Here is a 57,111-nt window from a genome sequence, read left to right as displayed (position 1 = left end):
GGATGGTGCGCCAGCCGGTGAGCAGTCCCGCGCCTGTGCTGCTCTTCGAGGCGCGGGCCGGAGCGAGGGGCGACGGCGGTGTGCGCAGTGCGAGGAGCGCGGCAAGCAGCGAGAGCACCATGATCACGGCGAGCATCGAGGACGGACCGACGAGCAGCAGAGCCCCTGCCAGCGCCGGACCGGCCAGGGTCGCACTCTGGTCAATCCCGAGCAGGGCCGCCTGGACTTGGTGGGCCCGTGCCCCTGCCCGGCGGCCGGCGGCGGCGCCAGCGGTCTCGACCGCAACGTAGCTGCATTCGGTGAGCACCCCAGTGAGGGCCGCGAGGGTCATCACCGTCACGCTCGCCACGGCGCCGGACGGCCACAGGAGAAGGACGAGCGCACCGACGGCGACGGCCAGCGCACGGCCGAGGGAGGCCAGGAAGAAGACGACCGCGGCCCCGCGCCGGTCGACTACCGCGCCGGCCCACCCGAAGACGGCCAGCCTCGGTATCCATTCCAGGACGAACGCCAGGCCGGTGAGCGCCGAGGAACGGGTGGTGGCCAGCACCAGGAGCGGAATGCCGTAGGTGGCCATGGCGAATGCGAGGGCATCGGCCGTGCGCGGCAGATAGATGCTGCGCAGCAAGCCTGTGGGGTGGCGGGCGTGCCGGGCAGCGGTGTGTCCGGTCACGCGGCAGGCTCGGGCGCGGCGCGCCGAACGGCCTGCGGGTACGCGTTCAGCCACTGGCGCAGCAGCTCGCGCGGCCCGGTCAGGTCGGCGCCGGCCTGCGCGCTGGGCAGTTGGTCGGCGAACAGGGAGCTGCCGACCGTATCGTGCTGGAGCGTCGTCGCCACGAGGCTGAGGGTGTGCTGGACGCGGCTGGTGAAGTCCGATGCCCCGGTCGGGTAGGCGTGGCGGCGGGCCCAGCGGGCGCACGCGTCGTAGATGTCGGCCAGCTCCGCGCCTGTTGGGGTCAGGCCGAGCCCGGCACCGGGACGGCCGCGGACGAGAGCGAGAGTGCGAGCCATGTCGGTGGCCTGGCGCAGCTGGTGCACCGAGAGGTCGGCGAACGTGCGGGCCGTTCCCCGCGGCGGGATCGGACCGTTGTCGTCGATCTCGGTGACCAGGCGGATCAAAGGAGGCGAGGACAGCGTGGTGACAGCGTCCCGGAGTTCGGCTGTGGTGAAGGAGGATGTCATCGACGCGGGCCTCCCGCCGCGAGTGCGGGCTTCGGGTGGGCCGTCGTGGCGTGCGAAAACAGGTCCCGGTTCTGCCACACGGTGCGCCCCGCTCGCACCGGCGCCGGCGTTACCGTCGGGGCAGGCAGACGTGCTTGGTTGCTGACCCACCCCATCGGTGCGGGTGCGGCATCCGCGCGCCCCCAGACCGGGTGCCGGGCGGCCTGGGCGAGGGGTTGTCCGGCGGACCAGGCGGACAGGGCTGCGAAGACGGGCGCCAGGTTCTTGCCCGCCTCGGACAGACGGTAGGGCTGCCCGGTACCGTCGGTGTCGACCAGGCCGTCGGCCACGAGCTGGCGCAGCGGCGGATAGACGTTGGTCCCGTCGCTGCCCGGCATGACGATGTTGGCCAGGGCCCGGCCGCTGGCTTCTTCGCGGGACTTCAGCACCCACAAGATGGCGGTGGCGTGCCGACGGGTGAGCAGGGTGAGGCTGTCCTCGATCTGCTCGATCGCGGGCAGCGGCCGGTCCGCCTTCTCCAGATGCTCCTCGGCCCAGGTGACGATCAGCGGCAGTACCGGTAGCAGCGCGGCCCCGCGGTCGGTGTGGCCGTAGGTGACGTGCCGCGAGGTGTGCTCGGTGCGCTGGACCAGGCCGGCGTCGCACAGGGCCCGCAGCTTCGGGTGGAGCTGGCCGTTTTGCAGCCAGGGCATCTTGTCCGCTAGCTCGCGGTAGCGCAGCGGCGGGCCGGACAGGGCCAGCATGATCCGTACGTTCCAACGCGGGGTGATCATGGCGAGGGCCTCGGTGACCCGGGCAACGTCGGTGGCGGTGTCGGGAGGCAGACCGGTGGGGGCCATGGGAGGAACACTCCTGGGTGGGTAAGCGGACCGCGGAGGTCAGCGGCTGCGGGCCGGGCTCGCAGCCGGGGCCGGAGCAGCAGGCAAGGCGGGTACGGTCGGCACGGGGGCAGGGGGCGGCTCGGGCGCGGGGACGCGGCCGAGGCTCTGGAGAACGGCGGAGGCTGCCTTGGCCTGGACGTCGCGGACGGCGACCGCTTCGGCGAGCCGGCGGGCGCAGTCGAGAACGTGGGACACCTCGTGCCCGCCGATCAGCCGCTCGGAGCCGACGAGTCGGGCGAGCCGGTCTCGGTGCAAGGTGATGCTCTGCTCGGCGTACGCGAGGTCGTGGTGCATGGCGAGCAGGGCGGAGAGCATGCCGGGCGGCCGGTCCTGCGCGTGTGCTTCGAGGTCGGCCAGCGGAGCGCCGTACAAGTCCTGGATCCGTGCGGCTATCTCGGTGGACGTCAGGTCAGACAAGCGGGGGCTTTCACGCTCGGCGGGTCCGAGCCGCCCCGGCACGCTGCGGTGCCGGGGCGGCCGGAGGCAGGGGGGTGGTGACTGCCGGCTGCGCCGTCGGGGCGGGGCGGGGCTGCTGGCCGGGCGGCGGCATGGTGCGCAACAGGTCGCCCAACGCGGCTCGGTAGCCGTTACGGGCATCGAGCGCGGCCTCCAGCCACTGTGCGTCCGTGCGCAGGTCATCGGCGGACAGGTTGTCCATGTCGCGCCCCGCCGCCATGGCGTCGTGTACACGATCACGCACTCGGTTGACCTGCTCCTCGGCCAGGGCGAGGAACGAGCGCAGCTCCATGGCGCGGGTCAGCGCGGCGGGGGCGTCCGGGCCCGTTGCGGTCGCGTACAGCTCGGTGACCGGAGCGGCGAAGCCCTCCTGCAGCCGGCCGTCCAGGGTGCTGGGCTTGAGCTGGATGCTCACCGGCGGACACCTCGCCCGGCTGCCGCTTCCGGGGCAGTCGCCGCCCGGACGGGGGCGCTGGTCTGCACGGCCGGGCCGCTGCGGGCCCCGCGGTTGAGGCGGGCCAGCCGCTCGGCGGCCAGGTCCTGCTTCCCTGTGGCGGTGGGGTCGAGGAGCCACCGCACGACCATGGCCCGCCCGTCCCGCGCCGCCACGGCCGCATTCACTCGGTGAGCTGTTTCCATGGCCGGGTCGTCGAGTTCGTCCGGCTGTGTTTCGAGTACGGCGACAAGTTCGTCCTCGGCCTTTTCCAGGAGCTGCTGGGATTCGGCGAGCTTGTCGTGCCAGTGCACGATCTCGGTGGCCTCACGGTTGGCCTGCGGAGCTGCCGCGACGGCGCTCCGCAGTTCGGCGAAGCCCATATCGAAGCGGGCCTCGATCTGCTCGGTGATGACGCCCATGACGTCGTCAGCACCATCCAGCACAGCGCATTCCTTTCGTCAGCAAGAGTTCCGTGAGACGGCGCCGGCAGCCACCCGGCAGGCTCTGTCAGTGGAGGCAGGTGTAGACGGTCGGGTAGACGTAGGTGCCGGAAACCCAGCCCGTTACGCCGGTGTTCTTGTCGGTGATGTAGACCCATGAGCCGGTCTTGGTCGTCTTGTGGACGGTGAACTTGTGGCTCGTGTAAAGCGTGCCGAGGGCCGTGGAATTCGTCGTGGCCTTCGAGCGGATGGTGACGGCGCTGGCGTCGTGGATCTTGTACGGGCCGGTCTTGTTGCACGCGCTGGAGGCGGTGACGGTGGCCGGGGCTGCGGCGTTGGCCGTCGCAGCGGTGACAGCAGGCAGCGCGACGGCCGCGGTCACGGCTGCCGCGGCAGCAATGCGGGAAATTCGCAAGGAAGTCTTCCTAACAGGTGAGGTACTGCAGTGGAGTGGTGGCCGGGGTGCGGTCGACTCGGTCAAGGCACGTGGGGACCGCACGGCAGACGTCGGCCCGCATGTGGGCCTCCGTTCCGGTGGACTGGTCGGCCACGCACCGCTGGTTCCCGCCCGCAGTGCGGGTGGTGAAAACGTGGCTGCGGTCTGCGAGGCGTTCAACAGGCAGAGCGCACCGGTATCGCGGCAGGTGACGCAGTTCGGGTTTGGCGCATGCGGAAGAGACCTCCTTGAAAGGCGAATGCGTGGAGAGGTGACCGCGGTTGTCGTCCCTGCGGCTCTAAAAGAGTCCGGAGAATCGCCGGTTTGGCCAACCGGCGATCGTCGGCTATGTTCCGCCGCGCCCGCGGGCGGTGATGCTCAGCGTGACCGGCCCGGCGGGTGCGCAACAGGTGCCTTGGGAGGACTGGCCGGGCGGGTGTATGACGTGGCCGTCCGGACTGGCGGAAGAGGACCGGCCGAGCCCATGAGGCGGTCGTGGCACCACTGCAGAGCTGCTTGGACCGTGGCGAAGCCGCCTTCGCGCAGGGTGTGGGTCCATGCGTCGGGGTCGACCTCCTCGACCACAACGCGGTACGGGGACGTGGGTCGTCCGTCGAGGGCGCGCAGGGCGACCACGGTGACCCAGTCGTTGGGATCGTCGCGGGTGTAGGAGTAGCCCATCGCGAAGTGGTCACCGTCGCCCGCGAGGCGCCGTTCCAGTGTCCGCGTCGTCTCATCCGCCGGCTGGTGGCCCAGCTCGGGGTCAAGCCCGATGGCGTCGGAAGGGCAACCGCGGTGGACCAGCCAGGACTGAGCCATCGCGGGCAGCGGCAGCTCAGCGTGCTCGAAGCCAAATGACCGCTGGTCGTGGTCCCGTTTCAGGTGGAGGGCGACGTACGGGGGGGTGCCCGGATGGTCGAAGGTGGCGGAACGGTCGAACAGGACGTAGAAGCTGTGCTCGCCGTCGGCGGTGTGGTGCTCGGCCAACGGGACGAACACGTCCGCTTGCATCTCAATGTGAAACCAGAACGCGTGGGCGATCTGCTCATCGGCGTCGTAGCCGTCCAGCCGGAGGTCGAGTTCTGGCGGGCGCCCGTCGGGCACGGGCGCCGAGTCGGTGGGGACCAACAGGGCCTTTCGGTAGAGGTCAGCGACGGTGTGCTGGGGTGGTCGGCCAGGCCCCGGGCCGGGCGGCCGTCTTCGGCACCGGGGGTGTGGCCGGTCGGCGCGCTGTGGTCAGCGCGGTGCGTCCGGCCTCGGTCAGCGCGACCGGTTGGCCGGCGTGGACGGGGTGGCTGGTGTCCCGGGAGACCAGGCCGGCGTCTTCCAGGCGCTGCAGCTCGGGGTAGGGGATACGGCTGCCGCAGGCTGCCGTCACCGACATCCGGCCGGTCAGGAGATGCTCGTAGAGCTTGGCGCCGCCGCAGATGATGAGCAGTGCCGCCTGATCAGCAGCCGACAGCTGCCGTCCCCCGGCCGCCGGTCGCGTGGCGGCAGCGGCCTCAATCGGTTCGAGGGCCGCCGTCACCCGTCGGGCGGCGGCCTCGCGTGCCTTGGCGGCCTGCTGCAGCTGGCCCACGGCGCGGTCTATGCGCTCGAACAGAGCACCGTCGACCGGGAACTCCCCGCTGGACAGACGGTGCAGCAGAGTCCGGTAGAAAGTCACCCCGGTTTCAGCCTCGGTCAGTTCGCGATGCCGGTCGACCAGCCGGGCATGGGCCTCATCCAGGAGGCCGCGGTCCCGGTGGGCCCACAGGGTGTCGACGTCGTGGCCGGTGCCGGCCTTGATGCGGTGGTCAAGCGCGGACAGCGCACGCCGGGCTGCTGCTGGCGCGGGATCACGGGGCATAGACAAAGGCTCCAGGAGCTTACCGGGTGAAGTGGTGTGAGGGGTTGTGCGCGGGTCGCGGCAGGCCCGGCATGGCGGAAGGCAGCGGCCTGGGGGCCCGATCGCGGGTCGCAAGCTGCGGGGAGCGGGAGCGGGCCGCGTGGGTACGGGCGCTCAGCGGTCGGCGTGTCATCCCCAGGCGGCGGCCGACCTCGTCGTAGACGTCGTTGCCGGCCCGCGGCCGGACCGCCACGACATGGATCTCCCGCTGGTGCGCAGCCCCCTCGGGCGCTGCACGCACGCCGTAGACGACGCGCCAGTCTTTGCGGGAATCCACGAACAGCTTGCGGTAGCCCTCCAAGTCGCCGGTGAGCCGCAGCCCGAAGCGCTCGGCGTTCACCACTTCCTGCAGGTAGGCGAGGGTGAGGTCGCGGACGTCGCCGGGGGCCTGGAGGAGATCAGTCAGCGCGCGGGGGTCGAAACTCAGGCCGAAGGCCGCCCGCTGCTGTCCCCCGTTCACGCCGCCTGCTCGTACGACTCACCGCTCTCGGACGGTTTCGCATCGGCCGCCGTCGCCTTCTCCGTGCGGGCGGAGGGCGGCGGGCCGGGCAGGAGCCGGTGGGCGGGCCGCTCCGGGGAGGTCATGCAGGCCGACAGCGGTCCCCCGGGTGCGCGGATCGCCGCGATGGCGTGCGTCAAAAAGTCCCGGTGCCACACGAACAGGCCGGACAGGCCCGCCTCGGGGTCCTTGTGCTGCTGGTAGGCCAGCCACAGAGCGTGCAGCCACGCCACGACGTCGTCGTGCTCCTGCCACTGCAGGCACCAGGGGGCGGCCGTGGTGACCTCCGCCCCGTAGACGGGCAGAAGGAAGTCGTCGACCCAGTCCGACAGCGCGTCGAGTTCGTCCTCGCGTTCCTCGCCGTCCAGTTCCAGGATCGGGCGCGGCTCCGGCGGCGCAGCCACAGGCGGTCCGCCGAATCCCGGCGTGCCGAAGGCCGCGAACGGTGATCCGCCGGGGGCGGGTGCGGAGGCCAGCTGGTCAAGCTGCTGCGCCTGCTGCGCCGACTGATCCATCAGCCGCCGGACGCTCGCCTCAATCCCCTCCAGCTCGGGACCTGGAATCCTGACCGGCTCCAACTCCCCACCGCCAGTGGGCTCTACGGGTTCGGACATAAAAGGAGGGCCTCCTAGAAGGCGGGGAAAGGGGAAACGAAAACGACGAGCAGGCCGTCCGTCGGACCACGGACCTTGCGTGGCGGGGTGCCTCCCTGGGGCCGGGAATCAGTGTCGCTTCCGGCTGCCAGAGAATGCAGTTGGAGAATCAAGCGGTGAGGGACACGTCATCCTGAGTCAGCGATTCGCGGATCGTCTCCGTGAGCCGGTCGGCCGCGATGGACGCATAGTGCTCGGTCTTCTCCACGCCGATGAAGTCCCTGCCTTCGAGCAGGGCTGCGACACCGGTGGAGCCCGAACCGGCGCAGAAGTCGAGCACCGTGCCGCCTTCGGGGCTGATCTTGACCAGCTCGCGCATCACCTCGACGGGCTTTTGCGTGATGTGCTGGCGAACCTTGCCGCTGGGCTGCGACGCCGTGTAGAAGCCCGGCAGGTAGACCGGATTGCGTGCCGCATCGATCGGGCCCTTGCTGGCCCAGACGATGAATTCGCACGACTGCTTGAACCTGCCCTTCTGCGGGCGGACCTGCGGCTTGTTCCACGCCAGCACCCCTCGCCACAGCCATCCGGCCGCCTGGATCGCGTCCGTCGTGACCGGAAGCTGACGCCAGTCGGTGAACAGCAGCGCGGTACCCCCGGTGCGGGTGAGCCGATGGGCCTGGGTCATGATCTGCGTCAACCAGAACCCGTAGCTGCGCTGGTCCATGTTCTCGCCGGTGAAGTCGCCAAGGGTGTGCGTGGCGTCGGCGGAGGTGTACTTCTGCTTCGCCGAGCGGCTGGTGCGTTCCTTCGCGGTCCGTCCGCCCGAGTTGTACGGCGGATCGGTGATCACGGAGTCGACGCAGCCGTCCGGGAGGCCAGCGAGGATGTCGAGGGCATCGCCCTGGTGAAGGGAAAAAGGCAAAGAGGAACCCCGATTCGGGTGTGGAAGCACAAAGGGAACTGACCGTCTCGCGCGTGAATCCCCGCGGGCCGGAAAAGGGGCATGCAGAAGCCCGGGCCGCAGACCGAGGGGCGAGGGGAGTTCCAAAACTGTAGGGGCGAGTTCGCCGACGACCAAGAAGTCGGCGCCGAAGGACCGGATTCCGGCACCTCGTCGCCGACTTTTTGGCCAACCGCCGATCCGGCCCTACTGTTTTGGAACCGCCCGGCACACACCGCCGCTGGCTACCCCACCCGGCCTCGCGCAGAGCCCCCTGCCCTGTCGGCACATCTGGCGGCCCGCGCCCAGCGAGCACCTCGCCCGCAGCGGCCACCCCTCAGATCGCCCGCCCCGGCTGCCGTCCCCCTCCGCCACCTGGTTGCGCGTACGGCACGCCGGACATCACACTCCAAGGACACCTGCATGACCACGCGTTACCCACCCCTGCCCGAAAACCGTGACCGGCGGGCGGGTCTTTCGGGTTGAAGGCGCTCGCCGCCGGCATCGGCGTCGCCGTCCTGTCCCCGCTCCTCCTCGGCGGCGCAGCCATGATGATGGCCGGCTCCAGTGAAGCCGCCACCGGCACCAGCGCCACCAGCCCGTGCTATCCCGGCCTGGACACCGGCAAGGTCACCGAGCAGGTGACCAAGATCCTGGACGGCGCGAATGCCTCCAATATCCGGATCAAGGGCCTGGACCTGCCCGGTGAACAGGTCCCGAACGCCCAGACCATCGTCGCCACCGGCATCAGCCTCAAGGTGCCCCGGCGCGGGCAGATCGTCGCGCTGGCCACCGCGATGCAGGAGAGCCGGCTGCGCAACCTCAGCAGCGGCGACCGCGACTCCCTGGGGCTGTTCCAGCAGCGGCCCAGCCAGAACTGGGGCACCGCCCAGCAGATCCGCGACCCCGTGTACGCGAGCGAACGGTTCTACAAAGCGTTGCTCAAGGTCAAAGGCTGGCAGCAGATGACCATTACGCAGGCCGCGCAGGCAGTGCAGAAGTCCGGCCTCCCGGACGCCTACGCCCAGTGGGAGCAGCTGAGCACCGCCCTGCAAAAGGCCATCGCGGCGACCTTCCCCGGCGGCGACCAGGACGGCGCCGCCTCTGGCGCCAAGCCGCCGCCCACCGCGTCCGACTGCGGCACCACGAGCGACGGCTCGTCCTTCGGGAACATTCCCGAGGGCAAAATCCCCAAGGGCTACCGGATTCCGAAGGACACCGATCCGCGGGCCCGCAAAGCGATCATGTGGGCGATGCAGCAGCTCGGGACGATGTACCAGTGGGGCGGCCAGTGCACCGCCCCCCGGGGCGCGGATCCGATGGGGCGCTGCGACTGCAGCTCGTTGATGCAGCAGGCGTACCAGCACGTCGGCGTCGCCCTCGACCGGGTGACCCAGGACCAGGTCCGCAACGGCAAAGCCGTCTCCTCGAAGACGCTCAAGCCGGGTGACCTGGTGTTCAGTCGCGGAAGCGCCGCCGCCCCCGAGCACGTCGCGATGTACCTCGGCGACGGCTTGGTCATCGAAGCCCCGCGCACCGGCAAGCCGGTCCGAATCGTGCCGATCAAGAGCATGGCCGTCCTGGCCGCCCGCCGCGTCGTCTGACCCAGGCCCCTCCTGTAGGTTCCGAATAGAGGTGTCGTTGTCCAAGCCATCTGTCGGCAACTTGTCGGTTTGAAACCGCTGTTAGCGGCTCCTACCTCCAGCGGGCGGCCTTAGGTTTGCCTGGATGTCCCGCCTCTTCGGCAGGCTACCCCTGGCCGGAAGCCGACACACCGGTATCCGTGCCGCGTCCACTCTTCCGTACCAGCGCTGACAAGTGGTCGGACGGTTCGCCGGTCCAGCTCTCCCGTTCAGCGGCTGACGCGTAGGAAGCGGCAGATCAGACGGACAGATCCGCCGACAAGTCTGCTGGACGCTCCGGCAAAGTCGCTGGTCAACGCGATCCCGGGCGACAAGCCAAATCGGAACCTACACCTCCCTTGCGTTCCGGCCCACATTGCCGTTGCCCAGGTAACCGGCGGTTTTGAGCCGCTGTCCGAAGGTTGCTGTTTTCTGCGGACGCCAGTTCCCCTGGCGCCCGTCAACCTGCTTCTTCGGCAGGTTGCCCATGGCAGCACGTCGCGTCCCCGGCTCTCCGCCGGTTGCCGCTCTCTTACGCGCTCCCGCCCCGGCAAGCCCGGCCGGAACCCGCACCTTCCTCGCGCCCCTTGCGCGCCCCTTCCCCTTCTTCTCACCTTCCTGTCCGCCGGGCCCTGGTGCCCTGCGCACACAAGGAGCCCGCCATCCCCGTGTCACCACTCGCCGACCGCGTCGTCCAGCTCGCCTACGACCCGGGCATCTCCCCCAAGGGCGGCGGCCTGCCCGGCCTGGCCGTCCTGAAGAACGTCGTCAACTCCATCAATTTGTTCGGCATCATCGCCGTCGTCGGAGCACTCGCCGTCAGTCTTGCGGTCTGGGCCTGGGGCCACCACACCGGCGGTCACCAGGCCGAGGCCAACGGCAAGAAGGGCGCCACCGTCGCCGCCGGCGCCGCCGTCGGACTCGGCGCCGCCAACGGCCTCGTGGCCTTCTTCTCGACCCTGGGCTCACAGGTCCACTGATGCAAAATCGATTCTTCCGCTATGGCGGCGGCTGGTCGGCCAACCGCCGCATCGCCCTGGTGGCGATCGGGCTGGTGTGCCTGCTGGCCATCGCTGCCGCGACCGCCTTGTTCACCGGCCGGGGCGAGGAGCACAGCGCCCCCTCCAGCGACCCGTCACCGGCTCAGAGTTCCGTGCCGCCCGCGCAGGACCCGGACACCGGGGCCGGCCCGGTGGCCCGCCCGCCACAGATCTCCGATCCGGTCCAGTTCGCCAAGGCCGCCGCCCAGATGCTCTGGACCTACGACACCCGCACCACCAGCCATGACCAGCAGTCCGCCGGCATGCAGGCGTGGATGACCAAGGAAGGCCAGTACAACGACTGGGCCTCGGTCTCCGCGCAGATGCCCGACCCGCTCCTGTGGTCGCGGATGGCTGATCAAAAGCAGCGCGCCGGCGCCACCGTCGCCGAGGCCCACTACCCGGCCGCCTTCAAGCAGGCCCTGGCGGAGAACCCCTCGGAGATCGCCAAGGCGTACATCTACGCCGTCACCGTCACCGGCAAGCAGACCATCACCTGGGCCAAGGGCGGCGGCGGAGCCGAAGACCGCTCCATCACCCTCGCCGTCCAGTGCCGCCCGTCCCACGACTGCTCGCTCGTCGCCATCGCCCCGCGCGTCGCGCCCTGACCGAATGGAGTCCCCATGGGGTTTTGTGACCTCCCCCTCGCGGACAAGGTCTGCGCCGTCGGTGAGGCCGTGGACTTCGCCTCCGACCCGGGCAAAGCCGTCGGCGACTGGCTCGCCAAATCCGCGGGCGAACTCGCTGCTGCCGCAGCCGATCTGGCGGCCAAGGCTGTCGACAGCACCACCCGCGTCGATCTGAACGCAGGCTGGTTCCGTGACAACTACGAGACGATCCTGCCGATCGGCCTCGTGCTGCTGGTCGCCACGTTCTGCGCCCAGCTCATCCGCGCAGCAGTCCGGCGCGACGGACAGGCCCTGACCCAGGCGCTCACCGGCACCATATCCGGCGTCATCTTCGCCTTCGCCGCCATCGCCCTGACCACCGTCGCCATCGAAGTGGTCGATGCCCTGTCCGCCGGGCTGCTCAAAGCCGCGAACCTGAACATCGAGTCCGCGGTGCGCCGCATCGTCAAGGTCGGCCAGCTCACCTCCCTGTCGGGCCTCGGGTGGCTCGTGATGGTCTTCGCCGGACTCGGCGTGGCCATCGGCGCCATCCTCTACTGGTGCGTCATGATGGTCAGAAAGGTGGGCATCCTGGTCATGGTCACCCTGGCCGTCTTCGCCGGGGCCGGCGGCGGCTGGGAAGCCGCCCGCCGCTGGCGCAAGGGCTGGATCGAAGCCACCGCCACCCTGGTCGCCAGCAAGCTGCTGATGACGATCATCTTCGTGCTCGGCATCTCCGCGATGGGCAAGACCGAGGCCAAGGACGGCCTGGCCGCCCTCGCGGACGTCCTCGCCGGCATCGTGATCATGGCTTTGATTCTGCTGTGCCCGTATATGACCTTCAAGTTCGTCCACTGGGCGGCCGAGGGCAGCGACGGGGAGACGCTGCATCGCGCCGGCGGTGCCGGTGCCCAGCTCGCCAAGCAGCACACCGAACGCGCCGGGAAGAAGGCCGCCTCGGCCGCGGCGACCGCCGGAACCGGCGGCGCCGCAGCCGGAGCCGGAGCGGGAGCCGCCCCGCAGGGGCCGGACGCAGGCTTCCCCGGCGACGTCGCTCCCGCCTCCTCCGGCGGGGACCGAAGCAGTTCGCAGAATGCCGGTTCCGGCGTCTCGCCCGGCGGTGATGCTGCCAAGACGGGCCTGGAGAAGGCCGTCCAGCCGCCGCCGACCAGCGTCAGGGACGACACCAGCAGCCAGACGGGCGGCAGTCCGGGGCCGGGCGGCTCCGGGCCGGGCGCTGCACAAGGCCAGGCCGGTGGGTGGCAGTCCAGCCCGCCGACCACGTCCCCGCCGCCGCAGGGCGCCCCGCCGTCCACCGGCCTTAAGGACTCCGGCACCACCGGACCGGCCGCACCGCCGCCTCCCCCGACCGGCCTGTGACCACCTGCCCGATCCCCGGGGGCGGGAGGCACCTGCCTTCCGCCCCCGGCCCCGCGCCTTGAGGAACCCGCCCTCTTGTCCGATCCAGCCATCGCCCCTGTCACGGTGAAGTTCCCGCACCGGAGCCGTCGCGGCATCCTCCTGGGCCTCACCCTTCCCCAACTCGTCCTTGTCTCTTCGGCCCTGGCACTGTTGCTGGTGACGGTCGTCTCCACCGGGCTGCTCGGCGTCCTGGCCCTGGCCCCGCTGTGGGCGGTGGTCGCCGCCCTGGTCGCGGTCCGCCGGCATGGCCGGTCCCTGATCGACTGGGCTCCGGTCGTCGCCCGCTACGCGCACCGCCGCCGCACCGGGCAGACCCTGTGGCTCGCCCGGCCCGTCACTCGCCCGCGGCAGGACGGTGTCCTGCATCTGCCCGGCACCGCCGCCTCCCTCAAGGTCGTCACCCCCGGCGACTCCGCCACGGACGCCGCGGCCGTCCACGACCCGCACCAGCAGACGCTCACCGCCATCGCCCGCGTCTCCTCCCGGGCCTTCGTCCTGCTCGACCCGGCCACGCAGAACCACAACGTCAACGGCTGGGGCCGGGCGCTCGCCGGTCTCGCCCGCACCGGGCAGGTGGCCACCGTGCAGGTCCTGGAGCGCACCGTGCCCGACTCCGGCGACACCCTCGCCCGGCACTGGTCCCAGCACGGCCGGCCGGACACCCCGGTCGCCGGGCAGGTCTACTCCGAACTGGTCGCCGCCGCCGGGCCCGCCGCAGCCCCCCACGAGACGTACCTCGCGATCTCCCTCGACCTGAAGGCCGCCCGGCGCCTGATCAGCCAGGCCGGCGGCGGCCTGACCGGCGCCTTCACCGTCATGCAGCAGACCACCGCGAGCGTCGCCCAGGCCGCCCGCAACGCCGGACTGACGGTCACCGGGTGGCTCAGCGCCCGGGAGACCGCCGCCGTCATCCGTACCGCCTACGACCCCGAAGCCCTCTCCGCTTTGCAGCAGTGGTCCGAGACCGGGCGGGCGGAGGCCGACCCGGCCGCCGCCGGGCCCGTCGTCCAGGTCGAGGAGTACGACCGCCTCGCCACGGACAGCGCGCAGCACGCGACCTACTGGGTGGAGAACTGGCCGCGGACCGAGATGGGTGCCGGGTTCCTGCACGGCCTGATGTTCACCGCCGGGGTCCGCCGCAGCCTCTCCCTCATCTACGTACCCCAGGCATTGGAGTCCGCACTGCGCGACGTCCAGCGCAAGAAAGCCCAGATCATCGCGGACGCCAGCGAGCGCACCCGGCGCGGCCAGGTCGACAACGAAGCGGACTCCGTCGAGTACGCCGACGTCAAACAGCGCGAGCGCCAGCTCATCGCCGGGCACGCCGACGTCGCCCTGACCGGCCTGGTCACCGTCACCGCCGAAACCGACGCCCTCCTCGACGCCGCCTGCGCGCAGATCGAGACCGCCGCCGTCACCGCCGGCGTCGACCTGCGCCGCCTGAACTACCAGCAGCCCGACGCCTTCGCCGTCGCCGCGCTGCCCCTTGCCCGAACCACCCTGTAACCCGGAGGCCGCCCTGCCCCCCTCCCCGCACCTGACCGACGACCTCCATAAGCTGCTCGCCGACCTCAAAGAGCTGCAGCTGCGCCACCAGCAGCGCCTGGACGCCTACCGCGACGCGGAAGGCGAGGTCATCGAGGCCCAGCGCGCGGCGTACGAAGAGGAACGCGAAAGCACGGCCATCGAAGCCAGCGACCGGCTCGATACCGTCATCCACCGGCTGGAACAGCTGGCCGCCGCCCCGGGCCGCCTGCCCGCTCCGCCAGTCGCTCCCGCACCGCGCCGCTCCCGCTGACACGGCGTCCCCGTGCCGTCAGCACACCGGCCGTCACCGCCTGCCCCACGGCAGCAAGGACCCTCTTGACCTCCTCGCACACCACCAGCGACGCACACCCCTACCTCCGTGCCGCTACCGCCGGCATCCGCCACCACGCCCACACCCTGGACCGGGCCGTGCCCCCGCAGCCGGTGGACCGCGTCCACCTCGACGCGCTCCACGCCCACCTCACCGCGCTCCACCGGCTCCTCGACCAGCTCGCCGAGGCGGCCCGCCCTGAGCATCCCGGCGCCGGACGGCACCTGGCCACTGCGCACACCCGGCTGTGGCAGGCGTCCGCCGAGGCCCACTCGGCCTTCCACCTGCTGCCGTCCGCAGCCGCCGCCTCCACCGAGTGCCGCCCCGAGCACCTCCCGGAAGGACCGCCGGTCCTCACGATCTGCCAGCGTCACCTCGCCGCCGGGCACAGCGTCCGCCGCAAGACCACGCCCACCGACCTCAACCGTGCGCCGCACACCGCCGCATGCGTGCGCTGAGCATCACGAAACGAGGGCCCCGATGAGCCACCGGCCCGCCCGCCGCGCACGTCGCGCCTCCGCCTCCCCCCTGTTCACCCCGCACGGCACCGACCGGGCCAGCCGCAAGGCCGCCCGCCGCCAGCTCGCCGAAGCCTCGGCCAAAGCCCGCGCCGAAGCAACCGCCCACCCGGCGGGCACCGCACCAGCCGAACACGAGGCCCCCGCGCCCCTCTATCCGCCCGGCGGACGCCCCGGGCCCGGCTCCGCCCGCGGCAACCGCCTCAAGCTCCCCGCCCACCGCATGACAACCGCCATCGCGGCCGGCGCCTACCCCTTCCTGGCCGAAGGCGGCCTCGGCGCCGAGGGCATCTACATCGGCCGCGACGTCCACGCCGAAGCCTCGTTCGTCTTCGACCCCTTCGCCCTGTACGGCAAGATCGAGGGCTTCACCAACCCGAACATCCTGCTCGCCGGAGTGATCGGACAGGGCAAGTCCGCGCTCGCAAAATCGTTCGCGCTGCGCTCCGTCGCCTTCGGCTACCGGGTCTACGTCCCGTGCGACCCCAAGGGCGAATGGACCCCCGTGGCCCAGGCACTGGGCGGCATGTCCGTGGCCCTGGGCCCCGGACTGCCCGGCCGCCTCAACCCCCTGGACGCCGCACCCCGGCCGCAGAGCATCTCCGAGACCGACTGGGACAGCGAGATCCGCAAGCGCCGACTGCTGCTGCTCGGCTCCCTGGCCCGCACCGTCCTCGGCCGGGACCTGATGCCCATGGAGCACACCGCCCTGGACGTCGCCCTCGACGCGGCCGTCACCCGCGCCGCCGAGACCGGCCGCACCCCGCTGCTCGGCGACGTCGCCGCTGCCCTGAACAACCCCGAGCAGCTCGATGAGGCCGCCGGGATGATGTCCGGACGGCTCGGCGAGGCGGCCCGCGACCTCGCCCACGCGATGCGGCGGCTGATCCACGGCGACCTGGCCGGCATGTTCGACGCGCCCTCCACCGTGCGCTTCGATCCCAGCTCCCCGATGCTCACCATCGACCTGTCCCGGCTGGGCGGATCCGGCGAGGACACCGCCCTCGTCCTCGCCATGACCTGCGCCTCCGCCTGGATGGAATCCGCGCTCACCGACCCCCGCGGCGGCCGGCGCTGGATCGTGTACGACGAAGCGTGGCGCCTGATGCGCCACCCCGGCCTGCTGCAACGCATGCAGTCCCAGTGGAAACTGAGCCGCGGCCTGGGCATCGCCAACCTCATGGTCATCCACCGACTGTCCGACCTCCTCACCGCCGGCGACGCCGGATCCCGCGGACGCGCCCTGGCGGAGGGCCTGCTGGCCGACTGCTCCACCCGCATCATCTACCGACAGGAGACCGACCAACTCCACGCCGCCGCCGTCCTGCTGGGCCTGACCTCGGTGGAGGCAGACGCCGTCTCCCACCTCAACCGCGGCAGAGGACTGTGGAAGGTGGCAGGCCGGTCCTTCGTCGTACAGCACCATCTCCATCCTCGCGAATTGTCACTATTCGACACAGACGCCCGTATGCACTGAAGCCCAGCGAAACGGAAAGCCCATGACCGCAACTCCAGCGGACGAGAACACGCAGACGGGGACCGGAAGCCACCCCCGTACGTCTGCCATCGGCTCTCAAAAGGTGAGCGAATCCCTCGGCATGTCGCCGCGGTGCCTGGCCCGGCTTCATGCCGTTGACAGCCCTGCGAGCGTCCTCGCCCAGCTCGTGGCCACAGCAGCGCGCCACCTGGACCACGTCCACGAACAAGTCACCGACGCCGCCCACGGCGCGGCCTCCACCCTGACGCGCGTCGCCGCCGGAAGGGCACCGATCAATTCGCTCGGCATTCTGCAGAACAGCGCCACGCAAATCGACATCCTGGCCGCCCGCCGCGCCGACGCAGTCGAGCACCTCCTGAACGTTCTCCACGCCTACCGTCAGGTGACGACGAGCGACGGCGCCGCACACCCGGCGCCCCGCCCCGGCAAAACCCCGGGCCAATCGCCCACCCCCAACGCCCTGCCTGCCCGTGTGCCGCGCGGACGCTGACTTCTTTTCTCCCCCTCAAGGAGCCCATGCCCACTTCACGCCGCGAGTTGCCCGCCTTCGCCGCCGACCTGGCCGCCCGTCTGCCCGGCACCTGGACCAGCACGTACCACCGCCACGCCGCGTACAGGGACCAGTTCCCCACGGCCGGTCAGCTCTGGGACCTCGGCCACGTCTATCACATCGTCAGCCAGTACGTCCTCACCCACGACGCCGTCCTCTACGGCCCCGACAGCCAGCGGCTGTACGTCACCGACCGGCCCCTGTATTCCCGCCAGTTCGTCGTCGCCCCGCTCGAACCCGTCGGCGACGGCATCCAGTCCCACCATTTCGCCGGCGTTCCGGAACCGAACGGCATCGCCGTCCCCAACGACCCCGCCCGGGCCGCCTTCCAGGTCACCCGCCGGCTGCTGCCCCGCTACGAGCAGGCCCTGCACAGAGTGCTCCGCAACGCGGCGGCCGAGCCCGAGCCCCCGCACCGGCCCGCCCCGCCCCAGGTCCCCCAGGTCCTGACCCTGACCTATTACAGCGACGGGGCCCTTGGTGCGCCGTACGAGAGCGTGCCTGCGGAGGCCCGCCTGGCGCTGTACGCCCACGGCTTCCAGTACCTCCCGCACCAGGCCGCCTTCCTCCTGCCCGCCGCGTACGGCGAAGACGGCCGCGCCCTGCGCGTCCAAGCCGTGGCACAACAGCTCGCCGCCCAGGGCATCGGCGTGAACCTCCGCGCCATGCCTCAGAAGGCCACGGCGCCCTCCACCGCAACCGCGCGATCGGCTGTCCCTTCACCCGCCGGCGTTTCCGTGGCTGCCCGCCACCGGTAGGCCGCCCCCGTTGGGCGCACCGGCAACCCCGCATCTTTGGAGAACCTCCTGTCCACCCGTTCCTTCATCGCCCGGCCCACCCAGACCGGCTACGACGGCATCTACGTCCACCTCGACGGCCAGCCGAGCGAGAAACTGCCACTTCTCCTCGCCGCCTTCCAGCACAGGTTCGGGCGGAACGCCGAGGCCATGGCGCGACACTTCGTGGACGGAGTCGCCGTCGGCTGGGACGAGCTGGGCACCGACCTCCTCGACGGCGCTCCGCCCGAGCTCATCTCGGCCTTGACGGGCGGGCAGCAGTGGCCCAGCAGCACCCTGGACGACCTGGTCACCCCGGACGGCTCGCCCCCGGTACGGATGACGGTCACCGAACAGACCGCCGCCGACCAGGACGTGCAATGGGGCTACGTTCTTCGCCCGCACGGCATCGAAGTTATCCCTGTGCCCCACGCCGAAGCCGGTCCCGTTATCGGCTGGGACACCGATCCGCGCACGGGGTTCAGCGACCATCCGGGCCACTGGTCCTTTCCCGCCCGCACACCGGCCGGCCCATCCGCCGCCCGCGCCGCACGGCCGCCCCGGTCCGCTCCCGCGGCAGCGCCCGCAGAGTCCCGCCCGGCCGCCCGCCGCTGACCTCGCCCCTGTCCCCGCGCCCCGGAGATTGTCCTGCCCACGCCCCTGATCACGGTCGTCATCGCCACCCGCCTGCGCGAGGACCGCCTCGGCTACCTGACCGCCATGCACGCAAGCCTTTCGCGGCAGTCCGTTCCCTGGGAGGCGGTGATCGCAGTCGACGGTGCCGACCCGGCACGCCTGCCGGCGCCGCTCGCAGCCGACCCGCGTATCCGTCCCCGCGTCGTGCCCCGTCCCGTGGGTGCTGCCTGTGCCCGCAACCTGGCTCTCAACGATGTCCGCACCCCCTACGTGAACTGGGCCGACGACGACGATCTGTTCACCGACCACGCCATGTCCGCGCGGCTGGACGCCCTGCAGGCGGGCGGAGTGGGCTGGTGCGCCGGGTGGAGCGAGGACCTTCATCCTGATGGCTCGACCACCTTGTGGCGCTGCCCGGCGCCCCCCGGCCGGCATAAGGCCGGCGACGTCTGGACGTACTGTAAGTCGCCGGCCGACACCATCCCTATCGGACCGACCACCATCCTCGCCCGCACCGACCTCGTCCGCGCGGCCCCGATGGGGGGCCTCGTTCAAGGGGAGGACTACTGCGCGGCCGTTGGCACCACCTGCCTGGCCCCCGGGATTCTCCTGCCTTTGCCGGTCTACCGTTACCGCAAACACGCAGGTCAGATGACACAGGCGCCGTCGTACGACCAGTTGGAGACGGCGGCCAGAGAACACGCCTGGCACTACGGGCGCAGCCTGCGTGCCGCCGTCCGCGGCGTGGAGGCATTCCGTGGCTGACGCGCAGATCATCCTCGCCTACAGCCGGACGCGGGGCATCGTCGCCGTCGCGTCCGGCGAAAAGTACGGGTCCGCCGGCAAGGCGCTGGTCGAATCCGGGTTCCAGCGGGGTGAGGCCGGTGTGTACTGCCTGCCGGCCGAGGACCCGGGTGTCTCGCGCGCCACCGTGGCCGGCCTGGTCCGCCGCGCCGAGACACTCGGCGCCACCGTGACGACCAGCAGCCGGCGCTTCATCGGCGACGCCGCCGACGATATCGCCCGCCTGCTGCCCGGCCAGTGGGAGACACAGGTCGAGCTCTACTGCCACCCCGTCTGGCAGGACGACCTCGTGTCCTGGCTGTGGGACAGCGGAGAACTGGTCCGCGCGGTCCAAAGCGAGCGCATCCCGTACGCCGCCACCCTCACCCTCACCGACGGAACGTCCGAGACCACGTTGCTGCTGGTGGAACGCCCCGGCCACCAACTCGGCTACCTGGTCGGCGCGTTCTCCCCAAGCCCGTTCGAGGAGGGCTATGGTGGTCCCCACGCCCCGGCCAGCATCGTCCTGCCGCCCTTTCCCGGCCGGGCGGCCCGGGCCATCACAGAGCGCTACCTGCCCGCCTTCGACCGGGCCCTCCACGCCCGCCGGACCACGGCCATAGCCGACGCGCTCGATCGCATCCGCAGCGAGCACCGCGTCTGGACCGCGATGGTCGCCTCGGGCCGCGACAGCGACGCCACCCCGCTCACCTTCGACGCGCTCGGCACCGCCACCGCACAGTTCCTGGACACCACCTGGCGCGAGTTCCTCACCGTTACGGACCACGCCCCCGCCCTGATGGACCGGTGTCGCCCCACCGCCACCCTGTGGTCCGGCGACGCTGAGGCGCTCGCGCAACTCACCGTCGCCCTCACTAATGCCGAAACAGTGCGCGAAAACCTTGCCCGTGGTGCCCGGCTCACCCCCGCTGAGCGCAACGCCCTGACTTGGCCGGCCGTGGAGACCTGGCTCACCTACGGTGAGGTGTTTCTCCGGCAGGCGCGAGCCGCCTCCCCGCAGCCGCGGCCCGCCATCGCGGCCACGGCGCCGCCCCGCGTCCTCCCGTCGGCCCGGCCCGCACCCCACCGCTGACCGCGGCCCCCCACGCTAGGAGCACCCTCTCTTTGGACCCCGGCACCCACTTCGTCTTCGGCACCCACTCGCACCACGGCTTCGTCGCCTCCGCCACCTCCAACATGCCCGCGCACCTGGCGCACTGGTTCCTCACGCGGGAGCAGTTCGAGCCCGTAGCCGGCCAGCCGGGCCTGTTCCGGCTGACGGAGCCGGAACGCGATGGCCCACGCCGCACCCGGCAGGCCGTCCACGACCTGCGCCGCAGCGGGTATGCCGTGCATGCCGATGTCGTCCTCGATCCCGCCACATCAGCCAACCCGCCCCGCCCTGTCAGACCCCACGGACTGTCGGAGCAGCGCAGCCGGATCGCGCAGGCCGCCGGCCGCGTGTCCCCGCGCCGTTCGGCACCCACCACGTCGGCGCCGCTCGCGCGGCCGATCCCGCCGAAGCCCACCTACGCGCCCACCGTCCACCTGCCTGCCTCCCGCACCGGGCGGTCGCGATGACATCCGGTGCCGAGCCGATCAGCATCACCCGCGGGCAGGGCGGCCAGGTCGAGGTCGAGGGCGTCATCGATCCCCTGGCCCGAGACGTCCTCAGCCGAGCGGGTTTCCTCTTCGAACCGTCGCTGCGTGGCCCCTGGGTCCGCCTCCCGTTCGATATGGGACGCGACTGGGAGAACGAACACGCCACCTGGGCGGCAGAGTTGCTCAGCGCCGCCCGTTACCCCGTCCGCCTCGATCCGGACCTGCGCCACGACGCCCCCGCGCCGGTTGTCGCCTCCGGGCCGCGGCGCCCGGCCATGACCGCCCAGGCCCCGCCCGGCCGCGCGCCGCGCCACTGATGCCGACACCACCAGGAGCAACAGATTCCCGATCCCCACGCGAGCGACATCGTCGCTCTGACCTCCCGAGTACGTGACTTCCGGCTGCGTATGGCAGCTCTCGACCGCGAGGCTGAAGCCGCTCTCGACACCGCTCGTGACCGCTACGGACGCACCGTCCACCACCAGGTCGCCGCGGCTGCCCGCGCCCATCGCAACCACACGGCTGTCGACACATACACGGCGTACCTGGCCTCGCACGCCGGCCCTCTGCTTGATGCGGCCCGCAGCGCCGTCGACGGGCTGCCGGATGCCCGGCACACCCGCGCCTGGCGGGACCTGCTCGATGCGCTCGCCACCTCCCATGCGGAGATCGTCCGCATCCTCGACCGTCCCGCCCCTCCCGGCTCGGCCGCCGAGCGCGAGCAGCACACCCTGGTGTGGCCCCACCTCGCTGCCTGGGCAGATTACGGCTCCATCGCCGCCGACCTCGCTGAACAACATCACCAGCCCGCACCAGTGCTGAGCGACGGGGAGCGGCAGACGTGGACCGAAAAGGCCCAAGTCGCGCAACGGCGAGGCGAGCTGGACCTGATCGAGTCGTGGTACGCGGCCGACGGCCGCCGCATCACGCTCGCCCACCTCGTCGAGGACGAGGACACCACGGTGGTCGCGCTCGCCGGAGACCCGGGCGCGCCGGGCTGGGAGGTCATCGGGCACTACGCCCACGAGTACGCAGCCGGACAGGCGCTGCCGCGCGCCGTTCCGCCCGGAGTTCTGCGTCCCGACGCCGCGTCCCGGTTCAACCGTCCGGAGCTTGCCCCCGAACGGCCCCTGCAGGAGCTGGTCCAGGAGGTGGTCGAGGCCCGTGCCGCCGGTGACGTCTGCGAAACCCTCCTCAGTGTCACGCAACAGGGCTACGACTCAGGCCCGATGGTCCGCCTGCAGCATGTCCTGTCCACCGCTGCGAAGTTCTCGTACGCCCTGGAGAGCGCACAGGGCCGGCAGGTCGGCGCCCGGCTCGACGCACTCGAAAGGCAGCTCGACTTCCTCGTGCAGGAGGTGCATGACGCGGCCGAGGACCTCGGCGCCACCGTCGCCGTCCTGCCACCGCACCGCGCCCCGAAGCCTCCGCGGATCCGCCCGCGCCCCGCCCTGGAGACGACGCCTGCGCCCGCGCCGCCCCAGCGCACCACGACGACCGCGCGCCACCCTTAGCCGGCCCAGGCCCTCGGGGAAACTCCCGTTGGCCGTGATGGCTTCGACAGTCCCGGCAGCGCGCATCACTACCGCGCGGCGCCCGGCAGATCACACATCGCACCCCTCCGGCTCCGCCCTCTCCTACTCCCTCCTCAGGACAGGACTTCCGCAGCCGTCGTCCTGCGGTCCCTCGCGGCCGACCACCCTCTCGCCAGCGTCGCCCTCCCGCCGCGAGCACGCCTGCGCAGGCGCCCCCACTTCCCTTCGCACATCGTCAAGGAGAACCATCTATGGCAGTCCGCACCCAGTTCCCCGTCGAGCACCAATGCGGCCACTCAGTCACCCATGACCTGTCCGAACGCCCCGCCGACCGCCGGGCCGGCTTCGCCCGCTGGCTCGCGGGGAAGGACTGCACCGACTGCTGGAAGGCGGCTCGCGACGCCGATACCGGATCCAAGGAGGAGTGGCTCGCCGCCAAGCGCGCCGCGGAGCAGCAGGCCGCCGCCGAGTGGGCTTCGAGGTTCGAGATGCCGCCGCTGGAGGGCCCCGAGCGGGCCCTGGACTGGGGCGAGCGGTCCCGCCACCAGCTGATGACGGCCGCACACACCGCACTGGTCGTCGAGGGCACCTGGGATGAGGCGGACTGGGCGGAACTGGAGGAGAAAGCGCGCGTGGTCACCCGCGCCGGATGGTGGATCGACCAGAGGGACGCGGAGGGCCCTGACCTGCTCGAACTCCTTGACGCCGCCACCGAGCAGGACCGTGGGACGGAGAACCCGTTCCGCTGAGGCGGCCGGAACATAGCCGGGAATCGCCGGTTAGCCAAACCGGCGATCGTCCGGACTATTGATCCTCCCGCCGCCCGCTTCGCGTGGAAGGATCTGCATGAATCCGCCGCCCCGGACACCTGCTACGCCCCCGGCCTTCGCGCCGACGCACGACCCGCTGACCCCCGCCCGGGACATCACCCATCAGCACTTCCAGGCCGGCGACCAGGTTGTCGTCCTCAAGGGGGTCGCCGACGGGGAACTGTGGGGAGATGCGGTGCGCGTCGTCGCCCCGTCCTGGCACACCCCGACCGACGAGGACGGATGGCGCCTGCGCGACGCCACCGGAGGCGCCCAGACCTACGTCACCGCCCACCCCCGCTACCTCGTGCACCTCTCGCGCCGCTGCCCCGACTGCCTGATCTACCTCCGCGCCATGGAGGACCACCTCCTGCCGAAGTACCCCGAGCCCAACGCCCTGGTCGACTGCGGCTGGTACACCACCACGGCGCTCGGCCAGCTCGTGCACATCGCCGACGCCCGGAGCGGCCGGTGACCCTCCCCGTCCGCCGCCCCGGCCGCGCCCTGGCCCTGCTCCAGGCCACGGCCCGGGCCACCGCTGACCCAGGCGCCGCCTCCTGGCCGGACCGCCTGGCCCAGGACCTGCGCGACCTCGACGCCGACTGGCGGGAATCGGCGGAGGTGTGCGCGGACGCCGCCTGGACGGCACGCGCCGCGGGACACAGCGTCCTCGGCCTGCTGCACCCGGCCCAGGTCACCGCCGCCGGCCCCGATCCGGTCACCACTCGCACTTTCCGGCATCTGTACCTGAGCGCCCTCCGGTTCGATTTTCGCTGTGCCACCCTCCAAGCCCTCGTCAAACAGCTCCCGGCCACCGCGCGGCGGTCGCTGGACTGCTACAGCCGCGCCCTGTACGCCTTCGCGCTGCTGGGCCAGTCCCGCCCCGCGGGCCTGAGCGTCATGGACGAGGTCCTCACCGAGGCCGGGGAACACGCCAAGACCCTGCACGTTCTGCTGCACGGACTGTGGCTCGGCCAGGACCTGGACCAGGGCGCACCGCGGCTCCTGGCCCTCAGCGCCCGTCCGGCCTTCACCCCCGGCACCGATCCGATCGTGCTCTTGCGCAGGGCCGGCGCCCCCGCCCGCGCTTTCGGAGGCACGCCGACGTGATTTCGCGCGTCAACGAACGCACCCACACCCCGTTCGACCCGCTCAGCGAGGCGCTGGGGCGCGCGGTGCCCATCGAGGGCGGTCTTGCCGAGCAGGCCGTGGTGGCCTACTGGCCGGGGCTGGACTCCTACCTCCTGGACGACGAGCAGGCGACGTGGACCGCCACCCAGTGGGCCGAGCACCTGGAAGATCCGCTTCTGGAGCACCCGTTCGCCGCCAGCCCCCACGGCGACCGGCGGGCCATCTTCCACCTTGAGGCGCGACTGCACCCCGACGACCGGGACCTGTCCGATGCCGAGTGGGCTGAGGCCGCCCACCGCCTCGCCCGCGCCGCCGGCATCGAGACACCAGGCGACCAGAGCGGCTGCCACTGGATCGCCGTCCACGGCAAACCCGGGCGCCTCGATGTAATCGCCAACCTCATCCGCCTCGACGGCGCCTGGCAGTACCGGCCCGCTGACCTGATGCGACGGCTCGCGGACGAAACCCGCCGCATCGAAGCGGACCTGCGCCTGACCCCCGCACCGGCCGCCTCCCCGCAGCGGGGCAGTACCCGGGCCGTGCCGAGCGCTTCGGCGCCGTTCGCCGCGGTTCTCGCCCAGCTGGCCGACGAACAGGACGGCCCACTGGCCACGGTGCGCGGCCTGGTCGAACACACCGCCCACCGCCTCGCCGACCAGCCCGGCGCCGCCGGTGACGAGAGCGCGCACCGCCTGGAGCTGATCGCCCGCCGTCTCTACGGCATCCAGCACGACCTCCACACCACCGCCACCCGCCTGAACCCGCCACTCCCGTCGCATACGGCCGTCCCGACACCGCCCGCAGCCACGGCGGCCACGCGCCGCTCACCGTAGGAGGATTGCTTCTTTGCCCCGTGCCGACCGTTTCCTGACCGTGCGCCGTGATCCGCACTCCGAGGAGGTCCTGGCCCGCGGCGGCGATCCGGAGGCGCACAGCATCCTCCAGAGAGCCGGCCTCGTCCCCGTCGTCCGCGTCCACGAGACCTACCACCGCGCCCCGGCCGGCCTCACCCCCGACGAGGACACCCGTATCGCCACCGAGGCCGTCGCCCGGCTGCGCACCGCCGGATACCACGTCGACTGCGACGCGAGCTTCGACACCGACGCCCGGCCGGTCAGTTACCTGCCGCTGGGCTCCTCCGTCGCCCACCTCGCCGAACGCATCCGCACGGCCACCACCACCGACGAGGTGGCCGACGCACTCACCGAGCTGACCGCCGCCCACGACGGGGTCCTCGCCGCCCTCGGCGACATCCTGACCGCCACCGCCGAGTTCCACGAGGGCCTCGGTGATACGGCCGACCCGCACGTCGCCCGGCGGCTGCGCTACCTCGCCGACGAGCGCCTCGGCCGCATCCGCACCGAGCTGTGCGATACCCGCAACGCCCTCGCCGACCGGCACGCCCCGCACCCCGGCCGCAGCACCTGCACCGAACAGGTACCCGCCACCGAACGCGAGCGCTCCGCCGTGTGCGCCTGCCCGCCCCCGCCACGCACGGCTCTGGCACCGCCGCCCGCCGTGGCCGCCGGGCTGCGCCGCTGACCCCACCTTCGCTCAAGGACACCATGCACGACCACGAAAACTCCGAGCGCCTGGCCTCCTACGCCGACGTCCTGGCCAGTGAACTGCCCGACACCTGGACCAGCACCTACCACCCGCCCGACGCCAAGGACGACCTCGCCGAACTGGGCGACCGGATCTGGGACCTGGACCTGATCGCCGAATCCCTCGCTGAGCATCCGCTGCAGCAGGCAGCCGTCCTGAGCCGCCCGGACGGCGCCCAGCTCGCCGTCCTGAACCGGCACGACGCACGCGACGGGTTCCTCATCGCCGCCGTCGCCCCCCGCGCCCTCCCCGACGAGGCGTACCGCGGCGTACCCGAGCCGAACGGCATCGCGCTGACCGACGATCCCTTCCTGAGCGCCGAGCAGGTCGCCGGCGACCTGCTCGCCCGCTACGACACCGCGCTCGCCCAGGTGCGCCACAACGCAGCCGCTGACGTCCAGCCGTCCCAGCCGCAGCGGGTCGTCCTGACCTGGCAGCCGGACGGCAGCCTGGCTGCCGCGCCCGTCGGCGACACGGCCGGCGCCGTCCTGGCGGCCAACGGCTTCGTCCCCGATCAGCAGACCGGCATCTACCGCCTCAGCGGTGACGACACCACCGTGCAGGCCCGCGCCGTACGCGAGACCGGCCGCCAGCTCGGCGCGCACGGCATCGCCACCGCCCTCCAGCACCCCTCGGGCCGGATCGCGCCCAGCGCCGCACCGCCCGCCGTGCCGCCGTCCCCGGCTGCTTCCCGTCCCCCGGCCGCCAGGGCCCGGTGAAGCGGCGGAATCCCGCCCCGGCTTCCTGGTGCTGGCGCACATCCCCTCACCAGGGCCGGCGGCCGTCCCTCCTCCCGTAGACAGCCGCTGAACTGGAGAACCGACCATGGCCAATCTGGCCGACGAGTACGACACCGACGTCGAGATCTACGTCAAGCCGCTGACCTCCACCATCCACGCCGACACCCCCACCGGCGCCCCCGCACAGCTCCACGACCTGCTCGACCAGCTCGGCCTGCAACGACTCGAATACCCTGTCGGCGCGCCCCTGTACATCTGGCACGTGGTGCCCGTACATCTGACCGCCGACGAGCAAAAGCGCGTGGCAACCCGGGCTATCCCCGCTCTCCTCCAGGCCGGGTACAAGGTCAACTGCACCTCCGACGTCTTCGACGAGGCCGCCTATCAGCAGGCGGTGCGCGAGCTGCGGCCCGCCAAGCCCAACCCCTCGGAGCAGCGCCCGGCCCCGGCCGCTTCCCCCGCACCGGCCCGGCGCACCCCGTAAGGCCGGTGGGGCGGCCCCGCCCACCGGGGCCGCCCCACCGGCACCGCCCGACCCCCGGAGAAACCCGTAGCGCCCCGCACGCCCCCCACCGACCACCATCCGTCTCACACCCCGCCTGGCCACCGCCTTGTTCCGCCGCTATCTGCGTGCCTGCATCCCCACCGGACCGCACCGCCCCGCCCCACTGGCCGGCGCCCGCCCGGAGGCCGCCCTCGCCGAATCGCAGCGCACCGGATGCCGCCAGCACTCCTGACCGCCCCGCCCGGAGGAGCATGCCCCACCCCACCCCGTACGCGGTGCGGCTGGCCGACGAGATCACCCGCCAGCTCGGCCAGCTCACCGACCACCTCGCTCAACTGCCCCCGCATCAAGCCACGCAGGCCATCGCCCGCATCCTCGATCCCGACGACGGCGTCCTCGGCGGCATCACCCATCTCGTGATCACGGGCAGCGTGTTCGCCAAGGCCGAAGCCGAACGGGGAGCGCTGCCGGCGGAAGTGTGGCTCGCCCTCGGCCGGGCCTCCAACGAACTCAACGACATCGCGCTGGACCTGGACGAGCACCGCGAGACGCTCCGGCACCTCAGCGTCCGCCCCGCCCCCGCCACGGCGAAGCCGCCGGTGCCCACTCCGCTCGTCGTCCGGCGGCGCCGATGAAGAAGAAACAGTGGCACAACTGGGGGCCGGGCGAGCAGCCCCAGCAGCACTACCTCGTCCAGCCCCGCGCCCTGGCCGGCGGCGGCGATGTCCGCCACGTCTCCGAATTCCTGCGCGCCTGCGGCTGGCGGGACAGGTCCAAGACGGGCGGGCCCCTGCTCATGCAGAGCCCGGACCGCTCGGTCCGCATCGCCTACGACCCCCACGTCCAGCCGGGCGGATGGACCCTCCACGGCGCCGCGAGCGGGCACCAGCCCGAGTGGTGGGCGCACCTCGGCCGGCAAACCCCGGTGGAGATCGTCGCGGGCCTGACCGACGCCCTCACCCAGCCTCGTTCCGCGCACGCCCCCAATGTGTGGGCTCCCCTTCACCAACAGCGCTGGCACACACCGCCCAACGCCGAGCAGGCCACCGCCACCAGCCCCGACGGCAGCGCCTGGATGCAATACCACCAGAGCCCTGACGGCGCGGCGATGTGGTGGTCCGGGGCGAAGGACCAGCAGGGCAACGGCTGGAACGCCCAGTTCGCGGCCAGCACCCCGATGCACCTGATGCAAGCCTTCTCCACCGCCCTCGCCAGCCCCGAGCCCGTGATGCGCCCGCTCGGCCGTGTCCCGCCCAGCACCCAGATCAAGACGACGTCGGTGTCCGTCCTGCCGTCCCAGCTCAGCGCCTGGCAGCAGGCCCGGATCACCGCCGCCCGCGCCGCCACCTGGGCCCGCAACACCGCCCGCAGCACCCGGCCCCGCACCGCGGCCCGCCCCCACGCTCACCCGGGCGGCCCCCGAGCCCGCCGCTGACCGCCGCCGACCTCCCGAGGAGCCCCGTGCCCGCACTCACCCCGGACGCCATCCGTACCGCGACCGAGACCCTGTCCCGCCTCACCGACTACCTGCGCGAGACCCCCGACCCCAAGCAGGCGCTCGCCCTGGTCGAACCGCTGCTGGACGAATACACAGGTCTTCCCGTCCAGCTCGCCGATGCCCTGCGCGCCCTGGCCCGCGCCGTACAAGAACACCCCGACACCCCGCGCAGCCTCGAAGCCGACCTGCTGATCATGGAGTTGCGCACCGCGGCGTGGGAACAGGCCAACCAGCACACCCTCCACTACGCGCTCGACGACCTGCGCGCGCTGTACGCCAGCGCCTCCAGCGCCGAACCGCAGTGCGGCCCGTGCCGGTGAGCGAGCGGCAGCTCGCCGCCTTCGCCGACCAGATCCCCCGGCGCATCCCACTCGACACCAGCCCCCGCCACCTCGCCGGCGCCGGCGATGCCCGGCACGTCACCCACGCACTCGCCGCAGCCGGCTGGGACCGCACGTCCGACCCGTTCAGCCCCGAGATCATCCTGAGCAGCCCGGACGGACGGTTCACCCTGCACTTCGACCCGCAGTCCGTCACCTCCGCGTGGTGGCGGCTGCGGGCCGCGCCCACCGGAACCGAACCGGGCTGGTACGCCGAGTTCGGTGAACTCGTGCCCGCCGAGATCCTCGGCCGCCTCACCGACGCCCTCACCGCCCCGCCCCCGCCCCAGCCGCCGGACCCACTCCAGGCCCTTGAGTCGGCGGGATGGCTGTTGAGCAACGCGACCACGGCCCACTCCCCCGACCGCATGTGCCATGTAGAACGCTGTCCTGATCAGGAGGATCTCCGGGGGTTTTGGCACGTCGAGACCTGCGAGCCAGGACACGGCACGCTGCTGGGCCCCCGAATCTGGCACGCCCGCTTCGACGGCCAGGTTCCCGACCATCTCGTGGCCGCCTTCACCACCGGGCTCGCCGACCCTGCTCCGCTCCAGCGCGGCATGTTCGACCGCACCGCCCACCACAGCGTCGTGCAGGAACCAAGCCCGCACACGCCCGAACAGGTCGCCGCCGCCCACGCCAACCGGCTCAACGCCATCCGCGCACAGGCCCGCGCCGCACGCCGCCAGCAACCGGCCCGCCCCACCACGGCCTCGCCGATGACCGGCACCGCCACCCGTCCGGCCGCCCGCCGCTGACCCGTTAGGACTCCACCGTCTCCCCCGACCACACCGCTCACCGCGCGTTCCTGCAACACCTCGACGACTACATCCGCGACAGCAAAGAGATCCTCGACGCCTGGGACGCCTACTCCGACGAGCACACCGACCTCGACGGCTGGCCGCACGACGACCACACCTACGGGCTGCGCCAAAGCCAGCGCGACGCCGACACCGCCGAAGCCTTCGAAAACATCCGCGCCGGCACCCGCCACCTGCTGGCCACCGCCGACACCCAGCTCAGGACCATGCCGACCGGTGCGGTGCAAAGCCACTGGGTGTACCGGCTCGGCGTCCTGCACACCGCGCTCGACCGCCTCGACGCCCTGCACGAACAATGGCCGCTCACGCGCGACAGCCTCCCCGCCGGCGCCCGTCCCGGCACCCCCGTCTTCGACGACGCGCTCGCCGAGCACCACGCCGAATCCTGGAGCTACCTGGACGACTGGGCGACCCACGGCCACGTTCTCCAGGACATCAACTCCGCGGCCCGACACACCTCTGCTCCGCTGGCCCTACCACCGACTGTGACCGCGGTGCCCGCACCCGACCGGTCCCCCTCGGTACGCAGGTGACCGCGCGCCGGCACACGTGATCGTCGCCGTGTCCGAACGCGGCCCCTTGCCGCGCGTCAGCACCCGCTCAGCGTCCCGGCCGCCAGCCCAGTCTCGTGACGCGCCCGCGCCGGGACCTACCCACTGTGCAGGTCTCTTCCCGCCCGGAAGACCGCCTCCCTGCCCCACCGCCCGTCGCGACGCCCCGCCGAAGAACCCGAGCACCTGCGAGGGCCATCGGCCTGGAACGGCCGCAGTTACTGGTCTCTCCGTCCCCGTCCGGAAGCACATAGCCCCTTTGCCCCCCTCCTCCAACAGCTCCGACGGGTACGACATCGCCTTCCGGCTCCTGCTCGGAGCCCTCGCCATCGTCGTCCCCTTCTCCAACCTTGCCTGGCTGTCCGGCAACATCACCGCCTGCCTCACCAGCCTTCCGTGGGCGCCGTATCAGCCGACCGCAGCCCTGCTCCACCCTGATCAGCTCTGGCCCCAGGCCACAGAAACGTCCCTGCTCGTCGGCGCCCGCATCGTTCCCGCCGCCGTCCTCCTCGCCCTCGGTGCCGCAGCCAGCGTCCTGTGGTACCGCCGCAAGAACCGCAGCGGCAGCCGGAAGAAAAAGATCACCGGCATGGCCAAGGCGCGCGACATCGAACCGCTGATGGCGAAAGCGATCGAAGCCAAGGCACGGACCCTGCGCCCGAGCCTGAAGGACACCAAGCACATCGCCGCCCAGGACACCGGCATCCTCCTCGGCAACCTCCAAGGCACCCCGCACGAGGTGCGGATGGGGTACGAGGACGTCGCCGTCGCCATCATGGCGCCGCGCTCGGGGAAGACGACCTGCCTGGCCGTCCCCGCCATCCTCAACGCCCCTGGCCCGGTCCTGCTGACCAGCAACAAGGCGGCGGGCGACGCCTACACCGCCACCGTGGACGCCCGCTCGCGCGTAGGACGGACGTGGTCGATGGACCCGCAGCAGATCGCCCACGCCGCACGCACCATGTGGTGGAACCCCCTGGCCACCGCGAAGACCCTGGACGGCGCCAACAGGCTGGCGGGCCACTTCGTCTCCGCCTCGGTGGACGCCTCGCAGCAGGGCGACTTCTGGTCGAAGGCCGGCTCCAACATCCTGAGCCAGTTGCTGCTGGCCGCCGCCCTCGACGAGCGTCCGATCACCGACATCATGGCCTGGCTCGCCTTCCCCGCTGACCGCACCCCGCTGGACATCCTGCGCGACCATGATTTCGCCGCCGTGGCGGCCCAGCTCAAGGGCACCGTCGAAGGCCCGCCGGAGACCAGGGACGGAATCTTCGAAACCGCCCGCCAGTACGCCGCCGCCCTGCTCAATTCGGAGATCGCGGCATGGGTGACACCGCAGAAGGATGTTGCCGAGTTCCAGCCGTCGCGGTTCGTCACCTCCTCCGACACCCTCTACCTCCTCAGCAAGGACGGCGGAGGCGGCGCATCGGCGTTGATCGCTGCATGTGCGGACGCGGTGATGCGGGCCGCGACCGCACAGGCCGAACGGGCCGGAGGACGTCTTGACCCGCCGACCCTCGCGATTCTGGACGAGGCCGCCAACGTGTGCAAGATCAGCGACCTGCCCGACCTGTACTCCCACCTCGGCTCACGCGGCATCATCCCCATCACGATCTTGCAGTCCTACCGGCAGGGCCAGAAAGTCTGGGGGGACGCGGGCATGGACGCCATGTGGTCCGCCTCGACCGTGAAGGTCATCGGCAGCGGCATCGACGACCCGGACTTCGCGGACAAGCTGAGCCGCTTGATCGGCGACCACGAGGTGGAGACCACCTCCACCTCGCACTCCGAGTCCGGGAAGTCGACCTCCGTCTCGATGCGCCAGGAGCGGATCCTGCCCGCCGACGCGATCCGCGCCCTGGCCAAGGGCACCGCCCTGTGCTTCGCCACCGGCATGCGCGCCGCCATGCTCACCCTGCGCCCCTGGTACGCCGAACCCGGCGCCACCGAGCTGTCCGCCGCCTCCGCCCGCGCCTCCAAGGCGATCACCGCCCGTGCCGTTGCCAAGCACACCCCCCAGCAGAACGACTACGGCACCGCCGCGTGACCCCTCCCCCCTCACGCCACCCGGTGCCCTCGCCCCTGATGTTCCTTGGAGTTCGGATTGCAGTTCGTCGACCTGTCCGAGCAGACCCGCGTCCTCGGCCAAGTGGCTCCCACCTTGGAATCGCTGCGAGCGGAGGTGGAACAGGTCCGTGCCGGAGAGATCCCCAAGCCCGTCCGCGAGCTGGCGCCGCTCGCCGTCCGGGCACAGGAGCTGGCGACCCGGTGCACACAACAGCTCGCGACGCTGTCGACCAGCCAGTACGCGGTCATGAAAGGCGGGCACGAAAACCTCGCCGAACTCGCCGAGGTCTCCGCCCAGGTATCGCTGGCCGCCGCCATGTGCACCCTCGCCATCCACACCCGCACCGAAGTGCTGCTGTATGAGGACGCCGATGAGAGCCCGCAGGCAAGCCGGCGTGTCCTGAACGACGCCGCCGAGAGGATGGATGCCTCTGCCAAGGCGTACCGCAGGCTGGCACATCGGCTCTCCCGTCGCCTGGCCTCCGCCGCCGCCCAACGCGAGGACCAGCAGCTCATCGACCGCGCTCTCGCTGGCCCCGGCGCCACCGCCGCTTCATCCGCAGCATCGCGTACAGCGGCCAACACCCGGTGCCCGATACCCCCTGGGCCCACAGCCGTCCCAAGAACACGCTGACCGCAACCGGCTCAGCGCCTTCTCCTGATCCGCAGATCATGTCCTGCGCGGGGCTGCCCGATGTTCATTGGGACGACGGACGGCGTACGCACCGTCACCACCTGAACCGCCAATTCCACAACGGGATCAGCCTGCTGACTCGGGCACCGGGCCCGGCGCCAAGAGCTGCCCGCCGCCCCCGCCCACGCCTCCAAGGCCGCCACCGAGCGCGCCGTCGACAAGGCCGCCTTGGCCCAGTCCGGCTTCACCCCGCCACCTGCACCCCTGGCGCCCGCCGACTGACGCCACCGGCGGCAACTTCGCTACCCGACCACCGCTTTGCCCTTCGGAGCACCATGGCCTTTATCGACCACAACGACGTCGTCATCGGGTCCACCGACGACGGTCACACCTTCGTCCTGCTCAACCGCGCCCTCCCCGCGGCCCAGCGCATCCTGACCGACCACGGCTTCACCGCCCGCCAGCCCAGCGACCCGGGCCGCCCGCTGTATCTGCTGCCGCCCGCCTATGCCGGCGAGCAGGCCCACACCCGCACCGGCGACGCCATGCATTTCCTCTTTCAGCACACCTGGGACGTGTCCGACCTGAGCTGGACCACCCGCTGGAACCAGAACGGACCGCTGCCCGAACCGGATGTCCACTTTGATGTCTCCGGCGAGCGCGTCACCGCCACCGCCCGCACCGACGCCGCCCGCCGCGTCCTGGCCGACCACGGCTTCATCGCCACCGAAGACGGCTACGCCCTGCCCGCCGGCACGGACGAGTCCCGGCAGCTCGGCGCGGTCGTCCAGGCGGAGATCGCCCTGTCCATGGAGAACCTGGGCGCCCGCATCGGCCTCGGCTTCCGCACCCCCGCCGACATCCCCGCCGCCCCCGCCCGCACCAGCGGCCACACGCCCACACCGCCCGCCGCCCCGGCTCCGGACCGGCCGCGCCGTACGCGCTGACAGCCCAGGCGACGTGCCGAGCAGCCGTCCAGGCCCGTCCCGTTCTGCGCGGCGGGAGTACCACGATCACTGAGAGTCTCACTTGCGCATCTCCACTCCGCCTCCCGGCCACGCGCACCGGCTGTACCTGGCCCAGCTCTGCGACTACCTGCACAAGAGCGAGCAGATCCAGGCCGCATGGGACGCCTACTCCGCCGGGCACAGCGATCCGGAGACGGCCCAGCCGTACGACGCCGACGCCTACGCCCACCGACAGAACCAACGCAACGAGGACACCCTGGGCGCCTTCGGGCGCGTGTACTACCACGCCGATGAGCTGGTGTCCGCCGCGGAGCAGCAGCTCGTCCAGATGCCGGCCTCGGACCATGCGCTGCGCCACGCCTGGCAGCTTGTCCAACTGGGCGTCAGCACACAGCGTTTGTACGAGGCCCACGATGCCTGGCTCGACGACCGTCACAAGCTGCCAAAGGACGCCGTGGAGGGAACCGCGGCGTACGAGGAGCGGCTCGCTGAGTTCCATGCCGAAGCCTGGCCCCACCTTCATCAATGGTCCCTCCACGGTCGGGCCCTCATCGAGATCAACGAGCTGGCGCACCAGCAGCAGCCGGGTCAGGGCCAGTCCCTCGTCCCCGCCATGGCGAAGCCCGTGCCCGTGGCCTCCGCGAAGCCGTCCGCACCCCGCCGGTGACACCCGTCAACGCCCTACCGCCACGTCAACGTGCCTGTCCCGTACGCCTCCGCGGGCCGCGCACCGAACGGAACCGTCCCGCCGCCGATGACCGCTCCCACCGCCCCGGCCGAACAGCTCCTGCTCCTGGGGACCGACTTCGCCCGTCACAACGACTACCTCTCCCGCCTGCAGCTGGACGGCTCCAGTCCCGCGACCGCCCTGGCCCAGCAAGCCACCTCCACCCAGCACCTGGCCCGCTCGGCGCTGGACATCATCGATGACCTCAACGCCCAGCCGATGTACCACAGCCCGGAAATTAGCACCGTGTACGCGCGGGTCCGCCAGCTCGCCCACCTGGCCACCGACGCAGCCGACCACCTCCTGGACGCCGAGGACATCCTCGACGACACCCGGGCCGGCGTTCCCGTCAAGGGCGACGGCCCGCTGCTGACCTACCGGCAGGCCCTTCAGATGGCCAACAGCCGCCTCGGCCTCGTGCGGGAGCTGACCGCGCTCGGCCCCCAGGACACGCTGACGACCGCCGAACTGTTCGTCACCGAACGGCGCCACCGGGGCGAGCTCCCCCCACAGCAGCCGCCTGCCTTCTCCCCCGCGCAGGAGGCCGCGCTGCGTGCAGTGGCGCGCGGCGAGGTGACGATCTTCAACGGCAAGCCGTACCTGCGCCGGGATGACCTGCGCATCACCACCGGCACCCTGCGCTCCCTGGAAGCCCGCAGCCTCGTCACCCGCGAGGACTGCCCGCTGTGGCTGCACGACGAGCGGGTGCACCTGAGCGCCGACGGCCGCCGCGACCTGGCCGCCACCTTCGGCCGGCCCCCGGCACCCACGCGCACCGCCGTCCGCCCGGCCCCGGTGGCCAAAGCCACCACCAGCCGCTCTCTCTGAGCTCCGCCCCGGGAGATCCCACGCCCACCGATGACGCGCCCACCCCGCACGACATCGCCCTCGCCCTCGCCGCCCAGATCCACCCGGACGCCGCGCCCCGCGACGTGGTCGCCAGCTTCAGTGTGCGGCGCCAGGCCGGGCCCCGCTTCGGTTACCGGGGCTCCGGCGGTCCGGTGACCGTCGTGGCCCGGTCCCTGCACGCCCGGCTGTACGGCCTGCCGACCGCCCCTTCACCGCTGCCCACCGCGCTCGACGAACTCCTGCAGGCCCTCGGGACGGCGCGCGACGGCGACCAGCGGCAGGCGGTGCTGGCCCAGCTCGCCGAACAGCTGCGCAACGCCGCCCAGACCTCGAATGGGCCCGCGACAACGCCCACTGGCGTCAACAGCCCGACGCCGCCTGGGAATGGCTGCGGGACGCCACCGACACCACCCGCCACCTGGCCGACGGCCTCGACAGCGTGCACCCCGCCTTCGCCGCGCCGCCCCCCTGCCTCACCGCTTCCGCCGCCGACGCCCGCCCCGCCCCACGCCGCCCCCGCCCGGCGCTGACCGCACGCCCGCGGGTGCCGCCCCCGTACACCGCAAGGACGCCCCATTTCCGCAACCCCCGCCTTCAGATCCCTCTCCCTTGGCGCCGGTGTGCAGTCCAGTGCCCTGCTCGCCCTGTCCGCCGAAGGAACCCTTCCGCGCGTCAACTACGCGATCTTCGCCGACACCGGCTGGGAGCCGCAGGCCGTTTACGACCATCTCGACCGCCTGGAGAAGGAGATAGCCGAACCGGCCGGCATCCCCATCCTGCGGGTCTCCTCCGGCAACATCCGCAACGACGCGCTCAACCCCGCCCACCGGTTCGCGTCCATGCCGCTGCACGTCCTCAACCAGGACGGGCGCCCCGGGATGACCCGGCGCCAGTGCACAGTTATCTGCACCAACTCCCCTCGTTGAATCGACGTGATGGCCAGTGCGATCGACGAGGAGGAACACCTTGGAACTGCGACAGGAAATGATCGAGGGGCGGGCCGAGCTGCCCCGGGTGGGGGCCGTTGTCCCCGCTCGGCGCTTCCACCCGCCGTACATCGTCGTGAACGCGTACGACGACGAGATCGAGGCGGCTACCGCCTACCTGCGAGATCTGGCACTGAACGACTGCAGCCCGCTGACGGTACGCAGCTACGGGTACGGCCTGCTGCGGTGGTTCCGGCTGCTGTGGCTGCTGGGGGTCACTTGGGAGAAAGCGACCGAGGCTGAGGTCACGGTGCTGGCCGGGTGGCTGCGGACGGCCTCGAATCCGCAGCGACGGCGGAGTCAACCGGGCGGACACGTGCCCGGGTCGGTGAACCTTAGGACCGGCAAGCCGACGCTCCGTGCCGGATATGCGCCCAGAACGATCAACCATGCGTTGTCGGTGGTCAGCGGCTTCTATGGGTTCCACGCCCACCAGGGCAACGGGCCTGTGGTCAACCCTGTCCCCATCTCGCCGCAGCGCCGACATGCCCTTGCCCACCGGAGTCCGTTGGAGCCGCGGGCGGTCGTGGGGCGGGCCCGGCTGCGGCAGAAGGTCTCCGACAGGCCGCCCCGTTCGATTCCCGATCGGCTGTGGGACGAGCTGTTCGATCGCATGGGCTGTGAGCGTGACCGAGCCCTGCTGGAGTTCTACGTCTCCAGCGGCGCCCGCGCGGTCGAACTGCTCGGGGTGGGGGTGAGCGACATCGACTGGGCCGGCCAGCGGATCTACGTGATCTCCAAGGGCACCCGGGAGAGGGAGGCAGTACCGGCCTCGCCGCAGGCGTTCGTCCGACTGGCCCGGTATCTCGACGAGGCGGGCACCCCGGCACGGGGCGAGTCGGTCTGGCGGACTCGTCGCGGGAGCGATCGCCCCCTGTCCTACTGGGCGATGCGCCGGATCATGCAGCGGGCAAACGAGCTGCTGGGCACGAATTGGACCCTGCACGACCTTCGGCACACGGCGGCGTCCCGGATGGCCAACGGCGGGAAGCTCACACCGGTCGAGGTCCAAGCGATCATGCGGCACGCGAACATCCAGACCACCAGCCGCTACCTGACCGCGCGGGTGGAGGAGATGTTCGACAAGCTTGCGGAGCACTACAGCACGCCGCGGCCAGCGACGAGCTACCCCACCGGTTACTCCGCGGATGACATCAAGGCGGTGTTCGGTGGCTAGGTCCAGTACGACCACCGGTGTCAGCCGCCGGCACGGGCCCATCGCGGAGGGGCTCACGTTTCCCAGCCGGTTCGTGGGTGGTCCGATGAAGCCGCAGCCTGCGGTCTCGGATCCGCCGCCGCGACCGCACGGAGAACTGTCTGCAGCGTCGATCAACCACGTCTCCAAGCTGGCCTTCGACGTCTGGGAAGACGCGTCCACCGTTACCCGGCACCAGCGCGCTCAGGCCACCCGCGGCATTCTTCAGTACCTGTCCACGCACCCGGGGCACACCTGGCAGGAGCGGTGGGACGCCAGCCCTCTGGGCAAAGGGCTGATCAAGGCGAACAGTCTCGGTGCCCGCAGGACGACCGGCCTCGCGGTCACCCCGGGGGTCCGCACGCTGTTCTGCCTCCGCGTCGTCCAGCCCACGATGCTCGCCTTCCGGCAGAACCAGCTGAACAACTTCACGCCCTTGTTCATCTCCGCGCAGAAAGACCCGCTGCTGGTCACTTTCGAGGAGCACATCGCCGCACAGGAGCTGCGGCTCAAGCACCAGCGGGAGGCAGTGCTCGGCATGTGCACGCTCCTGACCTACCAGGGCGTCGCGCTGGCTGACGTCACGCCGGAGTCGATCCTCCAGTACGCGCACGACAACCGGCTGGCCCGCTGCCGCCTCCAGCCCGGACAACCGGCCTCCAACCGCCTTTTCGGCCACGGCATGTGGACGGCCCTGATCACGATGGGGCGGTTCCCGGCGTCGACGCCGACGACCATGCGGGCGGCGATGATGCGCGGCCAGCGGACCATCGAGGAACTCGTCGATCAGTACGGGATCCGCGACCAGGCCGTCCGCGGCCTGCTGATCGACTACTTCGGCCGGCGTCGAGCCGATCTCGACTACTCCAGCTTGAAGCAGCTCGCGCTCCTGCTGGTCAAGCACTTCTGGGTGAAGATCGAGCAGCTTAACCCCGGCCAGCAGGGACTCCGAATCGCACCGGACCTCTACGCGCGCTGGCGCGAGACGATCCGTCTCAAGGACGATGGCACCCACCGGCGGGGCCAGGACGACATCGTCATCTCGGTCCGCAGCTTCTACTACGACCTGCACACCTGGGCTGCTGCTGAACCCGAACGCTGGGCGGCTTGGGTCGCACCGTGTCCCGTCCCGCCCGGTGAATTCCACGGTCTGGGCGTCCGCCGACGGAAGGGGACCGAACGCTCCGCGGATCGCACCCGGCAGCGCCAGCCGCTCCTACCCGTCTTGGTCGACCACGTCGAGTCCCGCTACGACCATGCCCGGCTCCTGCTCGAACGTGCCGACCAGGCCGCCGACGGGGAGGAGTTCACCTTCGCCGGCAACACCTACCGCCGGGTCATCAGCGAATCAGACCAAAAGCAGCTCCGGCACGGCGACGCCGTTCCCACCCGCTTGCTGGACCTGGACTCCGGTGAACTGAGGCACATCGGCACGGAGGAGGAGGCCGCTTTCTGGGACTGGGCGGCAGTGGAGACCTTGCGGCATTCCGGAGTACGCATTGAGGAGCTGTGCGAGCTGACCCACCTCAGCATCCGCCAGTATCAGCGCGCGAACGGCGAGGTCATCGCCCTGCTCGTCATCGAACCGTCCAAGACGGACCGCGAGCGCGTCATCCCGATGTCGGCCGAGCTGTTCCACGTCATCGCCTCGATCATCCGGCGCCACGGCCGACGAGGAAGGCCGATTCCGCTGGTCAGTCGCCACGACCAGCACGACAAGGTCTGGAGTGCGCCGATGCCGTTCCTCTTCCAGCGCCAGAACGGAGCGATCGGATCGAAAATCTTCAACCCCGGCACCATCCAGAAGATGATCAGCCGACGCTGTGAGGACCTGGCCGAGACCCACCCTGGCTTCCGCGGGCTGAAGTTCACCCCGCACGACTTCCGGAGGATCTTCGCCACCGAGCTGGTCAACAGTGGCCTGCCCATCCACATCGGCGCCGCGCTGCTGGGTCACCTCAGCATCCAGACCACCCGCGGCTATGTCGCCGTCTTCGACGAGGACGTGATCCGCCACTACCAGGCCCACCTCCACCAGAGGCGCCAGGTCCGGCCCTCGGAGGAGTACCGGGACGCCACCGAGCAGGAGTGGACCGAGTTCGAGGAGCACTTCGACCGCCGCAAGGTCGAGCTCGGCTCCTGCGGACGCCCCTACGGCACCCCCTGCCAGCACGAACATGTCCCGTTGACCGAACTAGATTGGGCCTCCCTTTGCTCAACTCATAGTGATGACAAGGGGGTTGTGGCTGCTGCTGACGGTTCGTGGTGACTGCGCGTGTGGTGGTGGATCTGGTTTCATCGCGTGTCGTCCAGTAGGTCGGCCCGTGGAGGAATGGATGCCAGAGCACAGCGTGACGGTCCGGAACGTGGCGACGCTGAAGGTGGCGAGGGTCGGCCGCGTCGAGAAGACCGATGACCCTCTGCGGCCGTTCCGGCTCGTAGACGCCGATGGCACCGAGGTGGCGGCGGTCAGTGAATTCCTGCACCACATGCTCGCCGACGACGCGAGTCCGACGTCGCTGCGGTCCTACGCCTATGAGCTGTTGGCGTGGGGCCGGTTCTTACGCGCCGTGGACGTTCCCTGGCATCTGGCGAGCCGAGTCGAGGCCCGTGACTTCGCGCTGTGGCTGAAGACCACGAAGAAGCCGCCTCGGCGGCGCCGTCCCGACGCACCCGCACCGGGCTCGGTGAACCCGGTCACGGGGAAGGCCACGCCCGGCGAGAACTATGCCGCTCGGACCAGGCGGCACGCTCGCGCGGTGATCCGCTCGTTTTACGAGTACCACCGCGAGACCCACGGCCGGCCGCTGATCAACCCGTTCCCGCAGGGCAGAGCTGCCGATGAGGGGAGTCCGAACGCGCATCACAACCCGATGCAGCCGTTCCGGCAGCCCTCGCGCCGGGGCACCTACCAGCCCAAGGAGCCCAAGCCGACCCCGCGGATCATTCCTGAGCAGGCATTCAACGACCTGTTCGCCGGGTTGAAGTACAACCGGGACAGGGCTCTGATCGCGTTCTACATCTCCACCGGCGCCCGCGCCTCTGAACTGCTCGGCGTCCCGCAGGGCCTGGTCGCTCCCGGGGACCAGACGATCGGCGTGGTCCGCAAGGGCAACCAGGTCCTGCAGCACCTTCCCGCCTCCGCCGACGCGTTCGTGTGGCTGCGGCTCTACCAGCAAGAACTGCGCGGTATGGTCCCCAAGCACCCGTCGGAACCGCTGTGGTGGACGCTGCGACGGCCCTTCCGCCCTCTGGAGTACGACGCGGCCCGGATGGTTTTCACCCGTGCCAACCAGTTGCTCGGCGCGAACTGGACCCTGCACGACCTGCGGCACAGCGCGGCCAAGAGGATGGTCCGCGATCCGAACCTGACCCTCGCCGACGTGCAGTGGGTTATGGGACATGCCCACATCACCACCACGGAAATTTACATCGCTCCCACGCCCGACGAGGTCGTCGCCCACGTCCTGGCCCACCATGAACGACAGCGCGCCGAGCAGGCCAAGCCGCCGGCCCCGCCGGCGCCGGGTTACCGCCCCGAGGTGCTGGCAGCGCTGTTCGGCACTTCGGCTGCGGGCGGCGAAAACCGGTGAACCCGACCGCGAACGTCGACGTCGCCAGGGCCGTCGAGCCACATGAGGTAGACAAAGCGCTGGAGTGGGAACCGCGAGTCGGCGAAGCGAGCTGGTGGCAGACCCGTCAGAGCCGGGAGAGCCTGGTCGAGCGGCTGCTTGGATTGTTCACCGACCCCGGTGCGGGCCTGACCCGCGACAAGACCCGGCGGCGGGGCCTGGGTAAGCTGCTGGACTGGCTCGAAGGCCAACCCGGAGAGACCTGGCAGGATCGCTGGGTGGCCAGCGGGGCGGACGACGCCGGTTTCGAGTGGACCGATCTGCCCCTCCAGGGACACGGCACACCCAAGAGCCACTGGCGCGATGAACTGTCCACGGGACTTGTGCTCCTGGTCGCCGGGCAGGCGATCCGCCCCAGCTACCCGTGGCTGCTGCGGCAGCGCGTGACGGTGATGCTCACCGAGACCCGGGCCGCCAGCGACCCCGATGCCTTCCAGCGGCTCGAACAACTGGCCCAGCACGCGACCCCGACAGCGAGGTCCGACGCCCTGAACAAGCTCACCTGGATCGTGATCCGCAAGGGCGGGCTGGTCAGCGACATCACCGTCGGCGACTGCATCGAGCTGACCGCCGCACTGGAGGAACACCACTTCCGCGGCAGCGCCGGCCGTCCGCTGTTCTACGCCCTGCTCAAGGAGACCGGCGTGCTCCCGGCCAGCGCACCGCTGCGGCTGCGGGCGCTTCGCATCGAGGGCCGCCGCAGCGTCGAGCAGATCGTCGACGCGTACGGCATCGAGTGCCGGCCCGTCCGTGACCTGCTGGTCGAGTACTTCACTGACCGGGCTCCCGAGCTCGACCACGTCTCGCTGCGGGCCATCGCCCGCAACCTGTGCCGGTTGTTCTGGCGCGACCTGGAGATCCACCATCCGGGCATCGACTCGCTGCGACTGACGCCCGAGGTCGCGAAGGCGTGGAAGAAACGACTGGCCTTCATCCGTGACGCCCAGGGCCAGCCGGTGCGGGAGCGGGTGAACTTCCGCAGCGAGCTGGTGTTCGTCCGGGCGTTCTACCAGGACATCGCCCGCTGGGCCGCCGACGATCCAGCGCGGTGGGCGCCCTGGGTGGCACCGTGTCCGATCAAGGCGAACGAGTGCGCGACGAAGAAGGCCAAAGCCAGGGTCAAGTCCCGGATGGACCAGCGGACCCGGACCCAGCTGCCGCTACTGCCCGCCCTGCTTCGCGCCGTCGAGCGGCAGCGCAAGGACGCCGAGGCTCGCATCACCGCGGCCCGCACGACGCCAGCTGGTGGACGGTTCCTCGTTGCCGGGGAGGAGTTCGAGCGCTGCGGGTCCGGGCAGGCCCGCCGCGTCTACGTCACCGAGGTGGCCGCCGGCAGGCGGCGGAACCTGACCCACGAGGAGGAGGCGGCGTTCTGGTCCTGGGCGACGGTGGAGGTGCTGCGGCACACCGGCATCCGGATCGAGGAGATGCTGGAGCTCACCCACCACAGCTTCATCGCATACACCCTGCCCACCACCGGCGAGGTGGTGCCGATGCTGCAGGTCGCCCCGTCCAAGACCGATGCGGAGCGACTGCTGCTGGTCTCCCCGGAACTCGCGGAGGTTCTGACCGCGGTCATCTTCCGGGTCCGGGCCGGGAATGCCGCCCTGCCGCTGGTGTCGGCCTACGACGTGTTCGAGCAGACCTGGAGCCCGCCCATGCCGTTCCTGTTCCAACGCCGGTACGGCACCGAGGACCGGCCGCTGACCCGCAGCTACATCCGCGAGTGCCTGGTCGCGACCTCGCAGTCCGCCCAGATCACCGTGGCCGGCGACCCGCTCGAATGGCGCCCCCACGACTTCAGAAGGATCTTCGTGACCGACGCCATCCGCTCCGGACTGCCCCCGCACATCGCCGCGAAAATCTGCGGACACGCCGCTCTGGACACGACCATGGGCTATGCCGCGATCTACCCAGAGGACGTGATCTCCCATCACCGGGCCTTCATCGCCCGCCGCAGAACCGAACGGCCCAGCGAGGAGTACCGCGAGCTCACCACCACCGAGTGGAACGAGTTCCTGGCCCACTTTGAGCTCCGCAAGGTCGCCTTGGGGACCTGCGGCCGCGACTACGCGACCCCGTGCCAGCATGAAAACGCCTGTGTCAGATGTCCCCTCCTCCTCGTGGACCCGGCCCAGATGCCACGTCTCCAGGAGATCCACGCCAACCTCGTCGACCGGCTCCAGGAAGCCCGGGAACACGGCTGGCTCGGCGAGGTCGCCGCCATCGAGACCACCATGGCCGCCGCCACACAGAAGCTGGAGGCCATGCGCGAGCGTGCGGCGCAACCGTCCACCGTCCATCTCGGCATGCCCGACATCCGCCGGGACGCCGGCCGGTTCACCGCGCGGCCTGACCTTGGCTGACGGCCGACCCCATCAGGCGTCTCGCACCTGCCCGGCTCAGTCACCACCGCAGTGAGGCAGCCGGGCCTCGATGCTCACGGCGATGCCGACAACGGCTTGGTCCCGTTGATAACGAGCGAAGCCAGACACGAACGACGACGAAGATCAAAAGGGAACCGATAGTCCGGCCTCGCGCAGCTGCAACAGTGCTGTGGACATACATTGCTGCACAGTCCTCCCGTCAGCACGCATGCCATGCTCCAAGGGACCCCCACTGGCGGCGAACGTCCACGCTGGCGCGCTTTCAGCCACTCTCTCGGCGTCCACTCTGATCATGGCGTTCACACCCTGCTCACCCAGCCATTCCAGGATGAGGAGCGTCACGTCCTCGATGCCACCATCCTGGTCGACCTTTGGCCGGCGGCCCTGCTTCCCTGTCATTGTCGAGACTCTACCGAGGGGGTCGAAGCGGCCGTCATCCAGCCGTCGCGCGCATCGACCCCAAGCAGCGAAACGAGGATGCGGAGGAGCGGTCCTAAGCACTACAACGAGGGGATGACCGTCTTCCTGTGTTCCAAGTGTGGCTCCGCGATCACGCCGGAGCTCGCCGAGCTTGCCAGCGTCCCTCACGTCTCAGACGACGAGCGCGACCGGGACAAGGAGACACGCCGGGCGCCTTCCACCGTTCCGCAGGGCCACTACGCGATCGATCCCGAGCCCTGGGGAGCTCCCTACGTCGTGCAGGACGATCAGGAGGACCCGAAGCCAGCGCAGCCGCGCGGACATTTGGTCTGCCGAGAAGAAGGCTTCGTCATCTCGGCCGGCAGCCGACACACAGTGCTGGTGCATCCTGATGACGCCGCCGGCCTTCAGCCACTGCCCAACTGGGAGAACAGCAGTGGATACTGCGGACCGACAGGCGACACGGGACTCAACCGGGCCTGCCCCTGCGGCGCCCCGGTCGCGACTCTCGCGGCCGACTGTTTCACGCCCTTTGAACTGCACCTCGATCCCGTCCGGACCTACGCGTTTTCCCAGTAGGACCGCGAAGCACGTGCGGATGACGTGCACGACACGCTCGATGGAACGTCTCCAGCCAACTTCTTCACGACTACTTTCCGTAGTGAACGGCGGCTCGCACGGGCCTGCCGCCGAGCTGAGCTAGTTCGGATAAGCCTGCATCCGCTGCCCGATGCTCCACGTCAATCCCAAGATGCTCGTCCGGCTCACCGAGCTGGAAGCCGACCTTCTACACCGCCGGGCACAAGCCGAAGCCGAGGGCTGGATCGGTGAGATTGAAGGTATCGACCTCACCCTCACCTTCCTCCGCGCCAAGAGCGACGAGACCCAACGCCGAGCCCAGCGCCCAGCTGTCCACCTCGGCATCCCCACACGCCACCGTCCGCAGGAGTCCGAATGACCTTCCCCAGGATGTCGTCCCGTGCAGCACCGCCGTGCGCCCGGAGCTCATGCCAGGTAGCGGGCTCCGGTCGCGAGGAGGTCGTCATAGAGCGCCGACGGCGGATCCGCCTTTTGGAGGTGTTCGGCGGCCAGGCGCATGTGCTTGAGGTTCTGGGCGACGGTCCAGTCGCGGCCGCCGCATCGGTCGATCAGCTCGGCGATCGCAGCGACTTCCTCCTCGCCGGGATCGCCCTGGCCCGCGTAGTAGGCGGCGAGGCGCTCGCTGTCGCGGTGCCCGGACGCAAGGGCGACTGTGACCATAGGCGTCATCTTGCGGCGCCGGATGTCGCCGCCCGACGCCCGTCCCCTGTCGAGCGTCGGCCACACGTCCGTCAGATCGTTGTGGTACTGCGCGGCCATCCCGAAGTGGAAGCCGTACTCCCCGACGGCGTCCACCTGCTCGCTGGTGGCGTCGGTGAACAGGACGGGCAGGCAGAACACACCACGCAGGCCGTCCGCTGCCTTGGCCTGGTTCACGGCGACGGCCTCCTCCAGGGACGTCCCAACTCGCCCCTCCTGACCGGTGTCGCGCGCTTGCCCAGCGCACAGGCGGCTCCAGCCGTCACTCATCATCCGAAGCGCCTGGGGGGTACGGGGGTGGCTTTGCTCGCCCAGGTGAGAGAAGGCCAGCCCCAGAAGGGCGTCGCCCACCATGAGCGCGCATTCGGTGCCGTAGGCCGCCCATAGCGCCGGCCTACCGCGGCGCACGGGGTCCCGGTCGAGGACGTCGTCGTGGATGATCGAGGTGTTCACCAGGAGATCGCCGACGACCGTGGCGGCGACTCCCCGTTCGACGGGCCCGCCGTCGACACCCGCGCACAGCAGAGGAAGCACCAGACCCCGGCGTCCGACACCGCCGCGCTGGCCGATGACCGGTCCGCCACCCTTGCCAGCCCAGCCGTAGTGGTAGCGAACGGCTTCCACCAGCGGTGCGGGCAGGCGTTCCACCACGCTTCTGACGGCCGGATCGATGACCTTCCCTCCTGCTTCGAAGATCTCCTCAGCCGTACGATCACCAGTACGCGGATCGGAATGCACGCCAGCGCTCCTTCACTTTCCAAGACGTGGGGTCGACGCCCAACGATCATGGTCGCTAACGAGACGCCGGTGCCAGATGACACGGCACACCCCAACCCAGGAGAGCCACGGCGTGGCTGGCGGGGGCTCTACATCGATCACGGTGGCCTCGTTGACGAAGTAGGACCCCACCGTCACCGTCGATGAGCTCGAACCAGGCGTCCCCGGCCACGGCACGGTGACTGCCGACGTGGTCAACGCACCTCAGTAAGCCGCCCTGTGGGAGCCAACCGCGAGGTGTGCTTGGCACGCTCTCTCCCCATCCGGCCGGGACGTGAACAGCCACTCGGCCCGCGAGCGAAGCCCCCAGAAGTCGCCGGCCTCCTCGTCCGAGGTCAACGCCTACTTCTACCCCTCACCGCCTCGCCCTCACGTTTGCACCGCTCCAATGAGAGCGCTGATCCCGTCGGCACCGGGTGATCTGCCTGGCAGCGGCCAGCGCCGTCGCCACCCCTGACCCCATCCCAATCGATCTCGGAAGCCCTATGACGAGCCACATACCCCCGTTCACCCATGAGGGTGAAGTGCAGAGAAGCACCGGCGAATACAAGATCAAACCCATCAAGAAGCAGGTCCGCGCCCTCCTCGGCTACCCATATCCCCGGCGCATCCCCAAGGGTGTGTTCGTCGAGCAGTGGGTCGGGATCTCCACCGATGAGTTCCACCGGGCCAAGGACGCCGACGTCGCCTACATGCACAACCGGCACCCGCTCATCGAACTGGACTGGTCGCGCGCCGACTGCCTGCGCTATCTCAAGCAGCGCGGTCTGGCCGACACTCCGAAGTCGAGCTGTCTGGGCTGTCCCTTCCACGGCAACGCCCAGTGGCGGCACATCCGGGACCACAGCCCGGCCGAGTGGGCCGACGTCGTCGCCTTCGACGCGGCCATCCGCGGCGGCAACGCCCGCGCGAACGCCGGTGACAACCGGCTGCTCGGCCAGGCATTCCTGCACCGCTCCCGCGTCCCGCTCGACCAGGCGCCCATCGACCACGTCACCGCCGCCGAATGGGCCGCCCGCCAGACCGAACTCGACGCCGAGCCCGCGGACCCCGACAGCCTCGACGTGCTGGAGGAGGGTGTGGCCGACGGCTGTTCGCCCTGGGCCTGTCGCGGCGAGCAGCCGAGGCAGGACGACTTCGGGCTGGCCGCGTGATCCTGGATCTGTTCGCCGGGCCCGGCGGCTGGTCGTACGCCCTGTCCATGCTCGGCATACGGGACATCGGCCTGGAATGGGACCAGTGGGCCTGCCGCACTCGCGCCGCGGCTGGGCAGTTGACGCTGCGGACCGATGTCGCCCGCTACCCGGTGGGCCCGTTTCTCGGCCGCTGCACGGGTGTGATCGCCTCGCCTCCGTGCCAGGCGTGGTCGATGGCCGGCAAGCGGCTCGGTCTGCTCGACCAGCCGCTGGTCCACCAGGCTGTCGCCGATCTGGCCGCCGGGCGCGACACCCGCGAGAAGCTGCTCGGTGCCTGCCGGGATGTGCGTTCGCTGCTGGCTGCCGAGCCCATGCGCTACCTGTACGCCCTGAACACGGTGGGCGAGCCGGAATGGGTGGCCATGGAGGAAGTGCCCGACGTCTTGCCGCTGTGGAAGCAGTACGCGGCCATCCTGCGCTCGTGGGGGTTTTCCGCGTGGTGCGGGATTCTCAACGCGGCCGACTTCGGGGTGCCCCAGACGCGGCGGCGGGCGATCCTGCTCGCCTCGCGTACCCACCCCGCCGTACCGCCGGAGCCCACGCACGCACGCGTTCCGGAACCGCCCACGCTCTTCGGCCCCGGCCGGGCCCGCTGGGTGTCCATGGCCAAGGCGTTGGGCTGGGGCGCCACCGACCGGCCCGTGCCGACCGTGTGTGCCGGAGGCGGACCCGGCGGAGGCCCCGAACCCTTCCCCTCCGGTTCCCGCAAGACGCTGGCCGACGCCCGCGACCGCGGCACCTGGCAGCCCCCGCCCCGCACCCGTGGCGCCGGCGGCCCGGCCGGCACCGCATCCGCAAGGACGTGGTCGCTGCGCACCAACAGCCAGGCCAACGCCACCGTCCGCACCCTCGACGAGCCCGCCGGGACGCTGTTCTTCGGGCACCGCGCCAACGAGTGCGTCTGGGTCGCCGAACCTCCTCACCCCACAGCGGACAAGGACGCACCCGCACCGGAGGCGATCCGCATCACCGCCCCGGAAGCGGGCGTGCTGCAGACCTTCCCCGCCGACTACCCGTGGGCCGGCAACAAGGGCCAGCAGTTCTCCCAGATCGGCAACGCCGTCCCACCCCGGCTCGCCGCCCACCTGCTGGCCCCGCACCTCGGCCGCACCCTCGGCCCCGACGACTTCACCCTGGCCGCCTGATGCCCTCCACCTCCGCACCCGACGAGGGCGCCGGGCTGGCGGACGCGCCTCCTCCGGCGCCGGTGCACTACGCCGAGCAGGCCCTGCTCGGCGCCCTCCTCCTCGAACCCGCCCGCCTGGACGGACTCGGCTCGCTGGCTGCCGAGCATTTCGGCGACCCTGCCCACAGCGCCCTGTATGCGGCGATGCGCACCGCTGCCGTGCCTGGCGCCGACGAGCACCGCACGGCCCCGGTGTGGTTGCGCCGCGTCCTGGACGCGGCCCAGCCCCAGGCGCCTGGGCTGACCGCCTCCTATCTGCACAGTCTCGTGCACCGGTGTCCCTGGCCCGGGCACGCGGTGGCCTACGCCCGGATGATCGAAGCCGACTACGCCCGCCGCACCCTGCGCGAGCACGCCGAGCGCCTCGCCCAGGCCGCCACCGACGGGTCGCTTCCCGACCCGGCCGCCACCGTCCTGGCCCGGTGCGACGCCCTGTCCGGCTTCCTGGACACCCTGTCGGGCCGGTTCGCCCCGCACCCCGGCTCGCTTCCCCGCACCCCGCCTCCCGCCCCCGCCCGGCCCACCGCCGGCGAGGAAGCCCGGGAGGAGGAGCAGGCGCTGCTCGCGTGTGCGACGGCGCAGCCCGCCAGGCTGCGTCAGATGCGCTGGCTGCAGCCCGACGACTTCGCCCTGCCACGGCACGGGCAGCTCTTTGCGTGCCTGACCGCACTGGTGCACCGCCGCGAGCCCGTCGACGCGGTCACCGTGCTGTGGGAAGCCCAGCACCAGCATCTGCTGATCGCCGAGTTCACCCCCGACGATCTGCTCGGCCTGCTCACCACCCCGGTCGGCACTCCCGAACACTGGGGCGAGAAGATCCTGCGGCGCGCCCTGCTCGCCCAGGCCCACACCACCGCCCAGTGCATCCGGGCGTTCACCGACGATGCGGCCAACACCCCGCACCAGCTCGCCACCGGCAGCCGCCGCGCCCTGGCCGATCTGACCGCCCGACGCACCCGCTGGCAGCGCGCCACCCGCAGCCCCGCCACGCCCCGCACGCCGGCCGTGCCCCGCGCCGGGCCCCGCCTGCGGACCACCGCTGCCTCACCGGCCACCCGCGTCTGGCGATAACCCACCCTGCCCGGCCGGCCCGCCGCGTCCAGCCGGCCCAGAAACGAGGACCATGGCCCAGCCCGGCACCGCCGCCCACGTCCGCCTCGACCGACACCCCCAGCACACCTCCGCCGTCACCGCCACCCTCACCGGCTCCTCCCCCACCACCGCGCGGGCCCTGCTGAGCGTCCACGGCTTCCGCGCCACCGGCGAACGCACCCTGGTCCTGGCCCGCATCGACCACGAGGAACCCCACTATGCCCAGCAGGCCGCCCACGCCCTGCGCGCGGCGGGCCTCACCGTCGAGGTCACCACCACCCTCCAAGAGGACATCGACACCGAGTGGGACTGGACCGGCCATCCCCTGCACTGGCTGGACCGCGACGAGATACGGGAGGTCTCCGACCAGGCCCAGCAGATCCACGACGACATCGTGTCCGGACGCCTGATCATTCACCTGCACGCCCACGACGGCTGGACCACCGTCGCCGTCGGCACCTACCGCGACGGCCACAGTGTCCACCTGCACGGCGAAGACCACCTGCGGCAGATCGCCCTGGACTTCACCAGCCCCGCAGAAGCCATCTCCGACTTCGAGCGCCTCCACGGCGCCGCGGTCCGGCCCGGTCCGGCCCCCGCCACCGACACCGAACAAGCCGCCGCACAGGCCCTGACTCCTGTAGGCGAGACGCGGTCAGAGACCGAGGCACACGAGGCGGCGCCCCGGACCGTCCCCGTCTACGCCGCCGATGACGGCGACCACGAAGCGCTGCTGGCCGACTTCCTCGACAACCACCGTGACTGGGAAAAATATCGCACCTGGAGCGACGAGACGACCGTCGCCAGCCACGAATCCCTGACCCGGCGGGCCGAGTTCACCCACGAGGCCGCCCCCAGGGACACGGCCTGGGCCTTCGCCGTCTACGGCTCTCCCGTCGGCGAGCGCCTCTGGCACGCCACCGCCAGTGCCCGTACGCCCGCGGCCCTCGTCCGTATCCTGCTCGACACCCTCACCTCCCCGGACGCGCACCGTCTGGGGCACGAGGGCACGGGGCCTGGACACGTCCGCGTCGCGAGTCCCGAACCGGACCTGGCCCAGGCGGCCTCCGCCTTGCTGAAAGCGGGCTGGCAGCAGACGAGCTACACCTGGGGGATCCAGTGGACGCCGCCCAACGGAGACGGCGCCGGCCTGCGCTTCGACGCCCGCACCACCCGGAGCGCCGACACCCTGCCGGGCTGGACCGCCTGGGCCGGTACCAGCATCGACCGGCCCACCTGGCGCTTCCGCCTCTCCCCGCGCATCCCCGCCACCGCCCTGCAGGAACTCGCGCACGAACTCGCGCACGGACGCGTCACCCGTCGGCTGCCCTCCACCGGCGCACCGCGACGGACCCACCACACCGCACCGGCCCCCGCCCTCCCGCCCCAGCCCCCTACACTCCGCACCTCCCGGACACGCTCGTAAGAAGACGAAATCACGGCCCCGATCGCCATAGGTCGGGGCCGTTTCCCTCTGGCACCTCCGTCACCAGCACGCTGAGCCCGGTGAGGGTGAACGCTGGTGTCCCGTGACGTCGAAGTCTGCGGATTGAAGCTTCACGTTGCGGAGGATCTTGCGGACTGAAGAGTTACCTTGCGGACAGGGCGGGGTTAGCTGGTCGTGGTCCATGCGCTAGAGGTTCTGCCGGGCGGTTCCGCCGGGCCGCTGGCGGCCGGGTTCGAGGTCGCGTACATCGCTCCGGACGGGACGGAGTTGCGGCGCCCTCTGGCGGACGCGTGGCGGAGTGTCGTCGCAGCTCAGAGAACCTGAGGTACCGGCCGTGTGTCAGTGGTCCATGACAGACTCGAAACCATGTTGCCCCGGTCGAGATTCACGCCGCTCCCGAACGAACAGTGGGAGCGCATCGAGCCCCTCCTCCCGCCGGCCGGGAGCTGTACAGGGCGAGCGGTCGGGGGCCTCGACGTGACCGTGGGCGGGCGTTGAGATGGCCGATTTCAAGGATGAACTGTCGCCGGAGCTCATCGGGCGTCTCGCGGGTGACCTTGCGGGTGCCTCGGCCTCGTTCGACCGGGCGGCTTTCGAGCAGCTCGCGTGCACCGGCATCGGTGACCTGGAGCTGAAGGCCCGTATCGACTGGATCGCCCGCGCCCTCGCGGCGACGATGCCGACGTCCCCCGAGGAAGCCGCCCGGGTAATCCGCGCCGCCCTGGACAGAGGGGGGCTCACGGGGTGGGCTTCCATGCCCGTCAACGCCTACGTCGCCTCGGCGCTGCTGGACCGGCCCGACGTCGCGCTGCCGCTGCTGGCCGCGCTCACTTCCCGCTACACCGCCGAGTTCGCTATCCGACCGTTCGTCGAAGCCCACTACGAGGTCACGATGGAGCAGCTCAGGGCATGGACCACCGACCCGGACGAACACGTTCGGCGGCTCGTCTCGGAGGGCACACGCCCGCGGCTGCCCTGGGCACCCCAGCTCTCGCGGTTCGTCGCCGACCCCGCTCCCGCGCTGGCGCTCCTGGAGCCTCTCGTCAACGACGAGTCCCTGTACGTGCGCCGTTCCGTGGCGAACCACCTCAACGACATCAGCAAGGACCACCCCGACCTGGTCCTCGCCACCGCCCGGCGATGGCTCCGCGGCAGTACGCAGGGCGATTTCGTCGTACGCCACGGACTGCGGACACTCATCAAGCGAGGGCACCCGGAGGCTCTCGCGGTTCTCGGGTTCGATCACCACACTCCGATCGAGATCACCGACCTCGTCTGCTCGCCCTCCACCATCTCCATCGGGGAGGCGACCACCATCACCTTCTCGCTGCATGCTGCCGACGCGACGAGAGCGGTGATCGACTACCTGGTCCATTACCAGGGGGTTCGCGGCCCCAAGGCGGGCAAGGTGTTCAAGCTGACCGTCCGGGACCTTCCCGCAGGCCAAGCCGTCCGCTTCTCACGCCAGCACCGGTTCGAGAGCCTCTCGGTCCGCACGATCCACCCCGGCCCGCACCGCATCGAGGTCCAGGCCAACGGACGCGTTCTCGGCGCGACCGAGGTTCACATCACCGCTGCCGAAGCACCAGACGCCTCAGCCTGAGCGTCTGAGCTGAACCGAGACGGACCCACGCGGCCACCTGCACACCGGCCTGGACAGCCCGAAGGCAACAACCCGCCGTCGCGGACAGCCCCGGGTACGAGAGCGGCAGGGCGGCCCGGCCGAACTACGGCCCGTCGAAAACGCTCGCCTCGGGCCGGGCGGGCCTGGCCGTGCTGCTGCCGACCATGGCCACCACCGAGGCGATGTGGCAGCGCGTACGCGACTACGTCGCGCGCAGCACCCAGACAGACACTCCGGTCACGCTGCTGCACAGCCTGGCGTGGCTGAATGAAGAATACGCCGAGGACGGCAGCGACACCGTGCTCGGGGAGGGCTGCGTTGCCACCACGGCCGGGGAGTTCCTGCGCGGGCGGCACCTCGGACTCGTCGCCGGCGTCGCGGTGGGCACGTGGGACCAGGCGGCGATGGCGACTCTGCCGGTGCGGTTCAATGTGCTGCGCTGGCTCGGCCTGTCCGGCAAGACGCTGATCATTGACGAGGCCCATGCCTATGACGCGTACGGACATGCGCTCACCGTGCGTCTGCTGGAGTGGCTGGGGCACCTGGGGGTACCGGTGGTCCTGCTGTCGGCCACCTTGGCCGGCTCGCTGGCGCGCCGCCTGGTCGACGCCTACCTGCGCGGGGCCGGGCACCCCGGCGCCGGGGACGTCGCGCCCGCGTATCCGGGCTGGCTGTTCGCCGATGCCACATCCGGCGCCGTGACCGCCTCGCCGGTCATCGAAAGCCGCCGCCAGCGCTCGCTCGTCATCGATCTGCACGAGGTGAGCCATACCCACGATCCGGACCGCCGCGACGGCCGGGCGCAGCGCCTGGCCGAGGAGCTCGCTCCGCTCTACGAGGCCGGGCAGGATCCCGGGGCTGTCCTGGTGGTGTGCAATACCGTGCCGGCTGCCCAGCAGACGTACCTCGCCCTGAAGGAACGCCGCGGCTCGCGCCGGCCGCGGCTGTTGCTGCTGCACGCCCGGATGCCGGTGTGGCAGCGCGACGCCACCACCCAACTGCTGCTGGGCCTGCTGGGGCCCACGGCGGCGCGTCCGGACGAGCCGCTGATCGTCGTCGCGACGCAGGTGGCCGAGCAGTCCCTGGACGTGGACTTCGACTTGGTGATCAGTGACCTGGCGCCGCTGGCCCAGCTGCTGCAGCGAGCCGGCCGCGGACACCGCCACCAGCTCGGCGAACGCGGCGCGCGCCCCGCCTGGGCCGACGCACCCCGCCTGGTGTCTGCTCCCCCAGCGGATCGCTGCCGCCACCGGCCTGGGGCGAGGTCTACGACGCGGCGCTGCTACGCCGCACGCGCGACCTGCTCACCGACCGGGCCGGGCAGCCTCTGGACGTGGGCGAGGTGGCCGAGGCGATCGAAACGGTCTACGCCGACCTCAACGACCTGGCCGACCAGGCGCTCTCCGACGACCGGCAGCGAGCGGTGCGCGAGACGGCCCAGGCCGCCGCGGCCGATGCCGTCGCCATCCCCGCCCCGCACCAGGTCACGGACCTTTACCCGCTGACCGACCGCGAGATCGATCCCGCAGCGGTCACCACGCGGCTGGGCGCCGACTCCGAACGATTCCTGCCCCTCTACACCACTGCCGACGGCCGTCGATGGCTCGACCCGGAATGCTCCCAGCCGCTGCCGGTGCCCCCAGCACCGCAGCAGCGCCTGGACCATGACACCGTAGCCCATCTGGTGCGCCTGACCGTCCAGGCACCGGGCAGCTACCTGCCCACGACGATCAGGAAACCTTCCCGCCGAAGGAGTGGGAACGCACCCCCACCGCCCGCGACCTGCGACTGCTGCCTCATTTTGTCGCTCAGGACGGCTCCATCGGAGCGTACGAAGCATCCCATCACACGTTGCGGCTGGACACCGAGCTGGGGCTCGTCCGCCGCGCCGACCGCTGACACGCCTCCCGCAGCGGCCCGTATAGCGCGTAATCCCCGGTTAGCCAAACCGGGGATCCGCCGCATCATTGAGAGTCCACCGCCGCCGCCGTCGAAAGGCCGACGCCAGACCTGTCACAACTTCATCCCCGGCCAGGACGACGCCCTACAGCGTCTCGCGCTACGCCGCGGCGTAGCTGAGGCGGAACAGGTCCTGGGCCCGCTCCAGGTCCCGCTCCGTGCGCAGCCGGACCTCCAGGTTGCCGGTGCCGTGGTGGCCCAGTCCCGTTACGTCCCGGGTGAAGCCGGGCACCAGGCCGGTCTCCTTCGGGTCGGCCTTGAGGTAGACGAGCAGCTTGGTCTGCTGCGGCGGGCACACGCAGGCGAAGTTCCGCAGCCGCCGGTATGCCCGGTAGAGGCGGTTCTCGGTCGTGGTGATGTCCTGCCCCAGGCCCAGCAGTGTCTCGTCGACCGCGGCGGCCAGTTCGGCCATCGCCCCCTGCGCCAGGTGCCCGCGCGTCCTTGCGGCCGGGCGCCGGCGGCGGGCCGTCCCGGGTGCCGGTGTCTGCCCCGTGGCGGAGGCCACCGTCTCCAGGCCGACGAGCCGCTCGCCGTAGAAGCGGTAGCGGACCAGGTCGATGCTGCGCCGGTGCTCGCGCACGGCGTGCACGTCGTAGCGGGTGAAGTCGCCCGCCACGCAGATCAGCCGCGGCGCGCTCCACCGCACCCGGGACGCGGCGGCCGCCCCCAGGCGCTCGCGGACCAGGTGCCCGAACTCGGCCCGGTGGTCCATCAGCCACGCCAGGTAGAACAGGCCCTGGTTGATCACGCCCGCATCCGTGCCGCGTTTGTACTCGACGACCACCGGCGCGTCGTTCTCGTCCAGACCCAGCGAGTCGATCCGCCCGCCGTGCACCGGTCCGGTGCTGTACTCGCTCGCCAGGAACCGCACGCCCAGCATCGTCTCCATGTGCGCCTCGATGAGGTGCTGCACATCCGCCTCGACCTCAGCAAGACGCGGCGCGACCTCGCTCACGCCGCCGTTCGTCGTGTGGAACAGCTTCAGCCCCGACACCTTCCCCTCCTCGCCTCCGGGACTGCCAACGCCTGCGAGGCCCACGATTGTTTCTGCGGAGGGCCGCGAATCGGTGAAGATGATGTGAGAGCCTGACAGCGGGCACTCAGACCTCTCGTGTCCCCCAGACATCGAAATCCTGCCGTTTCCCCATGTGTCCCCCACGCCCCGGGGGACAGCCCGGGAAGAGCACGTTTGCCCAGGTCAGGTGCCATGCACTCGATGATGGATCGAGTGCCTTCTAAACACCCGCTCTGTCTCTTCACGGCCCCGAACGGTCGGCGCGAGCCATCCGGGGCGCCACCGTTCACCTGACGTTCCGCCAGTGCCGGGTTGCTGTCGTGCTGCCGCGGCAGAGCAGCGAAGTGTTCTACTACGGGCAGGGAGACGTCTGCACCGACGCAAGGTTCGCAACGACGCAGCTTGTGCATCGGAACAACGCGCTGGGGCGGGGAGCCGGGACCGAAAGCAGGCACCCGCCCGGACGGACGGATACCCAGCACGCTGTCGTCGGCCAGGATGCCGCGAGACCACCGGATGCCTGTCAGCCGGGTCAGTCGTCACCGCCGGCCGTCGGCCGCCGGTTGTGGAGGATGTCGTGGGCCAGGGCGGGCAGCGGGCGGCCGGTGGCGAAGGCCAAGGCGCGCAGGCGCGCGAGGGCGTCGGCAACGGAAGTGTCCAGGATACCGGCCAGCACTCCGGTGGCCCGGTAGGTGGTGCCCCAGTGCGCGTCGATGGTCTCGGCGGGCTCCCAGGGCAGCGTGTCGTCGGCGGCGAAGTGGGGCAGGCAGAAGTCGGCGACCAGGCCCGCGGCCGCGTCCATGGCCGCAGCCGCCTGAGCCAGCGCCAGAGCATTCAGGCGCAGCGGGTCGAAGCGCACGCATTGCGCGGTGCCGAAGGTGTGCGTCCCCAGGCTGAGCGGGAAGGCGTAGACGGCTGCCACGTGCGCTGCCTCCTCCTGCAGGCGCGGGGCGAAGAAGGGGTAGGGCATCGGCTGGGTGTGCAGGTCGGGGTAGAGCACGGGGCGGCCGGTGGCGGCGGCGTCGGTGCCGGGGCCTTCGCCGGTTTCGAACTGCACCTCTTCCAGGCACAGTGCCGCCGCTCCGCAGGTGCACAGTACTTGCTGGGAGGTTGGGCTGGTGGACAGGCACAAGGACACCTCCTCCACCGGCAGGCCCCGGCACAGGGCCGCACACAACCGCTGGGGAAGGCGGGCCCGGTCGCGCTTGCGGGCGGCCGCATGCACCAGGCGCACGCCGTCGAACCCGGGCGCCGTGCGCCCCTTGTTCTTCCCACTTCGTTGACACACCGGTGCCGAGTCCCCGTTCCTGTCGTTTGCCAACGTGTCCTTTCGGCCGAACCGGAACGCGACCGTCAGCCCCGGCCGGCCCGGCGCGGTCCTGCGGGACAGCGCACCCGGCCCTCCGCAG

Annotated in this window: 62 protein-coding genes and 1 pseudogene (1 of these 63 running past the window's edge); 47 read left to right on the top strand and 16 right to left on the bottom strand. The window is 71.0% G+C overall.

Features of this window, described 5'->3' with window-relative positions; all coding sequences use genetic code 11:
- The 12 genes from AB0A97_RS35625 to AB0A97_RS35570 form a co-directional block, all read right to left on the bottom strand.
- Positions 1–673, bottom strand: partial view of an MFS transporter gene (locus tag AB0A97_RS35625; RefSeq protein ID WP_361158193.1) — the 5' portion only. 563 nt of this gene lie to the left of the window's left edge; only the first 673 of its 1,236 coding nucleotides appear in the window; it begins with the start codon at positions 671–673; its stop codon lies off the left edge, out of view.
- Positions 670–1,182, bottom strand: a complete 513-nt coding sequence (locus tag AB0A97_RS35620; protein ID WP_361158190.1) for a hypothetical protein — start codon at positions 1,180–1,182, stop codon at positions 670–672. The genes AB0A97_RS35625 and AB0A97_RS35620 overlap by 4 nt, the downstream gene beginning before the upstream one ends.
- Complete coding sequence (locus AB0A97_RS35615; protein ID WP_361158187.1) at positions 1,179–2,021, bottom strand: winged helix-turn-helix transcriptional regulator; 843 nt, start codon at positions 2,019–2,021, stop codon at positions 1,179–1,181. Before AB0A97_RS35615 ends, AB0A97_RS35620 begins: the two co-directional genes overlap by 4 nt.
- A gap of 39 nt (positions 2,022–2,060) precedes the next feature.
- On the bottom strand, positions 2,061–2,480 hold the full coding sequence (locus tag AB0A97_RS35610; protein WP_361158184.1) for a hypothetical protein: 420 nt from the start codon (positions 2,478–2,480) through the stop codon (positions 2,061–2,063).
- A 10-nt stretch (positions 2,481–2,490) separates the two neighbouring features.
- On the bottom strand, positions 2,491–2,934 hold the full coding sequence (locus AB0A97_RS35605) for a hypothetical protein (RefSeq protein ID WP_359293214.1): 444 nt from the start codon (positions 2,932–2,934) through the stop codon (positions 2,491–2,493).
- Positions 2,931–3,398 carry a hypothetical protein gene (locus AB0A97_RS35600; protein WP_361158180.1) on the bottom strand — a complete coding sequence of 156 codons (468 nt, stop codon included), beginning with the start codon at positions 3,396–3,398 and terminating at the stop codon, positions 2,931–2,933. Before AB0A97_RS35600 ends, AB0A97_RS35605 begins: the two co-directional genes overlap by 4 nt.
- 64 nt (positions 3,399–3,462) lie before the next feature.
- Positions 3,463–3,810: an SH3 domain-containing protein gene (locus tag AB0A97_RS35595; RefSeq protein WP_361158177.1), complete on the bottom strand. Its 348-nt coding sequence runs from the start codon at positions 3,808–3,810 to the stop codon at positions 3,463–3,465.
- 399 nt (positions 3,811–4,209) lie between these two features.
- Entirely contained in the window at positions 4,210–4,935 is a 726-nt protein-coding gene (locus AB0A97_RS35590) for a hypothetical protein (RefSeq protein WP_361158174.1), read from the bottom strand.
- Positions 4,936–4,978: 43 nt separating this feature from the next.
- Positions 4,979–5,680 carry a hypothetical protein gene (locus AB0A97_RS35585; protein ID WP_361158171.1) on the bottom strand — a complete coding sequence of 234 codons (702 nt, stop codon included), beginning with the start codon at positions 5,678–5,680 and terminating at the stop codon, positions 4,979–4,981.
- A gap of 19 nt (positions 5,681–5,699) precedes the next feature.
- Positions 5,700–6,179 (bottom strand): hypothetical protein, encoded by a 480-nt coding sequence (locus AB0A97_RS35580; protein WP_361158169.1) that lies wholly within the window; start codon positions 6,177–6,179, stop codon positions 5,700–5,702.
- Positions 6,176–6,733 carry a DUF4913 domain-containing protein gene (locus AB0A97_RS35575; protein WP_361158228.1) on the bottom strand — a complete coding sequence of 186 codons (558 nt, stop codon included), beginning with the start codon at positions 6,731–6,733 and terminating at the stop codon, positions 6,176–6,178. The genes AB0A97_RS35580 and AB0A97_RS35575 overlap by 4 nt, the downstream gene beginning before the upstream one ends.
- 247 nt (positions 6,734–6,980) lie before the next feature.
- Entirely contained in the window at positions 6,981–7,736 is a 756-nt protein-coding gene (locus AB0A97_RS35570; RefSeq protein ID WP_361158225.1) for a site-specific DNA-methyltransferase, read from the bottom strand.
- 500 nt (positions 7,737–8,236) lie between these two features.
- Between AB0A97_RS35570 and AB0A97_RS35565 the strand changes: the two genes are divergently transcribed.
- The 39 genes and pseudogenes from AB0A97_RS35565 (at position 8,237) to AB0A97_RS35375 (ending at position 43,666) form a co-directional block, all read left to right on the top strand.
- Positions 8,237–9,358, top strand: coding sequence for a C40 family peptidase (locus AB0A97_RS35565; protein ID WP_361158165.1), 1,122 nt, complete (start codon positions 8,237–8,239; stop codon positions 9,356–9,358).
- Between the two features lie 680 nt (positions 9,359–10,038).
- Positions 10,039–10,356 (top strand): DUF6112 family protein, encoded by a 318-nt coding sequence (locus AB0A97_RS35560; protein WP_359293383.1) that lies wholly within the window; start codon positions 10,039–10,041, stop codon positions 10,354–10,356.
- Positions 10,356–11,024 carry a hypothetical protein gene (locus AB0A97_RS35555; protein WP_361158163.1) on the top strand — a complete coding sequence of 223 codons (669 nt, stop codon included), beginning with the start codon at positions 10,356–10,358 and terminating at the stop codon, positions 11,022–11,024. Before AB0A97_RS35560 ends, AB0A97_RS35555 begins: the two co-directional genes overlap by 1 nt.
- A 15-nt stretch (positions 11,025–11,039) precedes the next feature.
- Positions 11,040–12,404: an ATP-binding protein gene (locus tag AB0A97_RS35550; protein WP_361158160.1), complete on the top strand. Its 1,365-nt coding sequence runs from the start codon at positions 11,040–11,042 to the stop codon at positions 12,402–12,404.
- A gap of 75 nt (positions 12,405–12,479) precedes the next feature.
- The gene (locus AB0A97_RS35545) at positions 12,480–13,952 is read left to right on the top strand and encodes an SCO6880 family protein (protein WP_361158157.1); all 1,473 of its coding nucleotides are present in this window, start codon (positions 12,480–12,482) and stop codon (positions 13,950–13,952) included.
- Positions 13,933–14,244: a hypothetical protein gene (locus AB0A97_RS35540; protein WP_361158154.1), complete on the top strand. Its 312-nt coding sequence runs from the start codon at positions 13,933–13,935 to the stop codon at positions 14,242–14,244. Before AB0A97_RS35545 ends, AB0A97_RS35540 begins: the two co-directional genes overlap by 20 nt.
- A gap of 65 nt (positions 14,245–14,309) precedes the next feature.
- The gene (locus tag AB0A97_RS35535; protein ID WP_361158152.1) at positions 14,310–14,762 is read left to right on the top strand and encodes a DUF6238 family protein; all 453 of its coding nucleotides are present in this window, start codon (positions 14,310–14,312) and stop codon (positions 14,760–14,762) included.
- Between the two features lie 22 nt (positions 14,763–14,784).
- Positions 14,785–16,299 (top strand): ATP-binding protein, encoded by a 1,515-nt coding sequence (locus AB0A97_RS35530; RefSeq protein ID WP_361158149.1) that lies wholly within the window; start codon positions 14,785–14,787, stop codon positions 16,297–16,299.
- 103 nt (positions 16,300–16,402) lie between these two features.
- On the top strand, positions 16,403–16,810 hold the full coding sequence (locus AB0A97_RS35525) for a hypothetical protein (protein WP_361158146.1): 408 nt from the start codon (positions 16,403–16,405) through the stop codon (positions 16,808–16,810).
- A 26-nt stretch (positions 16,811–16,836) separates the two neighbouring features.
- Positions 16,837–17,628, top strand: coding sequence for a hypothetical protein (locus AB0A97_RS35520; RefSeq protein WP_361158143.1), 792 nt, complete (start codon positions 16,837–16,839; stop codon positions 17,626–17,628).
- A gap of 36 nt (positions 17,629–17,664) precedes the next feature.
- Entirely contained in the window at positions 17,665–18,261 is a 597-nt protein-coding gene (locus tag AB0A97_RS35515; RefSeq protein WP_361158139.1) for a hypothetical protein, read from the top strand.
- A gap of 45 nt (positions 18,262–18,306) precedes the next feature.
- Positions 18,307–19,047 carry a glycosyltransferase gene (locus AB0A97_RS35510; protein ID WP_361158221.1) on the top strand — a complete coding sequence of 247 codons (741 nt, stop codon included), beginning with the start codon at positions 18,307–18,309 and terminating at the stop codon, positions 19,045–19,047.
- Positions 19,040–20,158, top strand: a complete 1,119-nt coding sequence (locus AB0A97_RS35505; RefSeq protein WP_361158136.1) for a hypothetical protein — start codon at positions 19,040–19,042, stop codon at positions 20,156–20,158. Before AB0A97_RS35510 ends, AB0A97_RS35505 begins: the two co-directional genes overlap by 8 nt.
- Positions 20,159–20,190: 32 nt before the next feature.
- Complete coding sequence (locus AB0A97_RS35500) at positions 20,191–20,646, top strand: hypothetical protein (RefSeq protein WP_361158133.1); 456 nt, start codon at positions 20,191–20,193, stop codon at positions 20,644–20,646.
- Positions 20,643–20,984, top strand: a complete 342-nt coding sequence (locus AB0A97_RS35495; protein WP_361158130.1) for a hypothetical protein — start codon at positions 20,643–20,645, stop codon at positions 20,982–20,984. The genes AB0A97_RS35500 and AB0A97_RS35495 overlap by 4 nt, the downstream gene beginning before the upstream one ends.
- Positions 20,985–21,074: 90 nt before the next feature.
- Positions 21,075–22,181: a hypothetical protein gene (locus AB0A97_RS35490; RefSeq protein ID WP_361158127.1), complete on the top strand. Its 1,107-nt coding sequence runs from the start codon at positions 21,075–21,077 to the stop codon at positions 22,179–22,181.
- A gap of 272 nt (positions 22,182–22,453) precedes the next feature.
- Complete coding sequence (locus AB0A97_RS35485; RefSeq protein WP_361158124.1) at positions 22,454–22,951, top strand: hypothetical protein; 498 nt, start codon at positions 22,454–22,456, stop codon at positions 22,949–22,951.
- A 97-nt stretch (positions 22,952–23,048) separates the two neighbouring features.
- Positions 23,049–23,486 (top strand): hypothetical protein, encoded by a 438-nt coding sequence (locus AB0A97_RS35480; RefSeq protein ID WP_361158122.1) that lies wholly within the window; start codon positions 23,049–23,051, stop codon positions 23,484–23,486.
- Positions 23,483–24,121 (top strand): hypothetical protein, encoded by a 639-nt coding sequence (locus tag AB0A97_RS35475; protein WP_361158120.1) that lies wholly within the window; start codon positions 23,483–23,485, stop codon positions 24,119–24,121. Before AB0A97_RS35480 ends, AB0A97_RS35475 begins: the two co-directional genes overlap by 4 nt.
- Positions 24,118–24,975 carry a relaxase/mobilization nuclease gene (locus AB0A97_RS35470; protein WP_361158117.1) on the top strand — a complete coding sequence of 286 codons (858 nt, stop codon included), beginning with the start codon at positions 24,118–24,120 and terminating at the stop codon, positions 24,973–24,975. The genes AB0A97_RS35475 and AB0A97_RS35470 overlap by 4 nt, the downstream gene beginning before the upstream one ends.
- A gap of 13 nt (positions 24,976–24,988) precedes the next feature.
- Positions 24,989–25,684 (top strand): hypothetical protein, encoded by a 696-nt coding sequence (locus tag AB0A97_RS35465; protein ID WP_361158114.1) that lies wholly within the window; start codon positions 24,989–24,991, stop codon positions 25,682–25,684.
- A 23-nt stretch (positions 25,685–25,707) separates the two neighbouring features.
- Positions 25,708–26,466 carry a hypothetical protein gene (locus AB0A97_RS35460; RefSeq protein ID WP_361158111.1) on the top strand — a complete coding sequence of 253 codons (759 nt, stop codon included), beginning with the start codon at positions 25,708–25,710 and terminating at the stop codon, positions 26,464–26,466.
- Positions 26,467–26,572: 106 nt separating this feature from the next.
- Positions 26,573–26,971, top strand: a complete 399-nt coding sequence (locus tag AB0A97_RS35455) for a hypothetical protein (protein WP_361158108.1) — start codon at positions 26,573–26,575, stop codon at positions 26,969–26,971.
- A 272-nt stretch (positions 26,972–27,243) separates the two neighbouring features.
- A complete protein-coding gene (locus tag AB0A97_RS35450) occupies positions 27,244–27,627 on the top strand; it encodes a hypothetical protein (protein ID WP_361158105.1) in 384 nt (127 codons plus the stop codon).
- Positions 27,624–28,427 (top strand): DUF317 domain-containing protein, encoded by an 804-nt coding sequence (locus tag AB0A97_RS35445; protein ID WP_361158103.1) that lies wholly within the window; start codon positions 27,624–27,626, stop codon positions 28,425–28,427. Before AB0A97_RS35450 ends, AB0A97_RS35445 begins: the two co-directional genes overlap by 4 nt.
- A 26-nt stretch (positions 28,428–28,453) precedes the next feature.
- On the top strand, positions 28,454–28,810 hold the full coding sequence (locus AB0A97_RS35440; RefSeq protein ID WP_361158099.1) for a hypothetical protein: 357 nt from the start codon (positions 28,454–28,456) through the stop codon (positions 28,808–28,810).
- Positions 28,801–29,628: a DUF317 domain-containing protein gene (locus AB0A97_RS35435; protein ID WP_361158096.1), complete on the top strand. Its 828-nt coding sequence runs from the start codon at positions 28,801–28,803 to the stop codon at positions 29,626–29,628. Before AB0A97_RS35440 ends, AB0A97_RS35435 begins: the two co-directional genes overlap by 10 nt.
- Before the next feature lie 269 nt (positions 29,629–29,897).
- Positions 29,898–30,224 (top strand): hypothetical protein, encoded by a 327-nt coding sequence (locus tag AB0A97_RS35430; protein ID WP_361158093.1) that lies wholly within the window; start codon positions 29,898–29,900, stop codon positions 30,222–30,224.
- A gap of 277 nt (positions 30,225–30,501) precedes the next feature.
- Positions 30,502–32,289: a TraM recognition domain-containing protein gene (locus AB0A97_RS35425; RefSeq protein ID WP_361158090.1), complete on the top strand. Its 1,788-nt coding sequence runs from the start codon at positions 30,502–30,504 to the stop codon at positions 32,287–32,289.
- A 57-nt stretch (positions 32,290–32,346) separates the two neighbouring features.
- On the top strand, positions 32,347–32,943 hold the full coding sequence (locus AB0A97_RS35420) for a hypothetical protein (RefSeq protein WP_361158086.1): 597 nt from the start codon (positions 32,347–32,349) through the stop codon (positions 32,941–32,943).
- A 335-nt stretch (positions 32,944–33,278) separates the two neighbouring features.
- Complete coding sequence (locus AB0A97_RS35415) at positions 33,279–33,890, top strand: hypothetical protein (protein WP_361158083.1); 612 nt, start codon at positions 33,279–33,281, stop codon at positions 33,888–33,890.
- Between the two features lie 82 nt (positions 33,891–33,972).
- Positions 33,973–34,578 (top strand): hypothetical protein, encoded by a 606-nt coding sequence (locus tag AB0A97_RS35410; protein WP_361158080.1) that lies wholly within the window; start codon positions 33,973–33,975, stop codon positions 34,576–34,578.
- An 87-nt stretch (positions 34,579–34,665) separates the two neighbouring features.
- A complete protein-coding gene (locus AB0A97_RS35405; protein WP_361158077.1) occupies positions 34,666–35,466 on the top strand; it encodes a hypothetical protein in 801 nt (266 codons plus the stop codon).
- Positions 35,467–35,570: 104 nt separating this feature from the next.
- Complete coding sequence (locus tag AB0A97_RS35400; RefSeq protein WP_361158074.1) at positions 35,571–36,017, top strand: hypothetical protein; 447 nt, start codon at positions 35,571–35,573, stop codon at positions 36,015–36,017.
- A gap of 105 nt (positions 36,018–36,122) precedes the next feature.
- Positions 36,123–36,386 (top strand): annotated as a pseudogene (locus tag AB0A97_RS35395) (hypothetical protein); the annotation flags it as partial.
- Positions 36,387–36,453: 67 nt separating this feature from the next.
- Entirely contained in the window at positions 36,454–37,650 is a 1,197-nt protein-coding gene (locus AB0A97_RS35390; RefSeq protein WP_361158071.1) for a site-specific integrase, read from the top strand.
- A gap of 85 nt (positions 37,651–37,735) precedes the next feature.
- The gene (locus AB0A97_RS35385; RefSeq protein WP_361158068.1) at positions 37,736–39,937 is read left to right on the top strand and encodes a site-specific integrase; all 2,202 of its coding nucleotides are present in this window, start codon (positions 37,736–37,738) and stop codon (positions 39,935–39,937) included.
- A gap of 67 nt (positions 39,938–40,004) precedes the next feature.
- On the top strand, positions 40,005–41,261 hold the full coding sequence (locus AB0A97_RS35380; protein WP_361158065.1) for a site-specific integrase: 1,257 nt from the start codon (positions 40,005–40,007) through the stop codon (positions 41,259–41,261).
- Positions 41,258–43,666 carry a site-specific integrase gene (locus AB0A97_RS35375; protein ID WP_361158062.1) on the top strand — a complete coding sequence of 803 codons (2,409 nt, stop codon included), beginning with the start codon at positions 41,258–41,260 and terminating at the stop codon, positions 43,664–43,666. Before AB0A97_RS35380 ends, AB0A97_RS35375 begins: the two co-directional genes overlap by 4 nt.
- A 144-nt stretch (positions 43,667–43,810) precedes the next feature.
- Here AB0A97_RS35375 and AB0A97_RS35370 read toward each other — a convergent pair whose 3' ends face one another.
- Complete coding sequence (locus AB0A97_RS35370) at positions 43,811–44,086, bottom strand: hypothetical protein (protein WP_361158059.1); 276 nt, start codon at positions 44,084–44,086, stop codon at positions 43,811–43,813.
- A gap of 114 nt (positions 44,087–44,200) precedes the next feature.
- Between AB0A97_RS35370 and AB0A97_RS35365 the strand changes: the two genes are divergently transcribed.
- Positions 44,201–44,686: a hypothetical protein gene (locus tag AB0A97_RS35365; RefSeq protein WP_361158056.1), complete on the top strand. Its 486-nt coding sequence runs from the start codon at positions 44,201–44,203 to the stop codon at positions 44,684–44,686.
- A gap of 151 nt (positions 44,687–44,837) precedes the next feature.
- Positions 44,838–45,065, top strand: a complete 228-nt coding sequence (locus AB0A97_RS35360; RefSeq protein ID WP_361158053.1) for a recombinase — start codon at positions 44,838–44,840, stop codon at positions 45,063–45,065.
- 47 nt (positions 45,066–45,112) lie between these two features.
- On the opposite strand, the gene AB0A97_RS35355 is transcribed toward AB0A97_RS35360, so the two are convergent.
- Complete coding sequence (locus tag AB0A97_RS35355; protein WP_361158050.1) at positions 45,113–46,144, bottom strand: polyprenyl synthetase family protein; 1,032 nt, start codon at positions 46,142–46,144, stop codon at positions 45,113–45,115.
- Between the two features lie 563 nt (positions 46,145–46,707).
- Between AB0A97_RS35355 and AB0A97_RS35350 the strand changes: the two genes are divergently transcribed.
- From AB0A97_RS35350 to cas3, 6 genes are all read left to right on the top strand, one after another.
- On the top strand, positions 46,708–47,337 hold the full coding sequence (locus AB0A97_RS35350) for a hypothetical protein (RefSeq protein ID WP_361158046.1): 630 nt from the start codon (positions 46,708–46,710) through the stop codon (positions 47,335–47,337).
- Positions 47,334–48,524, top strand: a complete 1,191-nt coding sequence (locus AB0A97_RS35345; RefSeq protein WP_361158042.1) for a DNA cytosine methyltransferase — start codon at positions 47,334–47,336, stop codon at positions 48,522–48,524. Before AB0A97_RS35350 ends, AB0A97_RS35345 begins: the two co-directional genes overlap by 4 nt.
- Positions 48,524–49,636 carry a DnaB-like helicase N-terminal domain-containing protein gene (locus AB0A97_RS35340; RefSeq protein WP_361158039.1) on the top strand — a complete coding sequence of 371 codons (1,113 nt, stop codon included), beginning with the start codon at positions 48,524–48,526 and terminating at the stop codon, positions 49,634–49,636. The genes AB0A97_RS35345 and AB0A97_RS35340 overlap by 1 nt, the downstream gene beginning before the upstream one ends.
- Before the next feature lie 52 nt (positions 49,637–49,688).
- Positions 49,689–51,083: a DUF317 domain-containing protein gene (locus AB0A97_RS35335; RefSeq protein WP_361158036.1), complete on the top strand. Its 1,395-nt coding sequence runs from the start codon at positions 49,689–49,691 to the stop codon at positions 51,081–51,083.
- Between the two features lie 520 nt (positions 51,084–51,603).
- The gene (locus tag AB0A97_RS35330; protein ID WP_361158033.1) at positions 51,604–52,707 is read left to right on the top strand and encodes a DNA alkylation repair protein; all 1,104 of its coding nucleotides are present in this window, start codon (positions 51,604–51,606) and stop codon (positions 52,705–52,707) included.
- Between the two features lie 185 nt (positions 52,708–52,892).
- On the top strand, positions 52,893–54,233 hold the full coding sequence (gene cas3 / locus AB0A97_RS35325; protein WP_361158030.1) for a CRISPR-associated helicase Cas3': 1,341 nt from the start codon (positions 52,893–52,895) through the stop codon (positions 54,231–54,233).
- Between the two features lie 554 nt (positions 54,234–54,787).
- Here the strand turns inward: cas3 and AB0A97_RS35320 are convergent.
- Positions 54,788–55,681: a DUF5655 domain-containing protein gene (locus AB0A97_RS35320; RefSeq protein WP_361158027.1), complete on the bottom strand. Its 894-nt coding sequence runs from the start codon at positions 55,679–55,681 to the stop codon at positions 54,788–54,790.
- A gap of 553 nt (positions 55,682–56,234) precedes the next feature.
- The gene (locus AB0A97_RS35315; protein ID WP_361158024.1) at positions 56,235–56,936 is read right to left on the bottom strand and encodes a GAF and ANTAR domain-containing protein; all 702 of its coding nucleotides are present in this window, start codon (positions 56,934–56,936) and stop codon (positions 56,235–56,237) included.
- Positions 56,937–57,111 lie beyond the last annotated feature (175 nt).

The organism is Streptomyces sp. NPDC045470 (assembly GCF_040646595.1).
Classification (GTDB): Bacteria; Actinomycetota; Actinomycetes; order Streptomycetales; family Streptomycetaceae; genus Streptomyces.
The sequence above is the reverse complement of the archived record's forward strand: the minus strand, read 5'-3'. Positions and strand labels throughout refer to the sequence as shown.

Bases quoted from the DNA above. Each gene is read 5' to 3' on its own strand.
- AB0A97_RS35620 (WP_361158190.1), bottom strand. From the start codon at position 1,182: ATGACATCCTCCTTCACCACAGCCGAACTCCGGGACGCTGTCACCACG.
- AB0A97_RS35615 (WP_361158187.1), bottom strand. From the start codon at position 2,021: ATGGCCCCCACCGGTCTGCCTCCCGACACCGCCACCGACGTTGCCCGG.
- AB0A97_RS35585 (WP_361158171.1), bottom strand. From the start codon at position 5,680: ATGCCCCGTGATCCCGCGCCAGCAGCAGCCCGGCGTGCGCTGTCCGCG.
- AB0A97_RS35575 (WP_361158228.1), bottom strand. From the start codon at position 6,733: ATGGATCAGTCGGCGCAGCAGGCGCAGCAGCTTGACCAGCTGGCCTCC.
- AB0A97_RS35555 (WP_361158163.1), top strand. From the start codon at position 10,356: ATGCAAAATCGATTCTTCCGCTATGGCGGCGGCTGGTCGGCCAACCGC.
- AB0A97_RS35550 (WP_361158160.1), top strand. From the start codon at position 11,040: ATGGGGTTTTGTGACCTCCCCCTCGCGGACAAGGTCTGCGCCGTCGGT.
- AB0A97_RS35530 (WP_361158149.1), top strand. From the start codon at position 14,785: ATGAGCCACCGGCCCGCCCGCCGCGCACGTCGCGCCTCCGCCTCCCCC.
- AB0A97_RS35520 (WP_361158143.1), top strand. From the start codon at position 16,837: ATGCCCACTTCACGCCGCGAGTTGCCCGCCTTCGCCGCCGACCTGGCC.
- AB0A97_RS35495 (WP_361158130.1), top strand. From the start codon at position 20,643: ATGACATCCGGTGCCGAGCCGATCAGCATCACCCGCGGGCAGGGCGGC.
- AB0A97_RS35490 (WP_361158127.1), top strand. From the start codon at position 21,075: ATGGCAGCTCTCGACCGCGAGGCTGAAGCCGCTCTCGACACCGCTCGT.
- AB0A97_RS35485 (WP_361158124.1), top strand. From the start codon at position 22,454: ATGGCAGTCCGCACCCAGTTCCCCGTCGAGCACCAATGCGGCCACTCA.
- AB0A97_RS35480 (WP_361158122.1), top strand. From the start codon at position 23,049: ATGAATCCGCCGCCCCGGACACCTGCTACGCCCCCGGCCTTCGCGCCG.
- AB0A97_RS35460 (WP_361158111.1), top strand. From the start codon at position 25,708: ATGCACGACCACGAAAACTCCGAGCGCCTGGCCTCCTACGCCGACGTC.
- AB0A97_RS35455 (WP_361158108.1), top strand. From the start codon at position 26,573: ATGGCCAATCTGGCCGACGAGTACGACACCGACGTCGAGATCTACGTC.
- AB0A97_RS35450 (WP_361158105.1), top strand. From the start codon at position 27,244: ATGCCCCACCCCACCCCGTACGCGGTGCGGCTGGCCGACGAGATCACC.
- AB0A97_RS35445 (WP_361158103.1), top strand. From the start codon at position 27,624: ATGAAGAAGAAACAGTGGCACAACTGGGGGCCGGGCGAGCAGCCCCAG.
- AB0A97_RS35430 (WP_361158093.1), top strand. From the start codon at position 29,898: ATGCCGACCGGTGCGGTGCAAAGCCACTGGGTGTACCGGCTCGGCGTC.
- AB0A97_RS35415 (WP_361158083.1), top strand. From the start codon at position 33,279: ATGGCCTTTATCGACCACAACGACGTCGTCATCGGGTCCACCGACGAC.
- AB0A97_RS35405 (WP_361158077.1), top strand. From the start codon at position 34,666: ATGACCGCTCCCACCGCCCCGGCCGAACAGCTCCTGCTCCTGGGGACC.
- AB0A97_RS35385 (WP_361158068.1), top strand. From the start codon at position 37,736: ATGAAGCCGCAGCCTGCGGTCTCGGATCCGCCGCCGCGACCGCACGGA.
- AB0A97_RS35380 (WP_361158065.1), top strand. From the start codon at position 40,005: ATGCCAGAGCACAGCGTGACGGTCCGGAACGTGGCGACGCTGAAGGTG.
- AB0A97_RS35370 (WP_361158059.1), bottom strand. From the start codon at position 44,086: ATGACAGGGAAGCAGGGCCGCCGGCCAAAGGTCGACCAGGATGGTGGC.
- AB0A97_RS35365 (WP_361158056.1), top strand. From the start codon at position 44,201: ATGACCGTCTTCCTGTGTTCCAAGTGTGGCTCCGCGATCACGCCGGAG.
- AB0A97_RS35360 (WP_361158053.1), top strand. From the start codon at position 44,838: ATGCTCCACGTCAATCCCAAGATGCTCGTCCGGCTCACCGAGCTGGAA.
- AB0A97_RS35340 (WP_361158039.1), top strand. From the start codon at position 48,524: ATGCCCTCCACCTCCGCACCCGACGAGGGCGCCGGGCTGGCGGACGCG.
- AB0A97_RS35335 (WP_361158036.1), top strand. From the start codon at position 49,689: ATGGCCCAGCCCGGCACCGCCGCCCACGTCCGCCTCGACCGACACCCC.
- AB0A97_RS35330 (WP_361158033.1), top strand. From the start codon at position 51,604: ATGGCCGATTTCAAGGATGAACTGTCGCCGGAGCTCATCGGGCGTCTC.
- cas3 (WP_361158030.1), top strand. From the start codon at position 52,893: ATGGCCACCACCGAGGCGATGTGGCAGCGCGTACGCGACTACGTCGCG.